The following is a 56,261-nucleotide window of genomic DNA, read 5'->3' as shown; positions in this document are numbered from 1 at the left end:
TGCGAGGCCGGCGTCGACTCGCGCAGCGACGACGGTAGCAGGGGCGGCGGTCGCGGCGGGCCCGCGGACCTCCCCGTCGTTCATCGGTCGCGCGGAAGCGATCGTCCGGCTGCAGGAGGGGTGGGACCAAGCCTGCAGCGGGAAGCGCGCGGTGGTCTGGGTCGCCGGCGAACCGGGTATCGGCAAGACCACACTGATCGAACACTTCGTGGCCAGTCTCGGCGGCATCGCCTGCGCGCGTGGGCAGTGCGTTGAGCACTACGGCACAGGCGAGCCCTACCTTCCGGTGCTCGAAGCGCTGGCCGAGTTGTGTCGCAGCGATCGCACGCTGCCAGCGCTGCTGCGTACCGTGGCGCCGACCTGGCTGTTGCAGCTGCCGTGGCTGAGCACGGCCGAGGAACGCGATGCGTTGCGTCGTGAACTCGCCGGTGTGGGCCCGGACCGCATGCTGCGCGAGATTGCCGAGTTGCTGGATCGCTACGCCGAGCAGCGTCCCCTGCTGCTTGTCACGGAAGACCTGCACTGGAGCGACCGGGCAACTATCCAGATGATCGACTACCTCGCGCGCCGCCGCGCACCCGCGCGCTTCATGTGGCTGTCGAGCTTCCGCTTGGCCGAGGTGATCGCACTGGACCATCCGCTCAACCCGCTGCGTCACGAGTTGCGTCAGCACCGGCTGTGCCAGGAGGTGGTGCTCGATCCGTTCTCGGAGACCGAGGTTGCCGACTACATCGCGCAACGCTCGACCGCGCTCGCACGGGACGAGGCCTTCGTGCGTGCGCTGCATGAGCGCACCGATGGCGTGCCGCTGTTTGTCGCTTCGATCACCGCCGATGTGATGGATCGCATCACGGACGACGCGGCGGTGGGAGCGCGGCTCGCGTCTGTGGCGGTGCCCGAGAACCTGGCCGCCATCATCGACCACCACATCGCGAGGTTGGGTAGCGAGCTGCGAGCCCTGCTTGCGGCAGCGGCCGTGTGTGGGGTGGACTTCCGCGTCCACACGGTGGCACTCGCCCTCGAACGTGATGTCGCATCGGTGGCCCATGCCTGCGAGGAGCTTGTGCGCGAGCACGTGTGGCTCACGTCCCCGTGTACGGGAGAGGGCGACGAGATGGCCGAGTCGACCTACGCGTTCCGGCATGCGCTGTTCCGGCAACTCCTGTACGAACGCACATCGCCCGCGGCCCGCACGCAGCTGCACCGCAAGGTCGGTGCGGCCCTCGAACGGGAGCGTGCGGCCCGCGTGCCCGTGGCTGCAGCCGAATTGGCCATGCATTTCGACCGCGGACGGGAGCCGATGACCGCACTGCGCTACTACGCCGAGGCCGCGGAAGCCGCGCTCCTGCACTTCAGCCCGGCTTCCTGCGTCAGCCTCACCGAGCGCGCCTCAGCCCTGCTCCAGCAGGCGCCGCTGGGAGAAGAGCGCAACACGCTGGAGCTGGTGATCGCCACGCTGCACGGCGTGGCGGCCTTCCAGTCGCTCGGCGTCGGCAGCGAGACGAGAGACGCTTTAAAGCGCGCGTACGCGTTGCTGCAGGCCCTGCCCGAGCATCCGATGCGCGGTCGGTTGCTGCATGGCTTCGGCTACGTGCTGAGCCTGCGCGGCGAATATGCCCAGGCGCTGGAGGTCGCGCAGCGCGCCGAGGCGCTCGCGGCGGAATCGAATGATCCGGTGCTGATGATGGCCGCGTGCATCGTTCATGGCGAGGTGCATCAGTTGCAGGGCCGGCCGCAGGCGGCGCTCGGGTGGATTGAGCGTGGCCTGGCCACCGTCGAGCGGCTCGACCTCGCGGCCAGTGAGATCTTCGTCGCCGATCCGCAAGTAACGCTGCTTGGAATGCTTGCCATCGAGTTCGTGCACCGTGGCCTGGTCGAGCAGGCACGGGCGCATGTGCAACGCTCGCACGACCGCGCGCGCGCGTTGCGCCAGCCGATGACCCAGCTGGTTGCCACGTGGCATGAGGCGCTGCTCGAGGTGCGTCTCGGCAATCCCGGGCGGGTTGCGGCCGTTGCTGAGGGGATGCAGGCGCTGGTCGACGAGTTCGCCTTGGTGCAAGGGCAGACTGCGTGCCGAGGATACAGCGGCTGGGCGCTGGCCTTGAACGGAACGCCGCTCGCGGGCCATCGTCTGATCCAAGAGGCCTGCGAAGGGAATGCCCGCCTCGGCATGCGATCCGGTGTCACCGAGGTGTTGGGCTATGCGGCGCAGGCCCTGCTGCTGGCTGGCGACCTGGATGCTGCGCAAATCCAACTGCAGGAAGCGATGCAGGTCGCGGATGAGCTGGCCGAACGCGTGTACTTGCCGCAACTGTGCTTGCTTGATGCCGCCATCGCCCGTGCACAAGGCCGCACCGACGCCGGCGCCGCCGCGGTCCGAGTCGCGATCGAGGAGGCACAGGCACAGCAGGTGCCCTGGCTCGAACTGCTCGCGCTCGTCGACCTGTGCGAGAACCACGACGCTTCGGTCCCGGAGCGGCATATGCTCGCCGCGCTCGTCGACCAAATGCCCGAAGCCCGCGGCACCGTGCCGGTGCAACGCGCTCGGACCATCCTGTGGGCCGCGAAGAAGGCCTGATAGCGCGCCCGCCGCCAGCGCTTCAGCACCGCGGATCTCGTACCCGCTGCTGCCACAGTTCCCAGGCCAGCGTCAACACGACGGGGCCGATCACCACCCCAGTCAGGCCCAGCACGCCCAAGCCGCCGATGCAGCCCATCAGAACCCAGACGAACGGCAACTGCATCCCGCCGCTCGCCACCATCGGTCGCACCAGCTTGTCGCCCGTGATCAGGACCGCGCAACCCAGCAGCAGCGACGTCAGGGCCGTCGTGGGCGCTCCCGTCAGCGCCAGTTGCACCGCCATCGCGGCCACTGCCGCGTAACCCAGGAAGGGCACGGCGGCCAGCGAGCCCGTGATGGCTGCCCAAGTAAGCGCGCGCGGTGCACCGGCGATGCTGTACGCGAGCGCAGTCGCGAGGCCGTCGAACAAGGCCACGACCAGCATGCTGTTCACCGAAGCGCGCACCGCGCGCTCGACGATCTCCACATACCGTTCAGCGCGATCGCCAACGGCCTCGCGCAGCCCGCGAGTCAATTCTTGGTTCAGCGACGCACCCTCCTGGTAGAGGAAAGCCAACTGCAGGATTGCAAACCCGACGATCAACGCATGCCGGGCCGTGAACTGTCCGAGCGACTGCGCCCAGCCGAAGAGAGCGGAAGGATCAGCGCTTTGCGTCAGCACCAGCAGCGCGCCCGGATGAACGAGGTGGGTTTGCCAGCGCGCTGCCAGCCAAGGCCCCATGACGGGGGCGTTCCCGAGCCATTCGGGTACGCCGAGCCCGCGACTGTCCGCGGCCGCGAGGCCCAACAACAAAGTGTGCGCCTCGCTCAGGAGTGCCCAGCAGGCAAAGAGCATGGGTGCCAGCACGAACACCGTGATCGCGCCGGTGAATAGTGCGGCGCCTGCGCTCTTGCCCACACGGATTGGCAAGCGGCGCCTGAATGCGGAATAGAGCGGCCAGCTCGCGATCGCGGTCACGCAGGCGGCCAGCAGGGCCTCGATGAAGTCGTGCACGATCCAGATGGACAGGACGACGATGGCGGCGGCGAGAAGCCGCCCAGGTGTGAGCTTGAGGTTCATGTGCCGGGCCTCGCGGGGGGCGGCCGTATTCGTAGTGATGGGCGCTGATGCTAGAGGCGCGAGCCGCCGGCGTCGTCAGCGACAGGTCGGCATTCCGTCGCTTCTGCATGCGAGCGCAGTCTCGACCGTTCGTCGACCTTTCGCTGACGACTCGACGCGGGGATCGGCCTACGCTGACGCCGAACTCCTCCCATCCACAGGCTGCCATGGTGCTGAACCCCGAATCCAAGTACCCGAATCGTCGGGCCTACGTGTTGAAGCTGCGCAGCGACGCGACCCCCGAGGCGTTCGCAGGCCGCCTCGAAAACCTTGTCACCGGGCGCCAGCTCGAATTTGCGAGCGCTCATGAGTTGCTGCAATCCATCGCCAGCGAACTGGGGGCTGGAGCTGCCGAGCGCCCGGCCGACGACCCGCCCGCATGAGCGCGCCAGCCGTCCGCCGACCGCGTGCACGGCGACCGAACGCCGACGCAACGCTGACGACTTCGAGCGCATCGCGCCCTACGCTCACTCCCTTCGAATCCAGACGAGTCCACTCTGATGTCACCTCCATCCGCATTTCCGCCATCTCCTCAGGCCAGGCAGAAGCCGCCCCAACGGGCGGATCTGCCGGCTGGACTTTTCGTCGCGGCGGCACTGGCCGCATCGATGGCCCTTCTGTTGCCCGGCTGTTCCACGCCAGCCGTCCGTCCAACGGTCGACGTGCCCGCCCAGTTCGCCGCGAGCACCGTTTCCGACGTCGAGCCCGAAGCTGCCTGGTGGGAAAGTTTCCAGGACCCGGTATTGACCGACCTGGTGCGGCGCGCCGAGCGCGAGAACCGTGATGTCAAGATCGCCGCCGAGCGGCTGCGGGCGGCGCGTTCCGGGGTCACGGTCAGCCGGTCCTTCCTGATGCCCAGTGTCAGCGCCGTCGGCGCTGCAAGCGATCGCAGCAGCGGCTTCGGCGACGCCGTGAAGAAGTTGCAGCCCGACACCCGAAGCGGCAGCGCCGGCCTCGACGTCTCGTGGGAGATCGACTTGAGCGGGCGCCTGCGTGCAGGCGCGGCCGCGGCTGCGGCGGACGCGCTGGCGGTGGAGGACGGCTTGCGCGGCGTGCGCCTGCTGGTGATGACCGACGTTGCCACCAACTACTTCACGCTCGCGGGCGCGGTGCGCCAGCTCGACACCCTGCGCGCGATCTCGACCGCCCGGGACGAGACTTTGCGCCTCGTGAAGGCGCGCCAGCGCGCCGGCCTGGCGACCCCGTTTGACGTCGAACGCGCGCAGACGGAGGCCGAGACGGCGCGGGCACAGATTCCACCGCTGGAGACGATCGAGGCCGTGTCGCGGCATCGCATCGCGGTGCTGATCGGCGAGCAGGCCTTCGACGCTGCGCGCATCGCTCCCTGGCGCGGCGACGTGGTCGTTCCCCAGGCCCAGCCGGGACAGCCTGCCGCGCTGCTGCAACGCCGGCCCGACGTACTCGCCCTGATGGCGCAGCTCGATGCGGCCAACGCACGCCGCCAACAGGCCGCTGCCGAATGGTTTCCACGGCTGTTCCTCGACGCGTCGTTTGGCCGCCAGAATGTGCAACTGAACGGCATCGGTCTGGGTGCCGCCCGCTACACCAACGTGGCGGGTCTGCTGGCGATGCCGCTCTTCAACGCCGGGCGCACGCGCGCGATCAACGACATCGCCGAGAGCGGCCAGCGCGAGGCGCTGCTTCGTGCCGAGGATGGCATGGTGCGCGCGCTGGAGGATGTCGAGAACGCCCTCGTCGCGCTCTCCTCGGAACGCCAGCGCTCGCAATCGCTGCAGAGCGCCGCTGCTTCCGCGGAATCGGCCCTCGGCCGCGCCCAATCGCTCTATGACCGAGGCCAGATCGACCTGTTGCCGCTGCTGGATGCGCAGCGTTCGCGCCTGGCTGTGAGTCTGAGCGCCAACGACAGCAACACCCAGCTGCTGCTGGACAGCGTGCAACTCTACAAGTCGCTGGGCGGGGGGTGGCAGGTGTTCGAGCCCGCCGCGCAGCCTGCAGCGCAAACCACTTCCGCCGGCGCCGCTCAGGCGTCGCATTCCTGAAACCCGTTGCTTTCCACGAGGTACTGTCTTGAAGAACTCTCTTTCCGTGGTCGGCGCTTTGGCCGTCGCCGCATTACTCACCGCGTGCAGCCGTGACAAGCCGCATACCGAGGCGCCCCGGCCGGTGCGCGTTGCCGATGTCCGCTATGACGCCGCCCGCGAAGCCAACCGCTATGCAGGGACCGTGCAGTCGCGCTACGAAGTCGACCAGGCCTTTCGCGTCGCCGGCAAGGTCGCGCAGCGCAAAGTCGATGTCGGGCAGTTCGTGCACGAGGGCGACATCCTCGCGGTGCTGGACGACAGCGACTACCGATTGGCCGAGGAGGCCGCGCGTCAGCAATGGTCGGCTGCCGTCACACAGGCACGCCAGGCCGAATCGGACCGCAAGCGCCTGGGCTCGCTGAAATCCGACGGCTCAGTCAGCGTGGCCGACGACGAACATGCCCACAGCGGTGCGCAGACGGCGCAGGCGGCCGAGGAGGCGCAGGCGCGCCAACTCGAACTCGCACGCAATCGCCTGAAGTACACCACGTTGCGCGCCTCGCGCAGCGGCGTGGTCACTGCGGTGCGCTTCGAAGTCGGCCAGGTGCTTGCCGAGGGACTACCGGTGGTCGCGATCGCCGACCCCGGCACACCGGAAATCGTCATCGATGTGCCCGAGGACCAAGTAGCGGCGTTCAAGTCGGCGCGCTTCAAGGCGTCGCTGGCGAGCGCGGCCGCCGACTTCTTCGAGGTCTCGCTGCGTGAGATCTCGCCGCAGGCCGCCGCGCAGACGCGCACCTACCGCGCTCGGTTGAAGCCGACGGGTGCCCGGCCATTGCCGCTGGGCGCGACTGCCGCGCTCGTGACCGACCGCGTGGTCACGGACGTGCAGGCTGCCGCGATTCCCGCTACCGCGCTCACCCAGGCGAACGGCCATCCGGCGGTGTGGGTGGTCAAGCGCGCCGGCAAGGAGCTGGTCGGCAGCGTGGACCTGATGCCTGTGGCGGTGCTTGGCTACCGCAACGATCTCGCGATGGTCTCTGGCCTGCCGGCCGGCGGGCAGGTCGTCACCGCGGGGGTGCAGAAGATGGCGCCCGGATTGAAGGTCGCGCTGCCCGACGCGGCGCTCGCTGAAGCCAGGCTCACGCCGGTCGACACGACGCAGCAGGTCGCCCAATGAACAATTTCAATCTCACCGAATGGGCGCTCGGGCATCGCGCCGTCGTGCTCTTCCTGATCATCGTGGTTTCGATCGCGGGCGTCTTCAGCTTCTCGAAGCTCGGCCAGCTCGAGGACCCCAAGTTCTCCGTGCCGTCGATGACGGCAACGGTCATCTGGCCCGGCGCGAGCGCGCAGCAGATTCAGGACGAGGTGCTCAACCGCATCGAGAAGAAGTTCGAGCAGCTCGACCATTTCGAGAAAGTCGTCACCTTTGCGCGCCAGGGCTACGGCGGCATGACGATCACCGTGAAGGGAGGCACCTCGCACAAGGACCAGCAGGAAGCCTGGTACCAGGCGCGCAAGAAGTTCTCCGACCTCAAGCTCGAACTGCCCGACGGGGTCGTCGGCCCGATCTTCAACGACGAGTTCGGCGACGTCTACTCCCTGCTCTATGCCGTCAAGGGTGACGGCATCGGGCACGCGGAGCTGTCCGACATCACCGAGGACGTCAAGCGCCGCCTGCTCAAGGCGCCCTACGTGAAAAAGGTCGACCTCCTGGGCAAGCGGGACCAGAGGGTGTACGTGGAATTCTCCAACCAGCGCCTCGCCACACTCGGCATCACGCCGCTCGCGATCGCCGAGAGCCTGAAGAGCCAGAACGCCATGATGCCCGGCGGCTCGATCGACACGAAGGACGACCGCGTGTTCGTGCGCGTGAGCGGCCAGTTCACGAATCTGGACGACATCCGAAACGTGCCGGTTTCCGCGGGGGGCCGGACGATCAAGCTCGGCGACATTGCGACGGTGACGCGCGGCTTCCAGGATCCGCCGACCTACACCATCCGCCACAACGGCCAGGACGTGCTGATGGTCGGCATCGTGATGACCGACGACGGCAACGTCGTCGAGCTCGGCAAGGCCGTGGAAGAGGCGGTCGCGAAGTTGCAAGCCGAACTTCCGCACGGCGTGGAACTGGAGCGCGTCGCCGACCAGCCCACCACCGTGAAGGACTCCGTCTGGGAATTCGAGCGCTCGCTGATGGAAGCGCTCGTGATCGTGATGGCGGTGAGCCTGCTGAGCCTGGGCTTGCGCACTGGCCTCATTGTTGCCATCTCGGTGCCGCTGGTGCTCGGCGTGGTCGCCATGGTGATGCTCGGGATGGGCTGGAACCTGGAGCGCATCTCGCTTGGCTCGCTCATCATCGCGCTCGGTCTGCTGGTGGACGACGCGATCATTGCGATCGAGATGATGGTGGTGAAGATGGAAGGAGGGTGGGACCGCACGAAGGCGGCCGCCTTCTCGTATTCCGCCACCGCCATGCCCCGCCTTTCGGGCGCGCTCATCACGGTCGCGGGCTTCATGCCGATCGGCTTCGCGCACTCCACCACCGCCGAATACGCGGGCGGCATCTTCTGGATCGTGGGCATTGCCGTGGTGTTCTCGTGGCTTTGCTCGGGCATGATCGTGCCGTACCTCGCGGTGAAAATGCTGCCGAAGGACTTCGGCAAGAACCACCACGGCGACCCCTATGACACGTCCTTCTACCGCAAGCTGCGCGGCTGGATCGACTTCGCCCTGGAGAAGCGCTGGCTGATCATCACCGTGACGGGGGCCGCGCTGGTGCTCGCGCTGGCCGGCATGAAGTTCGTCCCGCAGCAGTTCTTTCCGAACAGCGAGCGACCCGAGCTGATCATGGACATGCGCATGAAGGAAGGTTCATCCTTCCAGGCTACGACTGAACAGGTCAAGCGCATGGAGGCGATCCTGAAGAAAGAAGAGGACGTCAAGTTCTTCACCGCCTACACCGGCGCTGGTTCCCCGCGTTTCTACCTGGCGCTGTCGCCCGAGCTGCCCAATCCAGGCTACGCGCAATTCATTGTGATGACGAAGGACATGGAAGCGCGTGAGCGCGTGCGTTTGCGGCTGATGGCCACGGTCGACAAGGAATTCCCGCAAGCCTGGGTTCGTGTCACGCGACTGGAGATGGGCCCCGCGGTGGGCTACCCGGTGCAGTTCCGCGTGGTTGGCCCCGACACGCAGAAGGTGCGCGAGATTGCCCGCGAGGTTGAACACATCATGGCCTCGAGCCCGAAGGTGCGTGACGTGCAGTTCGACTGGAATGACCCGGTGCGCACGCTGAAGGTCGAACTCGACCAGGACAAGGCGCGTGCGCTGGGCCTCACGCCCTCCGACGTCAACCTCGTTACCCAGAGCCTCATGAACGGCGCGACCCTGTCGCAGTTGCGCGAGCACGAGAACCTGGTAGACATCGTTGCGCGTGCCGTGCCGCAGGAACGCCTGGACCTGGACACGCTGAAGGACGTGAACATCTACACGCGCGCAGGCACCGTCGTGCCGCTGTCCCAAGTGGCGAAGGTCAAGTCCGAGCTCGAAGAGCCCGTGCTGTGGCGGCGCAACCGCGACATGGCCATTACCGTGCGTGCCGACGTCAAGGATGGCGAGCAGCCTGTGTCGGTGACGAAGGAAATCGAGCCGCTGCTCAAGGACATCGAGGCGCGGCTCCCCGCCGGCTATCGCGTCGACACGGGCGGCGCCGTGGAAGAAAGCGAAAAGGCGAACAAGGCCCTCGCCGCCGTGGCTCCGGTGATGGTGCTCACCATCCTGCTGATCCTCATGCTCCAACTGCAGGACTTCTCGAAGATGGCGATGGTGTTCCTCACCGCGCCGCTCGGCCTGATCGGCGTGGTCGCTGCCCTGCTGGTGTTCCGCGCCCCGCTTGGCTTCGTGGCGATCCTGGGGATCATCGCGCTCGGCGGCATGATCATGCGCAACTCGGTGATCCTGATCGACCAGGTGCGCATCGAGATGGAGGAGGGCCGCGACGCCTGGAATGCCATCGTCGATGCCGCCCTGCACCGGACGCGCCCTGTAGTGCTGACCGCCGCTGCCACTGTGCTCGCGATGCTCCCGCTCACGCGCAGCGTGTTCTGGGGCCCGATGGCTCTCGCGATCATGGGCGGCCTGACCGTCGCCACCGTGCTGACCATCTTCTTCGTGCCCGCCCTGTACGCCGCGTGGTTCAAGGTCAGTCGCCAGGCGGTCGCGAGCACCGAGCCGGCTCTGGGGCATGTGGTGCCGGCAACGAACTGATTTCCAAAGGAGATACGGCAGTGAATCGTCCTGCGATGCCGCTTGCTGACCGGCAGGCGATCTCGGGTGGCGAGACCACGCTACTGGACGAAGTGGGGGTGGTCAGCGCTGTGTCCGGCGGCAGCATCCTCGCGGCCTACTACGCAGCTTTCGGCGATGAGGTCTTCACGCGCTTCGAACAGGACTTCCTGCTGGTGAATTTCCAGTCAGGGCTGATCCGCCAGGCGCTGTCTCCGGTCTCGACGTACCGTCTCACTTCGCCGTGGTGGGGCCGCACCGAATTTCTCGCCGATCGGCTCGACGCCGTATTCCGCGGAACGACCTTCGGCGACCTGAGGCAGCGCCGTCCTTGGCCCCGGCTTCTGGTCACTGCGACTGATCTGACCACCGGAGTGCCTTTCGAGTTCACACCAGAGCAGTTTGCGCTGATCTGTTCAGAACTGGAGTCGGTGCCTCTGTCGTTCGCCGTGGCCGCGTCCTCGGCGGTGCCCATCCTGCTGAGCCCAGTGACGGTTCGGAACTATGGCGGCTCCTGCACGCAGTCACAGGAGCCGGAGACCGGCATGTCGCATGAAGGGAACCTCTCCGCCCGCGTCCTGCACCGGATCGCGGAAAGCTACCGGAATGCGAAGAAGCGCCCTTACATCCACCTCGTCGACGGAGGAGTGGCGGACAACCTGGGGGTGCGCAGCCTGATGGATCGCACCGTCGCCAGCGGCTCACTTCTGGACACCTTCCGAGGCATGCCGTTCGCGTCGGTGCATACGATCGTTCTCGTCACGGTGAACTCCGAACGTGGCGTTGCCACGGACATCGCCATCTCCGACCGCGTGCCCAGCACAGGCCAGGTGATACAGACGATGGTCTTCGGAACCGGCTCCCGGTTCAGCGAAGAAACCACTGAGATGGTGAAGGACGCCGTACGGCGCCTCGAAGGCGAATTGCGCGAAGCAAGGGGTCGCGCAGACAGCCCGTTCGCTGCTGACGCGGAAATTTATCTGGTGAACGTGAGCTTGCACGACCTCAAGGACTCACGCCTGAGGCAACTTCTGCTGGACGTGCCCACAGCATTTGAAATTCTTCCTGCGCATGCACGTGAACTGCAAGCCGCTGGCCGGCAAGTGTTGCGCGAAAATCCGGAATTCCAGCGCCTACGGCGCAGCCTGGACTCGCAGTCAATGGCCGCGAGCATAGGGCCCCCGGGGGCGGAGACGCCATGAGAAAGGTCGCGCCATGTCTTCGCTGAACAGCCTGCAGGTGTACTGGTCTGGCAGCTTCATTGCGGCCAACGCTCTGATCGGGGCGAACCTGCTGGGCGCGCTCCTATTGGGGATGCTGATGGGATACGAGCGCTCATACAACGGTCGTGCGTCTGGGATGCGCACCTATGGCCTCGTCTGTATGGCGTCAACGGCGCTCACTGTCTTTGTGGGCTACGCGCCGCTCTGGTATGGCGGTGCGGCCTCACAGGTGACGCCGGATGCGACGCGCATCGTGCAGGGGGTCGTCACGGGCGTGGGTTTCGTCTGCGCCGGGGTGATCGTCAAGGACGGACTCAATGTCAGCGGGCTGACCACCGCCGCATCCATCTGGGCGGCGTCCGCCGTCGGGGTGCTGCTAGGCGTGGGCCTGTATGCCGCGGCTTTGGTAATGGCCGTGCTGTGCCTGCTCTCGATGTCGCTCGTCCACCAGGTGGAGCGCAAGCTGCCGGGGCGCGCCGTCTTCGACGTGTCGCTCAGCTTCTATCGCAATACGGCGCCAGACTTGGAGCAACTGGGCCACGTGGCGATGACGCATGGCTACCGCCTACTGCACCACAGCCTCAGCATCAGCTACGCGGACACCGTGCCGGTCTGGCGCTTCTGGGTGATCGCTCTGGACCGTTCTCGATCTACTTCTCCTGCCCGCCTTGCGCGCGAGCTCTCTCGATCGGACGAGGTCCTCCGATTCAGCATCGTTCCGTTGAAGAACTGAATTTCGAATCAGCTTGGACGCGAGCGATTGCGGACAGGTGAGCAACGTACTTGACCTGCACCCTCTTGCAGTGCCATTCATAGCGGGGAAGTCCGAGGGTTGCAAGATCAATTGATCTCGGTGGTGTTTGAGATGGATCGAGCTGCATCGCCAGCGCGCTGGCGATGCAGCTTGGCGAACTCGCCGGAGGCATCTGCTGACAACTGCTGTGCGGGCTGATGTCGTCATAGTCCTGGCGCCGGAGCGTGATGGCCGATCTGGCTTGCTGCAGCGTCTCAACCATTGCCCGTTCAGGCACTCGTCGCGGAACTTGCGTTGAAGCTCTCGATGTAGCCGTTCTGCCGAGAAATTCTCGACGAACAGTACGGAGGCCGCCCAAGCGCACTCCTGATTTCGAGCCCCATTGACAGACCGCATGGACTTCGACTTCCACAACCACACTTCGGCATCGTCCTGACCGCTTGAGCGTCTACCGGCGATGTCTGTACTACCTTGCGGATTAAAGCTGTTGGAAGGGGAGGTCAATGGTGAAAACGCACCCGACACCAGGCAAGTCCCTGACGCTCAAGACACCGCCGTCCGCCTCGACATGCCGCCGGGCGATGGAAAGGCCAAGCCCCAAGCCGCTCTTGTTGTCGCCCACCTGCATGAAAGGCCGAAAGATGCTTGCGGTCGCTCCTGAGGGGAGCCCTCCGCAGTTGTCCTTGACCTCGATCAGTACACGGTCGGCCCTGGCGTACGCGCTCAGGGTGACCTGCGTATGAGCATGGGTGAACTTGAATGCGTTGTGGAGCAAGTTGACCAAGGCCGCCAGAAGATGGTCCCGATTCCCGGAGATGCCCAGTTGGGCGTCTACGTCGGGCACCGCAAACGTGCAGCCCCTGACGTTCGCGTCGAGCGAAGCAGCATTCTTGGCATCTGCCACAAACGATGCGAGCGAAAAAGCCTCCACGTGCGGCGTTGCAACTGCGCCTCTGACCTGCGATAGCGACATGTCGAGCAAGGCGGCCAAGGAAGCCAGGCTCCTTTTCAACACGGCGCTGGTCGCCCCACCGATGGGTACTTTGCCCGATTCGAGTGCCGCGAACGCAAGCGTTGCTGTGTGCAGGTAATTTCGGAACTCGTGAACCAGAACGCCGAGACGCTCGTTCTCGTCAAAGGACTGCTGCAAGGCGACGTTCGCGTCGCGCCAGATGCCGAACTCGGTGACTGCATCGGCTATTGCGTTATCGAGACAACGATTCAACGTGCGGAATTCGTCGACGGAGAAGGGGGCCTCGCGCTCGACCGCGAGGTCCGTGATGGCCTGGCAAAGGTCGCCGTAATCGTGCACCACCTGGTCCACGGAAAATCCAAGCCCCAAGAGTGCCTTGCCATGCGCGGCGGCGCTCAGGCCCATCTCGGACAGCGCGGCTGCGTCTCCGCCCGCGGCACCGGAAATCCTGAAGCTCTCGTCAAGTTCGCCGTTGTCCTGCGCTTGCAGCGTTCTCATCAGTTGATCAAGGAACAGCGGAATGCCGTTGGCAAGCTGCACTTCAGTCGCAGCCCGCCTGGGCCGCTGCGCGACCTTCGCCTTGCAGCGCGCGATCAACTCTTCACGGTTGTTCGATAGGAATCTATGCATGTGGTAATTGTCCTCGGGATCAGCCACCAACTTGGACGACGGCAGTAGTCAGACCATGGACGAGAGTGGGGAGTTCCGCAAGCTCCATTCCACGGGGTCGGGTGATGAAAAGTCCGGCCATCTGTTCGGTAGCGCACAGACAGCCGCCCTCGGGTGACTAGCATTGAACCTGGGAACATCGAGACACCTCCGGGATCGACGGTGGTCGCCGCGCCGTCCTGAAATGGATCTTTGATGAAACTCAGCCTGCTCGACCTGCCGTGGTGGGGACTTGTGCTTGTCACGCTGGGCTTGACCCACGTCACCATCGCAGCGGTCACCATCTTCCTGCATCGGCATCAGGCGCATCGGGCGCTTGACCTCCACCCCGCCATCAGCCATTTCTTTCGATTCTGGTTGTGGCTCACCACCGGCATGGTGACCAAGGAATGGGCTGCGATTCACCGAAAGCACCACGCCGAATGCGAAACCTCGGAAGACCCGCATAGCCCGCAATTCCATGGCATCAGGAAAGTGCTGTTCGAGGGCGCCGAACTCTATCGCGTGGAAGCCCGCAATCCCGCAACGCTCGAACAACACGGACGCGGCACGCCGGACGACTGGATCGAGCGCAACCTGTACGCGAAACACGCCCAACTCGGCATCGGCCTTATGCTGGGAATCGACATCGCCCTGTTTGGCCCGATCGGGCTGAGCATCTGGGCAGTGCAGATGCTATGGATTCCGGTCTTCGCCGCCGGCGTGATCAACGGGATCGGTCACTACTGGGGCTACCGCAACTTCTCGCCCGACGACAACTCCAGCAATGTCGCGCCTTGGGGCATCCTGATTGGCGGTGAGGAACTCCACAACAACCACCATGCGTACGTCACTTCCGCCAAGCTATCCAACAAGTGGTGGGAGTTTGACATCGGCTGGATGTACATCCGCATCCTGGAGGCACTGCGCCTTGCAACGGTGCGCAGGGTTGCGCCCAGGATTCGCTATGACGCGTCCAAGACTCGTTGCGACGTGGGCACGCTGCAGGCTGTCGTCACTCACCGCTACGAAGTGCTAGCCAACTTCGCGCGATCGCTGCGTCCTGTTGCCGCGAGTGAGGTTTGCAAGCTCCGCGCGAGCGTAGTCCCCGGTTCAATGGACTTCAAGGCACTGGAGCCGGTCAAGTACCTCCTGCAGAAGGATGCAGGGGAACTGCCAGAACCGCAGCGCGCGGTCCTGAAACAAGCGCTGGACTCCAGTTTCGTGCTGCGCACGATCTTTTCGACACGGCAGGATCTCACTGCCCTATGGAGCCGATCCACGGCCACGAAGGAGCAGTTGGTGAAACAGTTGGAAGACTGATGTCGGCATGCCGAGGAAAGCGGTATCGGCGCGCTGCGTGACTTCTCTCGAACCCTGCGCTGCTATGACATTGCAGTCGCCGCTCCGGGCGGGTCTCTGAGCGGTAGCGCACAGATGCCGTTTGGGCAACGTTTTAGAGCGGTGGACCGCAGGTTCAAAGTCTCGCGGAGTGACGACACACGAAGGGAACTGTCATGAGCAAGCAACGTGTGGTCCTGGTTACCGGAGGCATGGGCGGTCTGGGCGAGACCATCTGCGCCAAGCTGGCCGATGCCGGCTACAAGGTGGTCGTGACCTATTCGCCGGGCAATGGCAAGCACGCTGAGTGGGTGGCCGACATGAAGTCCCGCGGCTGCGACATCCTGGCGGTGCCGTGTGACGTGGCCGACTTCGAGTCCTGCGCCAAGGCGGCGGCGCAGGTGGAACTCCAAGTCGGCGCCGTCGAGGTGCTGGTCAACAACGCCGGCATCACGCGCGACATGACTTTCAAGAAGATGGACAAGGTCAACTGGGACGCAGTGCTGCGCACCAACCTCGACAGCCTGTTCAACATGACCAAGCAAGTCGCAGACGGCATGGTCGAGCGTGGCTGGGGCCGGATCATCAATGTGTCCTCGGTCAACGGATCGAAGGGCGCCTTCGGCCAGACCAACTACTCGGCGGCGAAGGCCGGCGTACATGGCTTCACAAAGGCGCTGGCACTCGAGGTCGCGAAGAAGGGCGTGACCGTCAACACCATCTCGCCGGGCTACATTGGCACGAAGATGGTCACGGCGATCCCGAAGGATGTGCTCGACACCAAGATACTGCCGCAGATTCCCGTCGGCCGGCTGGGCAAGCCAGAGGAGGTGGCCGGACTCGTGATCTACCTCGCGTCAGAGGAGGCCGCGTTCGTCACGGGTGCCAACATCGCGATCAACGGCGGGCAACATATGCAGTGATGGGCGGGGAAGCGGACCTGGCGCGGGCCCAAGCAATTCGCGGGGTTCCCGACGGGGGATGCGCTGTGGCATCAGTCGAGTGGGGTCGTCGCGCGCCAGGCGGGGAAAAGTTGGACCCGACGGTCGAGGGCGTCGGGGGTCGCACGTGGCCCGATCACTCGGGCAGACCGCATTCGTCGCCTTTATCTGGCGCGCAGATGCTTGACAGTGTCCGACGCCCTCCCCATCGCGGTCGCCGTTGCCTTGCCCGATTCCGCGAGGAGATCCGACGCTGTTTGGACCTGTTGCGCCATCAAGCCCTGTCCCTGGGTGGACCAGCCCATAAGGCTTTCCGAGTACTCACGCGCGAACGTTGAATAGTTCTCCGTGAGCTTGCCGATGAGGTCCGCGTAGACGTCGGAGACTACGACGCGCCCGAAGGATTGCTGTGCCAACTCGAAGTATTTCTGGACGTTGGCATTTGCCATTTCCAGTATCGCCGGCGACTGCGCGAAGTTCGTCAAGAGCGCCGCGTTTGCCGAGGCCAGTTTGGTGAAGGGTTGGGTCATGTCGTTCATCGGTGCCTTTTGCCGGCTGCCGCCGGCCATCGAAGCTGCTGGGGGAAAAGGTGCCCCACCAACAGCTTCGGTAGCGGCGCACCGAACCGGAAGACAACGCCTGCTGCTTGCATTCCGACTCGCTCGCAGAGGCCGCCAGCTGTCGCGCCCAACCTCTGCCACCTTTATACGGGTCGACCTGGCTCGCGTCCGTGCGTTGGAGCACATACATAGCACTCAGGGCCGCTCCAATAGCCGGAAGATCGGTTTGATCGGATGAGGTGGTCCTGCGGGCGCCCAAAAGGACTTATTGCAGCAACGCAGCCGCGGCGGCGCGCGCATCCGGCACCACGTCGTAGGTATAGAGGCGCTTGCGGAATTCGGCGTGCGCGGCGAGCGCCGCGTCTCGGGCAGTGAGATCGATGTCGGTTGAGTCGAGACGCAGTCCATTCTGTCGGGCACCAAGCTGAATCTCCGCCACGCGCTTGCGACGCAACCGCTCGTAGGCAAGCAGCGACTTTCCTACTCCCGAGGTGTCCACCTGGGCCAGAATCGTGGCGAGCGCCATGCCGTCCTCGATGGCCTGGTTGGCCCCCTGACCCAGATGCGGGAGCATCGGATGTGCCGCGTCGCCGAGCAGTGTCAACCGGCCCTTGGTCCAGGTGGGTAACGGCTCGCGGTCGTAGAGCGCCCAGCGAAATGTCTCGTCGACCTGCTGAAGGACCTCGGCGATGCGGGGATCCCAGCCCTCGAACTCGCGGCGCAGCACGGATGGATCACCGGGCGCGGACCAGGATTCCTTCATCTCCTCATCGGTCGGCACAAACCCGACGTAGTTGACCATCGTGCCGTGGCGAACAGGAAAGACCAGGAAATGCCTCAACGGACCCGCCCACATTTGCCAGCGGTCCATCGGCCAGTTCGGCAGGCGCTCCCGCGAGACCAGACCCCGATATGAAATGGTGCCGTGAAACACGGGCCTCGAGGGCGGAAAGACGTAAGGACGCAGTTCGGAATGTATTCCGTCGGCGGCGACCACAACGTCGGCCTCGGCGATGGCGCCGTTGCCAAATTTGACGCGGGCTACGTCGTCGGTTTGCTCGAAGGCAATAGCACGATGGCTGGTATGGACGATCCCGGCGGGGAGGTGGGCGGCGAGGAAATCGATCAGGTCGGCGCGGTGCATGCCAAAGGTCGCGTTCCAGCCGGAGGCATCCGACACCTGCACCGGGGCGATCGGGGTACCGTCGCGGCGAAAGTAGAAGGAGTCGGGACCCACTCGCGCACCCCATCTTTCGACGGCAGGCCCGAGGCCCACACGCTCCAAGTGGCGCACCGCATTCGGCGTCACGAACACACCAGCACCTATCTCGCCCAGTGCGGACGCCTGTTCATAAACCGAAACACGCAACCCCTGTCGGATCAGCGCATTGGCGGCAAACAAGCCGCCAATGCCGCCTCCGATGATCACCACGTTTGGTCGAGATGCCATTTCAACCCAATCGATCATCATTCAACAGGGCATTGTGCGAGTGCGACCTGCGGAGGGCAACGGTAATTGTCGAGGAGCTTCTCGCTATGCAGGGCTGGACGAAACCTGCATGGCTCCCGGCCGACGCTCTTCGGTTCATCCCGCAGTCGATAGCTCGGGTAAGCCTATCCGCTGTTCGAACGCTTGGCAGTACGAAGGTTTTCCCAGCCGGCCAGCTTTGAGCGGTGGGTTTTCTCCGTTCCCGCCCACGCGACTTGCCGATAACTGCATAGCAGCTCTGTAGGAGCGATGGCTTCGTCGCGGCTGCCTCGTCACTAGACTGGCAATACCGAACAAGACGAGCGCGCTTTGCGCCGGAATGGAGACCATGAACGACCTGACCCAACTCAACTACGAACTGAACAACTTCGTAGCCACCCTCACGCTTAACAGCCCCCCTGTGAATGCGCTCACGCGCACGCTCAACGACGAGCTCACGCTGGCGCTCGACCGCATTTCCGAGATGGACGAAGTGCGCGTCGTCGTGTTGACCGGCGCAGGCAAGGTGTTCTGCGCCGGCGCCGACCTCAAGGGCCGCGCGTCGGTCATCAAGGGCCCAGGCGACCTGCCCGCACATTCGAGGCGGACGCGTGAGTGCTTCCATGCGATCCGGGAATGCGCCAAGCCGGTGATCTGTGCGATCAACGGCGCTGCGCTCGGCTCCGGTGTCGCGATGGCCGCCTCCAGCGACATCCTGATCGCATCGGAAAAAGCATCGCTCGGCCTGCCCGAAGTCGACGTGGGACTGCTGGGCGGCTGCCGCCACGCGATGCGGCTCTTCAGCCACTCCCGCTTGCGCCGGATGATGCTGACAGGCATGCGCGTGCCAGGGGCCGAGCTCTATCGCCTCGGCATCATCGAAGAGTGCACGACACAGGAGGACCTGATGCCCAAGGCGCTGGAGATCGCAGCCACCATCGCATCCAAGAGCCCGGTGTCGACACGCATGGGCAAGCACACGCTGAACGTGATCGAGGACATGAGCCTGCGCGACGGCTATCGCTACGAACAGGACATGACGGCGCTGATCGGCAAGACCGACGACGCGAAGGAAGCGCAGCGCGCATTCGCGGAAAAGCGCGCGCCGGTCTTCACGGGTCGCTGAGCCATGGCGCCCGCCGACTCACGCGCACGTCCGGGCAACCTGCACCCGACACGACGCGGGATGCTGCTGGCCTGCGGGTCGCTCGGTCTGTCGGCGCTGGGTCTGCCCGCCCGTGCGGCCGGGTACCCGGACAAGCCGATCCGCCTCGTCGTGCCGTTCCCCGCAGGAGGGGCGACCGATCTGATGGCACGCACCATGGGCCAGAAGTTGGCAGAACGACTCGGCCAGGCCGTGATCATCGACAACCGCGCCGGTGCTGGCGGCGGCATCGGCGCCGAAGCGGTGGCGACTGCGGCACCGGACGGCTACACGCTGCTGTTTGCCACCATGGGCTCGCTCACCATCAACCCGAGCCTGTACAAGAACCTGCGCTACGACCCGGCCAAGAGCTTCGAGCCCATCACGCTGACGCACAACACGTCGAACCTGCTCGTGGTCCATCCGGAGGTGCCCGCCAAGTCGGTGGCCGACCTCATCGAGCTTGCGCGCAAGAACCCCGGCGGGCTGACCTTTGCATCGGCGGGCAACGGCACGACCAGCCACCTGTCCGGCGAGCTCTTCAAGAGCATGGCCAAGATCGACCTGACACACATCCCTTACAAAGGGAGCGCGCCCGCGATGAGCGACTTCCTCGGCGGCCGCACTTCGATGATGTTCGACACTGCGTCGAACTTCGTCGAATACGTCAAGACCGGGAAGGTGCGTCCGCTCGGGCTCACCGGCCGCAAGCGCCTGCCGACCCTGCCTAACGTGCCAACCATCTCCGAAACACCTGGCATGGGCAACTACGAAATGTCGCTCTGGCTCGGCGTGCTCGCGCCCGCCGGCACGCCCGCCGGAATCGTCGCGAAGTTGCATGACGAGATCGGCGCGGCCATGTCCTCGCCTGACATCGTCCGCCAGATGGCGGATGCCGGCATCGAAGTTCGCCTGAGCACGCCGACGGAATTCGCGGCACTGATTCGCGCGGACACAGCGAAGTGGTCAGAGGTGGTGAAGCGCTCCGGCGTACGCCTCGACTGATCTCCGATCGCCAGCCGCCTCGTCACACGCGGGACGGCTTCTTTCCATCGGCAGCGTTCTAATCTTGAACAGCAAGCGTCAGGACCGGACGCGGCTCTCAAGACTGAAGGACACACCATGTTTGCCGAACCCTCCCCCAAGACGCAAGACCTGCTGCAGCGCATGCGGCAGTTCTTCGACCAGCACATCTATCCCAACGAAGGACGCTACTACGAGGAGATGGATGCTTTCCGTCGCTCGGGCAATGCCTGGCAGGTGTCGCCGCTGATCGAGGAACTCAAGCCGCTCGCGCGCGCCGCCGGCCTCTGGAACATGTTCCTGCCGCACGAGCATCGCGGCGTGCCGGGTATTTCGAACCTGGACTACGCACCTCTGTGCGAAGTGATGGGTCGTGTTTCCTGGTCGGGGGAAGTGTTCAACTGCTCGGCGCCCGACACGGGCAACATGGAAACCATCGAGCGCTACGGCACCGAGGCGCAGAAAGACCAATGGCTCGAGCCGCTGCTCGCCGGCCAGATCCGCTCGGGCTTCCTGATGACCGAGCCGGCCGTTGCCTCGTCGGACGCCACCAACATCCAGTGCACCATCACGCGCGAGGGCGACGAGTACGTCATCAACGGCCGCAAGTGGTTTTCGTCCGGCGCGGGCAGCCCGCGCTGCAAGATCTTCATCGTGATGGGAAAGACCGACCCCGACGCGCCGCGCCATGCGCAGCAGTCGATGGTGCTGGTGCCACGTGACACGCCCGGCGTCAGCGTGTTGCGCCACCTGTCGGTGTTCGGCTATGACGACGCGCCGCATGGCCACATGGAAGTCCTGCTGGAAAACGTCCGCGTGCCGGTCGGCAACATCCTTCTGGGCGAAGGCCGTGGCTTCGAGATCGCCCAGGGCCGCCTTGGCCCCGGACGCATCCACCACTGCATGCGTTCCATCGGCGCCGCCGAGCGCGCGCTGGAGATGATGTGCGACCGGCTTCGTTCGCGCATCGCCTTCGGCAAGCCGCTGGCCGAGCAATCCGTCTGGCATGAGCGAATCGCCGAGTCGCGCTGCCTGATCGACCAGGCACGATTGCTGACGCTGAATGCCGCGTACAAGATGGACACGGTCGGCAACAAGGAGGCGCGAGCGGAGATCGCCATGATCAAGGTCGTCGCGCCCAACACGTCGTGCAAGGTGGTCGACTGGGCGATCCAGGCGCATGGTGCAGCCGGCGTCAGCCAGGACTTCTGGCTGGCCGAGGCCTATGCGCACCAGCGCACTGTGCGCATCGTCGACGGCCCGGATGAAGTGCACCGCAATGCCATCGCCAAGCTGGAGTTGTCCAGGAGGCCGGTGGCAGCGTAAAGGAAAAAGACTTCAGCGCCCGCAAGCGCGCTGAAGTCTGGGTTCAACCGGCGAGATCGGCCGATGCATTCGGCCGCTGCGCCTATTCCATCTTGGCGCCCACCGCCTTGGCCAGAGTTCCCCAGCGTTCCGACTCCGCGGAGATGAATGCTCCGAACTCCTCCGGCTTGCTGCCGACGACTTCCACGCCTTGCTGATCGAATTGCTGCTTCAGTTCCGGCGAGCGCAATGCGGCACCGACGGAGGTGTACAGCTTGTTGATGATCTCGGGCGGCGTGCGAGCCGGGGCAAGCATCCCGTACCAGTTGTAGGCCTCGGCCTTGGGCAAGCCCAGCTCGCCGACGGTGGGCACATCCTTGAGAATCGGGATTCGCTTGGCGTTGGTCACTGCCAGCGCGCGCAGCTTGCCCGACTGGATGAAGGGCAGCACCACCGGGATGTCGACCATCATCATGTCCACCTGTCCGCCCATGAGGTCCGTCAGCGCGGGGGCCGCTCCACGATAGGGAATGTGGTTCATGTTGAGTTTCGCTTCTCGCTTGAGCAACTCCGCCTGCAGGTGCGGCGTGGTGCCGCTGCCGGCCGAGGCGTAGTTGATCGTGCTGGCATCGCCCGTGGCAGCGGCCTTCAAGTCGGCGAATGTCTTGAACTTCGAGTTGGCGGCCACGACCAGCACGGCCGGCACCTTGAGTGCCTGGGTGACGGCCACCAGGTCCTTCTGCGGGTTGTAGGGCATCGATGGCACGATGTGCGGAACGATGGCCAGCGCGCCTGCAGAGGAGAACAGCAGCGTGTAGCCGTCCGCCGCCGATTTGGCAACGGCATCGGCGCCCAGCAGGCCGCCCGCACCACCCTTGTTGTCAATGATGATGGACTGGCCCAGCGACGTGCCCAGCCGGGTGCCCAGCGCACGCGCAGTCTGGTCGACCGGACCGCCTGCGGGGAAGGGCACGATCACGCGGATCGGCTTGGTCGGGTAGGCCTGCGCCCATCCCGAAGTTGCGGCCAATGCGAAGGCAACTGTCGCGGCGGCTTTGAAAAGTCGATTCATGGTCAATGTCTCCGGTTCGTGATGAATGGACTTTAGAAACATGGCCGTCGCGTGGCACCGGTCTTCCGCGCAAACCTGCTATGCGGAACGGTGCAGAGCGGGCCGCCGGTATGCGCCGCGGCGCATCACAGCGTTGCGGCCGAGGGCGTAGCCCGGAACGTATCGCAATTCCAGAATTGTCTCCATCCACAGGAGACTTCACATGACCACCGCCAAGGGCCCCCTCTCGCACGTCAGGGTGCTTGACCTGAGCCGCATCCTCGCCGCCCCCTGGGCCAGCCAGATCCTTGCCGATCTCGGTGCCGACGTGATCAAGGTCGAACGGCCCGGCGCCGGCGACGACACCCGCACCTGGGGCCCTCCGTTCCTCAAGGACGCCGAGGGCCAGGACACCAAGGAAGCCGGCTACTACCTTGCCGTCAATCGCGGCAAGCGTTCGATCACTGTGAGCCTCGAAAAGCCCGAAGGCCAGAAGATCGTTAAGGCGCTGGCCGCAAAGGCGGACATCGTGCTGGAAAACTACAAGGCCGGCACCTTGAAGCGCTACGGGCTCGACGAGGCTTCGCTGCGCGAGATCAACCCGCGCCTCATTTACTGCTCGGTCACCGGCTTCGGCCAGACGGGACCGCGGCGCGACCAGCCCGCGTACGACTTCCTCATCCAGGCCATGGGCGGCCTGATGAGCGTGACTGGCGAGAAAGACGGTCGCCCGGGCGGCGGACCGCAGAAGGTCGGCATCCCGATGGTCGACCTGATGACCGGCATGTACACCGCCGTTTCGGTGCTGGCCGCATTGGCACGGCGCAACGAAACGGGCGTCGGCGACAACATCGACATCGCGATGCTCGACGTGCAGGTCGCCACCCTGTCCAATCAGGCCATGAACTATCTGGTCTCGGGCAAGGTGCCGCGCCGCAACGGCAACGCGCACCCCAATATCCAGCCGCAGGACGTGTACGGCTGTGCGGATGGCGATGTGATCCTGGTGGTGGGCAACGACGGCCAGTTCGCGAAGCTGTGCGAGGTGTTCGGGCGGCCCGACTGGATCGTCGACGAACGCTTTGCCACCAACGCACAGCGGGTGCGCAACATCGGTGAACTCTCGGGCATGCTGCGCGACGTCTTCGCCGAGTGGGAACGTGACCGGCTGATCGCAGCCCTCGACAAGGCGGGTGTGCCTTGCGGCCCCATCAACACCGTGGCGGATGTCTTCAAGGAACCGCAAGTCAAGGCGCGCGAGATGCTGCGCTACGTGCCGCACCCCAGCGGGGTCGACGTGCCACAGGTGGTCAGCCCGATGCGCTTTGCCGAGTCGCCACTGCAGACACAGTCCGCACCGCCACTGCTCGGCCAGCACAGCGACGACATCCTGGCCGAACTGGGCTACAGCCCCGGATGCATCGATTCATTGCGCGCCGCGGGAGCGATCTGATGACGGAAAAGATGAAACTGCACTGGTCGCCCAAGTCACCCTACGTGCGAAAGGTGATGATCTGCGCGCACGAACTCGACGTCGTGCACCAGCTCGAACTCGTGCGCTCGGTGGCGGCCATGCTCAAGCCCAACGCGGCCATCATGGTGGACAACCCGTTGTCGAAGATCCCGACGCTGGTGCGCGCAGACGGCTCGACCCTTTTCGATTCGATCGTGATCTGCGAATACCTGAATGACCGGGCCGGCGGTTCGCTGTTCCCGGTGCAGGGCGAGGCGCGATGGCAGGCGTTGCGCTGGCATGCACTGGGGGATGGTCTGCTCGATGTGCTGATCCTGTGGCGCAACGAGCGCGAACGCGAGCATCCGTTGCAGGCGCTGGCGGATGCCTTCGAACTCAAGACCCGTGCGTCATTGAAATTGCTCGACGCAGAGGCCGACCTGATCGGCGGCGCGCCGTTCTCCATCGGTCACGTGACGCTTGGCTGCGCCCTCGGGTACCTCGACTATCGCTTCGACTCCCTGGGCTGGCGTGCGCTGGCGCCCCGTCTCGCTGCCTGGTTCGAAACTTTGCAGGCTCGCCCGTCCTTCCAATCCACCGAGCCTGTCGATGGCTGATCAGCACACTTCAAGCTGCGACGACGCAATGGGCGTTCTCATCGGTAGAGGCCTTCCGGGTTGTTGCGCAGTATCTTGTCCACAACAACGCCGCCGCCCGCCCACGCCTTGAACATCGAGAGCAATTGACCGGAGTCGGGAACCGGCGTCACGCGCAGGTGGGGCCAGTCGCTACCCCACACCAGGCGCTCGGGATTGGCTTCGATCATCCTTTGCTGGAACGGTCGCCCCGCTTCCCAATCGGGTGCACCGAGCAGATTGCGGTAGGCGCAAAGCTTGACCCAGACCTTGCCGGTTGCCAGCAGGTCGAGCAGTGTGCGGAAGCCCGCATCGTCGACGCCGGCGTTCACGTCGAAGCCGCCCATGTGGTCGATCACGATCGGGACGGGCAATTTCAGCAACTGCGGTGCAATGGCCGGCAAGGCCTTGCAGTCCGTCCAGAGTTCCGCGTGCAGGCCGGCGTCCGCCAGTGCAGGGGCCAATTCGCACAGGTCGTCGAATGACGCGCTGCCGGTGAAGTTGGTGCCAGGGCCGCTGCGATGGCTGAAGCGTGCGCCACGCACGCCGCGCTCACGCAAGCCGCCAAGCGCCAGTGGATCACCCGGTTGCACCACGACCACGCCGCGCAGGGTTGGCTGCGCGGCCAGCGCGTGCAGCAAAAGCGAATGGTCCTTGCCATAGGCACTTGGATGCACCAGCACGCCATGCCCAAGGCCAAGTCGTGCGAGCACGTCCAGATAGGCCGACTCGATGGCTTCGGGTGGCGTGTAGCTTCGCTCGCCCGCCAACGGGAAGCGATCGTACGGACCGAACAGGTGGGCGTGGCAATCCCACCCCTCGGCAGCACGCCGCGCGCTCAACGCGTCGCTCATTGCAGCGTTGCCTTTTGAGGCAACGGGAACGCTGGCGCCACGCCTTCCGGCAGCGGAATCTCGTGGCAGTTGAGCGTCATCGCGACCATGGTGTAGTAGCCGACCAGCGCCGTCAGTTCAACGACGGTCCGCTCGCCGAAGCGCGCGAGGGCGACTGCATAGGTCGCATCGGAAACCGAGTTGTGCCGGTTGAGCTCGACCGCGTAGTGGTAGACGGCGGCGTCGTCCGCCGACATGCCCGGCGGTTCGGTCTGCGCGAGAAGCGCTTCGATGATCGGCGGCTCGATGCCGGCCTTTTCTGCCTCGACGCGGTGGGCGTACCACTCGAAAGGCGAATTACAGGCACGCCCGGTGACGAGGATCGCGATCTCGGACAGCCGCGGCGGCAGGGTCGTGCCATAGCGCAGCAGGGCGCCGATCGCCTGCCATTTGTCCGCGAGCTCCGGGTTGTGGAGTGCGGCGCGAAGCGGACCCTGGATGCGCCCGCGCGGGCCGGAAATGATCTTGTCGTAGACGGCGCGCTGCTCGGGGTTCATCGTTTCAGGCGCGGGCAGGGAAATTCTTGGCATGCGGGTGTCTCCTGTGATCGATCGTTGCCGACGAGCTTAGGGGACAAGCGCAGGCTACGCATGCGCAGCCTCCGCAACGCTGCTATGCGCACGCGTGCAAGGCGGCGGCTACGCAGGACCGCCGAAATGCCACATGCCGGTGCGTGCGCTGTCTTCCACGATCCCGACGATCTCCGACGCAACAGCGGACACGGCCCGGCCAGGCCCCTTCGTGCGCGCCAATGCCATGGAGACGATCCGTTGCAGTGGCGGCGAAACGATCCTGGCGGCTTGCAATCGGCCTTCCTGCACCTCCGTCCATACGGCGTGAATGGGCAGGACGGTGTAGAGCCTGGCTTCGGCGACCGTCGATCGCATGAGCGGAAGCGAATCGGCTTCCAACGCCGGCGCAAGCGTGATGTGCTCCTGACGCGCCATGGCGTCGAGCGCCGTCCGCAGTCCGTTGGGTGCGCTGGGCAGAATGAACGGCAACTCGTGGAGGGAGGAGAAGGGAATCTCTGGTGCCTTCGTCAACCGGTCGCCTGCCGGGCCGATCAGGTAACTGTCGACGGTGGCCAGCGCTTGCTCCAGTTCGTGCAGCGCGTTGCCGTAGCGATAGAGGATGGCGATGTCGACGCGCGCATCGGCCAACCATTCCTCCACCTGTCCACTGGAGCCCTCGAGGATCTTGAGCTGGATGCCGGGATGACGATCGCGCAACTGCTTGAACAGGCGGCCGACGATCGGATTGGTGATCGAGGGCAGCGACCCGATGGTGACCCGGCCGGCGGGCTCCCGTGCCTCACCGTGGATTTCCAGTTCGAGTTGCTCCGCATCCGAAAGGAGTGCCTTCACCAACGGGAAGATGCGTTGCCCCACATCCGACAACGCCACGCCACGCCCGGTGCGGTTGAAGAGGCGAGCCTTGCATTCACGTTCCAGCGCATTCAGGTGACGACTCAACAGCGACTGGTTGCTGTCGAGAAACAGCGCCGCGCGCGTCAGGCTGCCGAGTTCGGCAATCGCGAGAAACGCGCGCCATTTCTGCAGATCGGATGTGATGTCGAGCTGGATCTGGGTGGCTTTGCCGGACTGCATGGGACTTTGCTCGCATCGTTGGATACGCGCGATTGTCCCGCGTGCGAGCGGCAGCCGAATGCCGGCTTTCCCTTGGTTCGGAGCTCTGATCAGGCCATCGCCCTGAGTCGTGGGCGGCGGGCCGCGCGATTGCTGTTGTGGTGCCCGATCGCGACCACGGTGACGGCGCCGACGATCATCAGTGCCGCAAGGTAGTACTGTCCTGCTGCGAGCGTCCTGGTGTATTCATTCAGCCACCCGATGATCACGGGACTGATCAGACTCCCGACTCCCGCGAGCGTGCTGATCAGCGCGATGCCGCCGGGTGCAGCCTTGGCGCTCAGGTAGAGCGCAGGCATCGACCAGAAAGGACCCATAGCAGCGAATGTGCCAGCGGCGGTCGCAATCAGCGCGAGCAGCGACAGGGCCGGATTGCTCGAAACCATCGGCAGCAGCATCCAGCCCAAGGCGGAAACCGTGGCGCAGGCGGCGGCATGCCAGCGGCGTTCATCGCGCACGTCGGAGCGGCGGGCTACCCATTGCTGCGCAACCACACCGACGACGTAGGGCGCCATGGCCATCAGGCCAATGGTCCAGGTGCTCGTGACGCCGGAGCGTTGAATGATCGTGGGCAGCCAGAAGGAGATGTTCGATGCGCTGGCCAGCAGCGCGACGCCCATGCCCACGAGGAGGTAAAAGCGCGGAGAGCGCAATGCGTCCATGAACGAATGGTGCCCGCCGCCGCCGGTCCTGTTGCGGTCCGCTTCGAGGTCGGCTTCGATCAGGTCGCGCTCCCGCGCGCTGAGCCATGTCGCGGAGGCCGGTGTGTCCTTCAGGAAGAAAAACACGACGATGGCGAAGAGCAGCGCCGGTGCACCTTCGATGAGGAACAGCCACTGCCATCCCTTGAGTCCGTGCCAGCCGTCCATGCTGTGCATGATCATCCCGGACAACGGCCCGCTGATGACACCCGACAGCGGAATCGCAGCCATGAACACCGCGGTGAAGCTCGCCCGCCTTGCAGCCGGCACCCAGTAGGTCAGATAGAGCAACACCCCCGGGAACAGTCCGGCCTCCGCGGCCCCCAGCACGAAGCGCGCGAAGTAGTACGAATTGGGACTCGTCATGATGGCCAGCAGCACCGAACAGGCGGCCCAGAGCAGCATGATGCGCAGCAGCGTCTTCCTGAATCCGATCTTCGCCAGCATGAGATTGCTGGGTATTTCGAAGATCATGTAGCCGGCATAGAAAACGCCTGCGCCGATACCGAAAACCGTGTCGGAAAAATTCAGATCCCGCATGAACCCGAGCTTGGCAAAGCCGACGTTCGAGCGGTCGATGTAGGCAATGATGTAGACGATCACCAGCATCGGAAGCAGGTGCAGAAGCACCTTCCGGTACACGGCGTCCGCATCGATGTTCTGCGACTGCGGGCGCACATCGTCGCCGGCATTCGATGGACGCGGGTGCGCCTGTTGGCTGCTCATGGGTTGTCTCCGTTGTAGGCCCGATCGGCGCGACCGTTGCCAGTCACGTCGAAAGGGTCTCTACTTGGCCAACCGTGTGACTGCCTAGTTGGTTCGCTGAATTCTGGCGATCGAACGGCCGCAAGACATTGCGCGAGCCGCATAGCTGCTATGAGAGCGTCGGTTCAATCACGAGGTCGGGTTGCACGCAGTGCGACGGGCTGGATCCCAGCCAACAGTGCCCCCGCCGGCATCGTCGATGGATTCAGCACGCTTACCAACGAGACGCCGCCCCGTTCGCTGGTCTTTCGCTCAATGCATTTCAGCCAGCGCCTCCTTGACACCCTCCTCACGAAGCGGAAAGTCGGCCCCTTCCAGATGCAGCGCAGCCTCCGCAGGTACGGGGGTCGCGCAATCCTTGTAGATCACGCCATCCTTCATCACGAGCTGGATCTTCGCCGGATCGGTCAGGAGCGAAAGATCCTCCAGCGGATTGCCATCCACCAGCACGATGTCTGCCAGGAAGCCCGCCTTCAACTGGCCGAGTTCATCCGGGCGCAGCATGATCTGGCCGCCCAGCTTCGTCGCTGCCAGCAATGCTTCCTTGGGCGTCATGCCGATGTAGTCCACGAAGTACTGCAGGTCATTGGCGTTGGTGCCGTGCGGCATCCACGCAAAGCCGTAATCGCCGCCCGGCAGGATGCGGATGCCGCGCTGGTGCATCTTGCGCAGCGATGCCGAGGCGATCTCCAACTCGCGCTTGTAGCCCATCTGCGTCGCGACGGCCTCGGTGATGCCGTACTCGGCGGCGTTGTAGGTGGTGCGGATGAGCCAGCCGATACCCGGAGCGACAAAGTGCTTGTCCTTGGCCGCCTCGAGCATGTCTAGAGCTTCCTCGTCCGCAAAACTCGCGTGGTAGACCATCTCGATGCCGTGGCGGACACACTGCTTGACCGATTCGCTTGACCGCGCGTGAGCGGCCATGCGCTTGCCGTAGCGTTTGGCTTCCCGCGAAAGCATTGCCACTTCTTCCTCCGAGAATGGCGACATCTCCGCCGGCAGGCCGGCGATGTACTCGCCGGACAAGTTGATCTTGAGGTGATCGACGCCGTACTTGATGAACTTGCGCGCAGAGCGACGAATCTCCTCCGGCCCACTGCAGACGCTCCCGAAGCTCAATTCCTCGAAGTCCATGTGAGGCAGCGTGTTGTCACCCAACGCCCCGATGGTTGTGATTTCCTGGCTGCCGGCGAGATAGCGCGGGCCCGGAAACTCACCCGCCTCAACTGCGTTGCGAAGCACGACGTCCAGCCGCGGCTTGGCAGCAGCCGCGCCGATTGCGGACGTCCAGCCCATGTCAAGGTAGCGCTTGGCCACCCGCACGCACCAAAGAATGTGCTCCTCCGGCGGCATGAACTGGATGGCCGCCAGGCTGGGCTGGTCGTTCCACGAGAAATGCGTGTGGGCCTCGGTCATGCCGGGCATGAGGAAGCGGCCCCGTCCGTTGATGACGCGGGCGTCGTCGGTGCTCACGCGATTGGGCGCGCGGGCCACCTCGACGATGCGCTTGCCTTCGACGAGCACGTCGCCGGTGTAGGTGTCTTCGCCCGTGCCGTCGAAGATGCGGACGTTGGTGAATGCGATGCGGGTCATGGCTTGTCTCCTCCGGCCCGTGGTGCCGGAAATGGGTTGATGAAAGATGCTGAGAAAAGGGAAATCAGCGCAGCGATGCGTAGAACTGCTCGAGTTCCTGCATGCAGCGTTGCGGCTTCTCGAAGGTCGTCCAGTGGCCGCAGCCATCGAAGACCACTTGGTGCGATCCGGTGATGCGCGCTGTCATGGCGGCCACATTGGCGGGCGGCGCGACGCCGTCCTGGTCGCCGGTGACGAGCAAGGTCGGCACGCCGATGCGCTCGATTTCCGCCGACTGGGCCGCGGCCAATGCCTCGCAACTCTGCGCATAGCCTTCGGGCAGTTGGCGCATCACGCTTTCGCGCACCAGTGCCAGCACGGCGGGTTGCTCGGCCTTCGTCTCCGGGCTGGTGGCGGCCTTGACGATGGCGTCGGCAATCTCCTGCATGGCTGCCGCACCGCCACGCGCCGCCGCGGCACGCGCCACGATGTTCGGCCGGGCCGCATCGGGCGGCGCAACCAGCGGGCCGAACAGCGCGAGCGACTTGATCTTGCCGGGGTTGCGTACGGCCAGATGTTGCGCAACGACGGTGCCGAGCGAGTGCGCCATCACGTGGACCGACTCGACGCCCAGTTCGGCAAGCAAGGCTTCGAGCGATGCGGCATAGCGTTCGATCGACAGCGGGTCCGCAAGCAGCGGCGAACGTGCGCTTCCAGGCAGGTCTGGGCGGATCACTCTGAAATCCGACAGACCAGCCAGCAATGGCGTCCAGGTGTTCGACGAACCGCCGAGGCCGTGGATGCACAGCAGCGCCTCGCCGTTGCCGTCGATCTCGACGGCCAGCCCGTTGATGAGTTGTGTGGTCATCGCGCGCCGCCTCAGACGAACTTGTTCTCGATCGCACCCAGGCGATCGATCTCGACGCGCACCACGTCGCCCGCCTTCAGATAGCGTGGCGGCGACATGCCCATGCCCACGCCGGCGGGCGTTCCCGTGGCGATGACATCGCCCGGATACAGCGTGATGCCGCGCGAGATCGTCTCGATCAGGGTCGGGATGTCGAAGATCATGTTCTCGGTCGGGCCGTCCTGGCGCAACTCGCCGTTGACCCAGCAGCGCACGCGGGTCCTGGCGCCGTCGAACTCGTCGGCCGTCACGATCCACGGGCCCATCGGGCAGAAGGTGTCGAAGGACTTGCCCATGTCCCATTGGCTATGGCGCACCTGCACGTCGCGCGCCGTCACGTCATTGACGACCGTGTAGCCGAACACATGCTCCATCGCTGCGGCGCGCGTGATGTTCTTGCCGCCCTTGCCGATGACCACGGCGAGTTCGGCTTCGTAGTCGATCTGCGTCGAGATCTCGCTGGGGACCAGCACGTCGTCGTGCGGGCCGACCACGCATTCGGGCACCTTGGTGAAGACGATGGGCCACTCGTCGGTCTTCGCGCCGCTGTCCTTGAAGACGGAGGCCGAGAGTTCCTTGGCGTGGGCGTGGTAGTTGCGGCCGACGCACCAGACGTTGCGCCTGGGCTTGGGCAGAGGAGCGTCCAGGGCGACATCCGCCACCTTGACGGCAGCGCCGGTCGCGATCGGCGCCGCCGCGCCTTCTGCCATGGATTCGATGATGCTCAGGGCACCCACAGCCGCTTGCTGCGGCGTCAGGTCAAGCGGTCGAATGGTCAGGCCGTCGTCGGAAACAAGTCCTACACGGCGGGTGCCGTCGGCGATGTAAGTTGCGATGCGCATTTCAGTTTGCTCCTGTGATTTCTCTCTGCGGATTGCGACTCCGATCAAGGTGCCGCGGGGATGGAGCAACTTTAGAAACGCAAGGCTTTCGGCGCTTATCGACGAATCCAGTGACGTATCAGGGAGTCCGGTGCAGTGCTAGGTACTTACCCGGGTGGCCGTCAAATCAGGGCTCGCCAGGGCGAACAATTGCACCGTCAACCCCACCCTGGAAGGATCTGAAACATGGCGGAGGCGTACGCGCTGCACGAGGGAGCTTTTGGCACGGCGATCGTTCTCGAATCGCGCGTCAACCTGGTGTCGCACGCCCACTCCGAATCGCAATTGGCAATGTGGCTCGGCGGGAATCGCGCGGTCGCCAACGTGGGCACCGAGGTTGTGCCCTACGGCGAGAACGTCGCGCTCGGCGTCAACGCGTTCGAGGCGCACGATATGGTGATGGAAGGCAACGGCTCCTGCCTCTTCCTCGTCTTCATGATTTCCAAGCAGTGGCTCGACGCGCTGGGCAGCGCAACCGGACGCAACTTTCGATTTCCTTCGCCGCGCGTTCCCATCAGCTCCGCAATGCGCCGCTCGTGCTGGCGGGTGCTCGACCTGATCATCTCCGCCGACAAGTCCCGCCCGGCCATCGACGACGAAGTCGAGCGGCTTCTTGAGGCGGCCATTGCGGCTTCGACCACTGGTGGCGCCGAATCGCCTGCGAGTTCCGTTGGCGTGATGCTTGACCATCGGCTGCGCAGCGCCATTGCCCACATGCGTGAACACGTTGCCGAGATCACGACCATCGATGAGATCGCTGCAAAGGTCGGACTGTCGCGCGCGCACTTCTTCGCTCTCTTTCGCGACCAGCTCAACACGACGCCTCAGGTGTTCTGGAGCGGCGTGCGGGTCGAGGAAGCCATGCGCCGCGTTGCCGAAGGCGGCGCGCTGACCGAGGTGGCGATGGATCTCGGTTTTTCAGCGCCAGGCAATTTTTCGCGCTTTTTCAAGGAGCACACCGGCGTCTCGCCGTCGATCTTCAAGCGGGCGGCGCGCGATCCGTCGCCTGTGACCGTTACCGGCGTCCCCAGGGAGCAGTTGTAGGGCTGTCCTGCCGGCCGAACTTCGGGGAAGCCGCATCAACTGCAAGCTCGCGTCGTGCGCGGTGTCGGTGGTAAGTGTCTCGCCGGGGAGCGCTTCCGTTGCGAACTCGTTGGCGAAGCCTGACTGGTACCTGTCCATGATGGTCTCTTCCTGCGTCAATGCGAGAGCTCCTCAAGGGACACTCCGTTGGTCTTGGGGCCGAAAAGGCCGATCGAGATCACCACCACCAGCATGCAGCCCGTGATGCCTGCGAACACCCCGACCACGCCGAAGTCGCGCAGCAGGAAGGCGATGAGGAAGCCGGAGAGCATCGCGCCGACCCGGCTCGCGGAGTAGACGAAGCCATTGGCGCGACAGCGCACGCCGGTAGGAAAGAGTTCCGACTGGTAGGCGTGATAGCTGGCCGAGATGATCTGGCCGGACAGGCTGATCAGGACTCCGAAGATGATCAGAAGCAGCGGATCCCTCATCTGGCCGAACAGAATGCCGAACACGACGACGCACAGGGCAGGCACGACGATGAGCCACTTGCGCTGGACCTTGTCGGCGATGCTCATGGCGAGCAAGGGACCCATCGGCAAGGCGAAGGCGATGACGAACGAGTAGAGCAGGCTCTTCGTCACCTCGATACCCTGGCCGATCAGGAGCGTGGGCACCCAGTTTGCGAAGCCGTAGTAACCGATGGCCTGGAAGAAGTTGAAGACCAGCAGCATGATCATGCGCGAGCGGTAAGGCGGCTGCCAGAGCTCCTTGAACGTGCTGGTCGCGGGCCTCGTCTGGACCTTCGCCAGCACCGGCGGAGGCAACGGCTTGCCGTACTGCGCCTGGACCTTGGCCTCGATCACCTTCAGCACGCGGTCGGCGTCGTCCGCCCGTCCCTTGAGTGCCAACCAGCGCGGGCTCTGAGGCACTGCACGGCGAATGAACCAGACGGCGATCGCGCCGATGCAACCGAGGAGCACTACCCAGCGCCAGCCGTCGATGCCAAAGGGCGCAATCGGTACCAGCCAGAAAGAGAGGATGGCGGCGACCGGCGCGGCGGCGAACATCACCGTCTGGTTGAAAGCCATGGCGCGGCCGCGCATGTGCTGAGGCACGAGCTCGGTGATGTAGGAGTCGATGGTGACAATCTCCACGCCGACGCCGATGCCGGTGATGAAGCGCCAGAACACGATGCCTTCGCCGCCGCTCTGGAAGGCCATGATCGCGGAGCCGATGCAGTACCAAAGCAGCGAATAAGTGAAGACTGCCTTGCGGCCGTACTTGTCGGGCAGGAATCCGAGGAAGAAAGTGCCGACGAACAGGCCGGCGAAAGTGGCTGCGATGAATCCGCCTATGCCCTGGAAGCCGAAGAAGGTCTCGGTGGTCGTGGCCAGCACGCCGCTCTTGGCCATGCCGGGCGCAATGTAGCCGGTGAAGATGAGGTCATAGACCTCGAAGAAGCCGCCAAGCGAAATCAGGAATACCAGGCGCCACAGATGTGCCGTAGTTGGAAGGCGATCCATCCTCGAAGTGATGCCTGCAGCGGACCCTGCGGCGGAGGAGGGGGCCGAAGCTCCCAATCCCGGATGGGCTGTGATCGACGTGGACATTTTGTCTCCTGGAACCGGAAAGAAAGGCGGTCCGCAAAATCAGCTTCTCGCGAATCGACGGGGCGCGACGACTCCTTCGGCGGAAGCCTGTCGCGTGAACTCACACTTCTCGATTGGCCCGCTCCCCGCGGGCCTGGCACGGACTCAGTCCGTCTGCAGGACGCCGCGGCGCACCTGGTCGCGCTCGATCGACTGGAAGAGGGCCTTGAAGTTGCCTTCGCCGAAGCCCTCGCTGTAGTCGCCCTTGCGCTGGATGAACTCGAAGAACACCGGACCACCGAACGCCGTCTCCGAGAAGATCTGCAGCAGCAGGCGCGGGGTGCCGCCTTCGGTGGTGCCGTCCAGCAGGATGCCGCGTGCCTGTAGTTCGCCAACCTGCTCGCCATGGTCCGGCAGGCGGGTCTCGAGCATTTCGTAGTACACGTCGTTGGGTGCGGTCATCAGCGGAACGCCGGCAAGGCCCAACTGGTCGATGGTGTCGATCAGGTTGTCGCTGAGAAGCGCGATGTGCTGGATGCCCTCGCCGTTGAACTTCATCAGGAACTCCTCGATCTGGCCCGAGCCCTTGGAGGACTCCTCGTTCAGCGGGATGCGGATCTTGCCGTCGGGCGCGGTCAGCGCCTTCGAGGTCAGGCCCGTGTATTCGCCCTGGATGTCGAAGTAGCGGATCTCGCGGAAGTTGAAGAGCTTCTCGTAGAAATTGGCCCAGAAGGTCATGCGGCCGCGGTAGACGTTGTGCGTGAGGTGGTCGATCAGCTTCAGGCCGTGGCCGGCCGGATGACGGTCCACGCCTTCGATGAATTCGAAGTCGATGTCGTAGATCGACTTGCCATCCTCGAAGCGGTCGATGAGGTAGAGCGGCGCGCCGCCGATGCCCTTGATGGCCGGCAGGCGCAGCTCCATCGGGCCGGTGGCGATCTCGATCGGCTGCGCGCCGAGTTCGAGCGCCCGTGCATAGGCCTTGTGCGAATCCCTGACCCGAAACGCCATGCCGCAGGCCGAAGGGCCGTGCTCGGCTGCGAAGTACGCCGCGGGACTGTTCGGCTCGCGGTTGACGATGAAGTTGATGTCGCCCTGGCGATAGAGGACCACGTCCTTGGAACGGTGCCTGGCCACGAGCGTGAAGCCGAGCTTCTCGAAGAAGGGCTCCAGCGTCTGGGGCGTGGGCGAGGCGAATTCGACGAACTCGAAGCCCATCAGGCCCATCGGGTTTTCGAACAGATCTGTCATGGGGGTATTTCCTGGAAATGGGTGATGCTCATTCAACGGGCGTGAGGCCGGCGCCGTAGGTTGCGGCGCGCTCCGCATAGTTGGCGGCGCTGTCCATCAAGCGCGCGACGTCTTCGTCGGACAACTGGCGCACCACTTTCGCAGGCGCCCGGCGCCTTCCTGGATGTTCGTGGCTTCGCCGACGCGGATGGGTTCGTTGTCGCCACGGATCACCGCGCCGAACCAGACGCTGGCTCGCTCGCCGAGCACGACCTGCCCGATCAGGCGGGCGCCGGGCGCCACCAAAGCGGTCTTTGCGATTTGGGGTTGCTTGCCGCCGATGCTGTAGAGGGCCATGGCAGTCTCTCGAGTGCTTTCCGACGCTCAGTCGGCCACGATGTTGGCCTTCTTGACCAGCTTCGCGTAGCGCTCCTGCTCGGACTTGAAGTACTGGGCCGAGGCTTCGGGCGTCATCGGGTTGATGATGTTCTCCTGCTTGGCCATCGCGTCCTTGGTCTCAGGCGTGTTGAAGGCAGCGACGATGGCTGCGTTCAACCGCTTGACCTCGGCCGGCGGCATCTTGGCCGGGCCGATGACGGCGAACCAACCCGCAATGTCGACAGCGGGAAAGCCTTGCTCGGCCATGGTCGGCACGTCGGGAAGTGACGGAACGCGGTTCCTGCCCATCACGCCGATGGCGCGCAGGGCGCCGCTTTTCAACTGGCCTTGCACGGCGGGGACGGCCACGACCGCCATCTCGATCTGGCCGCCAAGGACGTCGGCCACCATCGGTCCCACACCCTTGTACGGAATGTGGCGCGCCTGGACGTCGGCGGCATCCAGAAACATCGCTCCGCCCAGATGAAGGATCGTGCCGTTGCCCGAAGAGCCGTAGTTGTAGCCGTCCGGCTTCGCTTTCAGAAGTGCCTGCAACTCCTTGGCATTCTTGGCCGGTACCTTCGGATTCACGACCAGGACAAAAGGCGTTGCGCCGACGACCGCGATGGGCGTGATGTCGTTGATGGCGTCAAAGGGCATCTTCTTGAAGACGCTGGGGTTGACGACGTGGTTGTTGGAGACCACAGCCAGCGTCTGCCCATCGGCTGGCGCGCGAACGACGACGCTGGTCCCGGTAATGCCGCCCGCGCCCGGGAGGTTTTCGATCACCACAGCCTGGCCGCCGAGCGCCTTGGTCAGCGACGGCGTGGCGGCCCGCATGATGGTGTCGACGCCGGAGCCTGCACTCACCGGGAGCACCATGCGCAGTGGTTTGTCGGAGAGTTGGGCAAAACTGGTGGTTGCGCTCAATGCGAATGCTGCGCAGATGAGTGCAGCCACGCTGCGACGTTGGATCTTGAAGTTCATGGTTTGTCTCCGTAGGTATCGAGCCATGGGTGCTAGGCGGGAACGTGACTGGGAAGGCCGGCGAGGATCTCCTCGGTGTGCTGGCCCACGCTCGGCAGCGCATGGCGCACGCCCGGGCGTCGGCCACCCATCAGCAGGGGAAGGAGCACGACGTCCGTCGTGTCGCCGTCATCGCATTCCATGGGCACCAGGCCGCCGCTGGCCTTCAGGTGCGGGTCGTTGACCAGTTGGTCGGGTCGCATGATTGGCGCGTAGGGAATACCGGCCGCTTCGAGCTTGGGCGAGAGTTCTTCGACGCGATGGTGCTTGAGGTTTTCGCCAAGCTTGGCCAGCAGTGCAGGGCGCACGGCGACGCGCAACGCGTTGTTGGCGAGCCCTGGATCGGCGGCCAGTTCAGGCGCTTCGATCACGCGGCACAGCGTGAGGAACTGCTTGTCGCTCACCGCGCCGATGAAGAGCTGCTCGCCGTCGGCCAGCGTGAAGACGTCGTACACGCTCCAGGCCGACACGCGCGAGGGCATTGGCGGCGGCGGCTCGCCTGTCATTGCGAACTGCTGCATGTGCTGCGACGACAGGAAGACGCAGTTCTCGAAGAGTGCGCTCTGAACTTCCTGGCCCTTATCGGTCATGTCGCGTTCCCGCAGCGCCGCCAGCACGCCGATGGCGCCGAACATGCCGCCCATGATGTCGTTGACCGAGGTGCCCGCGCGCAGCGGCCGGCCGACCGGGCCGGTCATGTACGAGAGGCCTCCCATCATCTGCACGACTTCATCGAGCGCCAGGCGGTTCTCGTAAGGGCCGGGAAGGAAGCCCTTGTGCGTGACGTAGATCAGGCGCGGGTGCTTCTTCGACAGCGTCTCGTAGTCGAGCCCGAAGCTGGCCATCAGGCCGGGCCGGAAGTTCTCGAGGACCACGTCGCACTCGCCCGCGAGTTCGGCGGCAGTGGCACGACCTTCGTCCGTGCCGATGTCGATCACGACGCTCTTCTTGTTCCGGTTGAACGAGCGGAAGAAGCCGATGCCCAGTCCGGGCAGCTTGCGGGTCTTGTCGCCGCCCGGAGGCTCGACCTTGATGACTTCGGCGCCGAGGTCGGCGAGGATCATCCCGCAGGTCGGGCCCATCACCATATGGGTGAATTCAAGGACGCGGACGCCGGCGAGGGGGAGCGTTGCGGAAGCGGTTGTCATGAAATGGGTTCTCTCTGGTTGATCGGCTGATCAGACGAATTCGGCTTGGGCGGGGGCGTTGAAGGTCTTGGGCAGGCCGGCCTGCCAGAGGGAGCCATGCAAGGTCTCGCCGGCGAGCCATTCGGCCACTTGCGCACGCAGCGCGAGCAACTTGCCGATGTCGATGCCGGTGGCGATGCCCATGCTGCCGAGCATGTAGGCCAGGTCTTCGGTCGAGACGTTGCCGCTGGCACCTGGTGCGTGCGGGCAGCCGCCGATGCCGGCCAGGCAGGCGTCGAAGCGGGCCACGCCGACTTCGAGTGCTGCATAGACATTGGCCAGGCCGAGGCCGCGGGTGTCATGGAAGTGCCCGCACCAGAAGCGATCGCCGGCGATTTTCACTGCGTCCTCGAACAGGTCGCGCACCATGCCGGGATCTGCGTAGCCGACGGTATCGGCCACGCTGACGCGGTCCGCACCTGCGTCCAGCAGCGCCTGCATCAGACGCAGCACTTCGCTCTTGTCGACCTGTCCCTGGATAGTGCAACCGAATGCCGTCCCCACGCCGCCTTCGATCAAGGTCTTCGAACCTGCCGCATCGCGAGCGGCGCGGATGCGCGCCACTTCCGCCACCACGTCGTCGGGCGTCTTGCGGAGGTTGGCCAGGCTATGGGCGTGGCTGGCCGAGAGCGGCACGATCATCAGGTCTGCCTTGGCAGCGATGGCGTTCTCGGCGCCTCGCAGGTTCGGCACCAGCACGGAGACAAAAAGTTCGGGGAGCGTCTTCGCGAAGGCCACCAGTTCAGCGGTGTCGGCCAATTGCGGAAGCAAGCGTGCCGGGACAAAGGAGCCGACTTCGATCTCTCGCTGGCCGGCCTCGTAGGCAGTACGGATCCATTCGATCTTCCGGGCGGTCGGCAGGATCGTGGCGATGCTCTGCAGGCCATCGCGCAGGCCGACTTCGCGGATCACTGCGCTGTGCGGCAGGCGGGCGGAAGGAAGCGTCATGTGTTGTCTCCAGACTGTCGGCGCACGGTGTGGCGCCTTGGAGTGACTTTAGACATTCCTTTTTCAACTGAAAAGCGGTAGATTGGAACGACCAGCGTTCCAATCTGGAATGTCAGACGCGCCGCATTGCCATGCACGACCTCGATCTCACCAGCCTCCGCCTGTTTGTCGCCGTCTGCGAGACCCGAAACATCGCCCGGGCCGCCGAACAACATCACATCGTCGCGTCAGCCGTCAGCAAGCGCATTGCGCATCTGGAAAGCATGCTGGGCAATGTCCTCGTCGAAAGGAATCGGCGCGGCGTGGCGATCACCGATGCGGGTGCAATCCTCCTTGAGCACGCGCGCGCGATGCTTGCCGGAGCCGATCGCGTCTCTCGCGACATGGCGGCCTTCGGCAAGGGCATCAAGGGGCAGGTTCGCATCCTCGCGACGGTCTCGTCCATCGCCGAATACCTGCCGGACGACATTGCCGCCTTCCTGCAAGCGCCCGAGCATCGCGAGATCCGCATCGACATCGAAGAAGCAATCAGCCGTGATGTCGTCAGCGGTCTCAGGGAAGGCTTGGCGCCGCTGGCGGTCTTGTGGGATGCCGCAGACCTGGAAGGGTTGCAGACGCGGCCCTACCGCAACGACAACCTGGCAATCATCGCCAATCCGGCACATCCAATCGCCGGCAAGAAACGCTGTGCGTTCGAAGAGACGCTCGAATACGACCATGTCGGCCTGCCGGCATCGACAGCGGTTCATACGATGCTCGCGCGCGCGGCAGCCATCATCGGACGCCCCATCAGCTACCGGGCCATCGTTTCCACATTCGATGCGTCTCTGCGCTGCGTGCGAGCGAACCTGGGCATCGCCGTGGTTCCGCGCGAGGTGGTCGAGCCGGTGGCATCGACCTATGGGTTGAGGGTCCTCCCGCTGACCGATCGTTGGGCGCAGCGCAAGTTTGCGATCTGCTTCCAAGACGAGAAGCGGCTTTCGCCCGCTGCGAAGGCGCTGGCGACTCACCTTCAAGTCACTGCGACGACTCGCGTCACGTGATCGACTGTATGGATGGAGTTCGCCGCAGGTCAGAGAGGAGCGAGTTGACTCTGCAGGTGCTCTGCCAGGAAAGACATGCCGGCTTCGTATCCAAACGGACCAAGTCCACAAATGACGCCAGTCGCGGCCAGTGAGACGTAGCTCTTGTGATAAATCGGTTCGCGACGATGGATGTTCGTGATGTGCACCTCGACGATGGGCAGTTGCGACGCCTTCAGGGCGTCGAGGATTGCCATCGATGTGAACGAATATGCCGCAGGGTTGAAGACGATCCCCGCCACGGTCTTTCGCGCCTCGTGAATCCAGTCGACGAGTTGACCTTCGTGGTTCGACTGTCTGAAGTCCACCTCGAGTCCGAGACGGTCCCCGGCTGCCTTGCATCGCGCCTCGACCTGCGCGAGCGTCGTGTGCCCGTAGATGTGGGGCTCGCGTTCGCCCAGCAGATTCAGGTTGGGGCCATTCAGGATCAAAATCTTCGTCATGAATTCTCAATCGGGATAGGTTGTGTCCGTCAATACCGGGGATCTCGTCTTGCCACCTGCGGTCGCGTGCGAGCAGGTCTTCAGGGGCCGCCGTGGAACAGCTTCGCTGGGCCGGTGACGAGCCACGGAAAGAAGACCATCAGGAACATGATCAGGAACTGGGCGATCATGAACGGCATCACGCCCTTGGTCACGGTGTCCATCGACATTCGACCGACCCCGGCCACCACGTTGAGCACCACGCCCACCGGCGGCGTGACCAATCCGATGGCGTTGTTCATGATGAACAGGACCCCAAAGTAGACCGGGTCGATGTGGGCCGCGACGACCACGGGCATAAGCACCGGCGTGAGGATGAGGATGGTTGGCGTCATGTCCATCGCCGTGCCGACGATCATGACCAGCACCATGATCGCCACCATCAGCAGGATGGGGCTGTCGAGGAAGGGTTGGAGCATGCCAACCACCTTTCCGGGCAGGTCCGCCACAGTGATGAGCCAAGCCGAGACCATGGCCGCGGCCACCAGGAACATGACCACTGCGGTGGTCTTGGCCGCGGTCTTGAAGATGCCGTACAGCTGCGACAGTTTCAGGCCACGGTAGATGACTGTCGCGACGAACAGCGCGTAGACCGCAGCCACCACGCCGGCTTCGGTCGGGGTGAACACCCCCATGCGCAGACCGACCAGGATGATCACTGGCAGCATCAGCGCCCAGCCGCAGCGGCGCATCGTGGCCAGCAATTCTTTCAGCGGCTTGCGCGGCGGCGGCACCACGCCTTCGTGGCGGGCAACAATTGCCCAGGTGATCCACAACGCAAGTCCCATCAGCAGGCCGGGCGCGATGCCGGCCATGAACAGCTTGGAGATCGACACGTTGGCCGTGACGCCGAAGATGACCAGGCCGATCGACGGTGGCAGAACTGGCGCAATGACCCCCGATGCGGCAATCAGCCCGGCAGCGCGATGCGGCGCATGGCCGGCCGCCACCATCATCGGCAGCAGCATGCTGGTCAGTGCAGCGGCGTCGGCCACTGCACTGCCCGACAGTGCCGACAGCATGATCGACGCGACGATGGTCACGTAGCCCAAGCCGCCCCGGATGTGACCGACCAGGGCCATCGCGAATTCGACGATGCGCTTCGACAGCCCGCCCTCGTTCATGATCTCGCCGGCCAGCAGGAAGAAGGGCACGGCCAGCAGCGGGTAGTTGTCGGCACCGCCCAGCAGGTTCTGCGCCAGGATCTGTGCCTCGAACATGTCGAGGTGCCACATCAGCGCCACGCCGCTGACCAGCAGCGCGAACGAGATCGGAATGCCGATTGCCATCGCCAGCAACAGGGATCCGAGGAAGATGGTGAGTGTCATGGTGGCTCGCGCGGGATCAGTGTTGTTGGGTGCCGTTGTCGCCCTGCGGCCGGTTGAGGGCTGCCAGATCTTCGGACTCCTGGACCATCACCAGGTCGGCGTCTTCCATGTGGCCGGTGAAGAGCAGCCACAGGTCCAGCAGCAGCACGATGCCTGCGCAGACCGCGAAGGCCACGCCAGCCGAGTGCAATACAGCCATCGGCAACTGGGTGGAAGGTGCCAGCACGTCCATGTTGATGACGGTCTGTTCCAACGCGCCCCTGAACACCAGGTAGCAGACGTACAGCATGGTCAGATGCCCCAGCACAAGGCAGATCTTCTTGCCCATGGGCGGAAGACGCGACACCAGGGCGTCGGTGCCCAGGTGGGTGTGCTCGCGCAGCGCGACCACACAGCCCATGAACGTGATCCACACAAACAGCCAGCGCGAGATTTCCTCGGACTGCGTGATCGATGAATTGAAGACGTAGCGCAGCACGACGTTGCCGAAGACCAGCGCCACCATGACCATGAGCGCCACTGCCATCAGGGCGGTGACCGCCCGACAGAAGGAATCGATCAGCTTAACCATGCCTGCTCCTCAACGGGACTCACGGAATCAGAACTTGGAGACTCGTTCCATTTCGCTCTTGAACAGGGTCATGACGGCCGGGTCGTACGAAGCGGAGAACTTGTCGTAGACCGGCTTGACCTCGGCGCGCATGCGGGCCACCTCGGCCGGTGCGACGGCGTTGTACGTCATGCCCTTGGCCTGGAGTTCGGTCAGTGCCTTGCCCGCGGCTTCGCGGCTTGCCGTGCGCTGGTAGGCCTGGGCTTCCGTGGCGGCTTCCTGCAGCAGCTTGTGCTCGGCGGGCGACAACTTGTCCCAGAAGCGCTTGCTGATCTGGACCGGGTTGGTCGCATACACGTGGTTGGTACCACTGACGTACTTCTGGACCTCGTAGAACTTGCTCGACAGGATCACCGAGTATGGGTTTTCCTGGCCATCCACCGCCTTGCTTTCGAGGGCGTTATAGAGCTCGGCAAAGGGCATTGGCAGCGGATTCGCCTTGAAGGTCTTGAAGGTCTCCAGGAACACCGGATTCGGGATGACGCGGAGCTTCAGTCCATCCAGGTCTTCGCCCTTGGTGATCGGCCGCTTGCTGTTGGTGACGTTGCGGAAACCGAGGTCGAAGAACCCCAGGATGACAATGCCCTTGTCCGCCAGCTTGGCGCTTAGCATCTTGCCCAGCGGGCCGTCGACCATCGCATCGGCCTGCTGGCCATTGCTGAACAGGAACGGGAAGTCGAACAGTCCGAATTCTTTGACGACGCCGGTCAGCGAGGTGGTGGACGCCACGAGCATCTCCTGCACCCCGCCCTGCAGCGCGGATTGCTGCTGGAGTTCGTTGCCGAGTTGGCTGCTGGCGAATTCCTTGACCGTGATCTTGCCGCCACTCTTGGCTGCCACCAGCTCGGCGAATTTCTTCACGCCCCAACTGGTGGGGTGGTCGGTGTTGTTCAGATGTCCGAACCGGATTGTCCGTTCCTGGATGTCCTGTGCCTGGACGAGCGTGGCGGCGACGAGCAGTGCAAGACTGCCAGCCAGCTTCAAGAGTTTCGATGCCATGAGGTCTCCTTTGGTGGTGGGAATGATTCGGGCCATGGGCCCGCGCGCGTTTCGTCGCGCAAGATGAATCGCGTGTGTCGTCGACAACATCCGATGTCGACCGGGTTCAGCGCGCGGGCGCGGTAATTGCCGGGGCGTCGGCGCTGTCGAACGGCGTCGCCGAGCACGACAACTGATAGAAACCCCGCTCTGCGCCGGGGGCCGCGCCCATATCGACGAGCGACTCGCTGCTGAGCTCGCGCGCCGACAGCGCACTCAAGGCATCTGGCTCGTAGCCGCAAACAACCAGGACCCAGTCGGCCGTCCGGTCGGCATTTCCACGAATCTTCTGTTCCTCGGTGGCGGGAACCGATGGCGTCTCGTGACACAGGAGATGAAGCCCGGCGAGGCCGGGTTCGAATGGCACGTGCCTGGACATGCGGCGAATCGCGGCGCGCAGTTCCTGGTCCCGGCCGGATGCGGGCGACAGGCGGATCGTCAGGGCATTCCGTGCGGGGTTGATGCCGCAACTCTCCAGCACGCGGCATTGGCTCCGAACCATGTTGCGATGGTGCGGCATCAGTCGCGCGGACCATGGCGTCGGCGCATTCAGCCGTGCCAGGTACGCCGGCGATGAGAGCACCTCGTAGTCATCCAATTCGTACATCACGAAGATTCCCTCCTTGCCTTCGGCGCTCGTCCAGCGCGTTGCGCGACGGAATCCCGGAATACCGAGCCGCTCTGGAAAGTGCTCGTGCGTGTGCCAATGCTCGAACTCCGACCGGTGCGAGTCCGCCATATCCCACCACATCGCCAAGGCAGCCTTGCCTATGACCGACATGGGCACTCTCCAGACCTTGCATCGAGACGAGGGGCTGCGTCGCGGCCGATCAAGCCGGGGCGGGATGAGGCGAATGCCCCGGGCAAGGCGCCCAGCGCCAGAGCCGAGTCGCCGGCGGCGAGCGTCGCGCGACGCGAAAAGATCGAACCCATGAAGTCTCCGTTGCAAATACCAGAGCCAATTGCAGTCGCGCTCGACTGCGATGGACCGCGGCGACGCGGCATGGGGATCCTATCAATTATCTGAGTATTGGCAATGCATATGATGATCAGGGTATTCTCTGATGGTGCGAGTCGAACCACCCAGCACCGTGCTGAACTACGATCCGTTCAGGAGACACCCGTGTTAACCGACATTTCCCTCGATTCGCCAGACAGCGCCACCATCAGCGAGGTTGCCTATCGCCGCATCCGCTCGGACATCGTGCTCGGCCGGCTGGAGCCCGGGCGCCGTTTGCCGCTGGAACGGATGAAGGAGGCGTACGGCGCCAGCGTCAGCACGCTGCGCGAGCTCTTCAGCCGGCTGGCCACGGAAGGCTTGTTAGTGGCGGAAGGGTCGCGCGGCTTCCAGGTCAGCGCAGTCTCCTCGGCCAACCTTCGCGAAGTGGCATCGATGCGGCTGCTGCTGGAAAGCCACGGCCTCAGGGAGTCGTTTCAGCGCGGTGACCTGGAATGGGAAGGCCGCGTGGTCGCGGCCTACCACAAGCTCGCCACGATGGAAAAAAAGATGGCGGTCAACGATCCTTCGCCCCCGGAAACCTGGCGCCAGTACGACTGGGGGTTTCACGTCGCGCTGATCTCCGCATGCGGCTCCGACTTGCTGCTGCAGACCTACGCGTCGATCTGCGACAAGTATTTGCGCTACCAGATGATTGCCGCGATCTTCCGTGGCCGGGAGGCGGCCGACGAGCATCATGTCTTGCTCGAAAGCGCGCTCGCCCGGGACTGGCAGCGCGCGCAACAGACGCTGGTCACGCACGTCGAGGATTGCGTCACCCAGATGGCATCGGTGCTGGACGCCGCCTGAGCACCACGGCATGCGTTCAACTGTAGGCAGCAGGCGGCACCCTCGGGTGCCGTTTGTCTTTGCACCCGGCGAAAGCGGATTCGCGTCTTGTCTACGCGGATGACACGGGCGCAGGGTGGCCTGATCGGTCAAACACGACCTGGTCATACCACCAGAGCCCTTCGAACAGCACCCGCGCGATGCGGCGCAGCGCGGGATCCGGCGCGATCTCCCCGATGGAGCGCCGGCCATCGATGGCTTCGACGAGGCGCTTCTGCTGCGTGTTGATCGGCAGGTACAGGTCGGTGAAGGCGTGGTGCCTGTTGATGAGGACTGCGGCAGCACCCGGCTGCAGGCGCTCCTGCACCATGACCGTTTCATTCAGGCGCAGGGGCACGTAGTCCAGCCATGCATCGCCCTGGAAGCTGACAGGGGCAGGGTCCGGCAGGTCGTCGCGGTACGCCACCACGCTGTGCCGGATCATCGACCCCCGAAAGAGTTCGACGGCGGCGTACTGGTCTTCCCTGGGCAGCCGGGACAGCAATGGCTGGTGCGGCGAGGATGCCAGGCTGCCGCACTCGGGCAGGTAGGCCGCCTGTCCCAGCCACCGGCCGAAACGCAAGCCGCCCGCTCGCAGGAAGTCGAACAACTGCGGAACGGAGTAGGCCCGGTCCTGGGGATGCAGCAGCGAGTCGGCGATTCCCGCCTCGCTCTTGAAGTCGGGCGCACTGCGCAGCAGCGGCATCAGCGGATGGTCCGGCGGCAGCGCGCGGAGACTCGCCGCGAGCGCCTTGATCTCTTCCGCCGTCGTGCCGATGCCGAGCCGGCGGCAGTAGTCCTGGAGCAGATAGACGCCCGCGCGGCCGTAGGGCGCGTAGACCATGAGGTGCATCGCACCGCGCGGCGCCAGCACTTCGCGAAGCGCCCACAGGCCTGCGTCGGGGTCGGGCAGATGGTGCAGTACGCCGGTGCAGACCACATGCTCGAACGCGCTGCCCAGTTCGGCGGCGCGCTCCACCGGAAGCTGGCGGAGCTCCAGGTTGTCAAGGCCGTACTTGCGCTTGAGCGCTCCTGTCTTCTCGATGCTCGTCGCGCTGACATCGATGCCGACCACCTTCGCGCGCGGCCAGCGAATTGCATGCTTGGCGGCCTGGGAGGTGCCGCAGCCGGCGACGAGGATCGTCCGGTCATCGCGAAAGGGCTCATCCGGCCAGAACAGCAGGCTCTCGCTGCGCCGCCGGTCATCGCCCGCCGATGGCCGGTAGCGCTCCAGGTCGTCGACCGGCGGCGGGTAGGGGTGGCGCTCGTAGAAAGCGCTGACCGCCTCCGCCGCCTTCGGATCACCCATTGCGCTCAGGCGTTGCCGTGACCCGACACCTGCGCCAGTACCGCGTCCAGGTTGAACGATGCCGGCTTCTGGCGTGGCGGGAACTTGGCGAAGTCGGCGATCTGCCCCGCGATCACCGCCTGCATCTGGTACATCTGCGGGACGTGGTCCACCATCCAGTCGAGGTAAGTGTTCGAGTTCACCTGGGCGCGTTCGAACGGGTCGCGCCGCAAGTTCATGATGTAGGGCAGGCGCAGCTTCACGAAAGGCTCCGCCCACTGTCTCATCGTGTTGGAGCGCTGCTCCGCCAGATGGAACTTGTAGTCGCCCACGCGCACCGCGATCACCTCGCCGTCGTCGCTGAAGTACACGATGACGTTTCTCGCGCTCTCCTTCGTCTTGCCGGTCAGGTAGGGCAACTGGTTGAAGCCGTCGAGATGGACGTTGTACGTCATGTTGCCCACCTTGCAGCCGTCGAGCAGTTCCTTGGTGACGTTTTCATTGCCGGCGGCCGCCAGCAGTGTCGGGAACATGTCGATGTGCGAGACGATGCCGTTGAGCACCGAGCCGGCCTTGATCTTGCCCGGCCATCGCATGAAGCAGGGCACGCGCCACCCGCCTTCCCAGTTGGAGTCCTTCTGGCCACGGAACGGCGTGTTGGCGCCGTCCGGCCAGGTGTCGTTCTCCGGTCCGTTGTCGGTGGAGTACATGACGATGGTGTTGTCGGCAATGCCCAGTTCGTCGAGCTTGGCGAGCATCTGGCCGATCTGCTCGTCGTGGACGACCATGCGGTCGCTGTAGGGGTCCTGCCCGCTCTTTCCAAGGTTCTTTTCCGCGACGTGGGTGCGGAAGTGCATGGCCGTCGAGTTGTACCAGAGGAAGAAGGGCTGGTCGGCCTTCGCCTGCTTCTCCATCCACGCCATGGCCGAGTCGGTGATCTCCTCGTCGATGGTCTCCATGCGCTTCTTGGTCAGCGGACCGGTGTCCTTGATCGTCTGGCCGCCCTTGCCGTCGGCAATGCAGTGCAGCACGCCGCGCGGACCAAACTGTTTCCTGAATGCCGGATCCTTCGGGTAGTCCGGAAGTTCGGGCTCTTCCTCCGCGTTCAGGTGGTAGAGGTTGCCGAAGAACTCGTCGAAGCCGTGCATGGTCGGCAGGAATTCGTCGCGGTCGCCCAGGTGATTCTTTCCGAACTGGCCGGTGGCATAGCCCAGCGGCTTGAGAAGTTCGGCGATGGTCGGGTCCTCCTTCTGCAGTCCGACGGTCGCGCCGGGCATGCCGACCTTCGTGAGGCCGGTGCGGATCGGGTTCTGGCCCGTGATGAAGCAGGCGCGTCCCGCAGTGCAGCTCTGTTGCGCGTAGTAGTCGGTGAAGGTCACGCCCTCGGTCGCGATACGGTCGATGTTGGGCGTTTGATAGCCCATCATTCCGAGGCTGAAACGGCTGAGGTTCCAGAAGCCGATGTCGTCGCCCCAGAGAATCAGGATGTTGGGTTTCTTCGTCGCCATGTCGATACCTTTCGGTTGAGAAAGTTGAGATGCATGGCAAGGTCGTCGGGCCTTGCTTGCCGTTCCGCGTCCCCCGTGTCCGCGCACGATTCTTCCCCCGGGCGATGCCGCGCGCCATCCGGGCACGCACGCACAGCCACGTACGTGGAGATTCAGTGATCGCCTAGGTGCGATGGGGCCGCATCAAGACGCGCCGCAGCCGCCGAAGCCATAGGGGCCAGTCCTTGCTCCGCCCGATCGCGACCGCCCGGAAGACGGCGCGGTGCTCTTCCAGCGCAACGTCGAGCGCCTGCAGGTTGCGCTCGTTGTAGGCCCAGGTTCCGGAGACGGTGATGAGCCCGGACTGCGTCGGCGCGACGACGATGTTCGCGGCGCCGATGCGTTCGAGAGTCGCGACGCGCGCGGCGGCCTGGAAGGCGGGATCCCCGACGGCGGGCATGGGTCGCGAGGACGCGAAGCGGATGAGTTGCACCTGCGGATGGAAGCGGGTGACATGAGCGCAGGCTTCGTAGAACAGCAGGGCACCGATGTTTCGCGGCTCGTCCCGCGCCACGGAAGTCGGTGCGAAGCTTCCGAAGTAGACCTCGGTGCCGCGATTGCTCACGCGCACGGGATCCACCCGGCCGAGGAACAATCGCCCCGCGAACATCAGCATGGGCTGGCCCAGTTCATAGGGCGCGCCCCCCGGGCCGGCGATATGAATGACTTGGGATTCCATGGAGGTCGGGGCGCGGCAAGGTCGGAATGACGCTGTGGCGTGCAAGCCCGACGTTTCGCAGTAGTACCCTTGGCCCCTTCCGCAAGTTCGACGAAGTTCCAGAAATCCCGTGCCGCCTCATTATGCTTTTCCCTTCGCGATAGTCCGAGCATGCGAATCCACGACCTAAGACAGCGCCTCCGGGAAGCCGGTGCGGGCCCCCTCCACGAGCACCGGGTCCTTCGGCTGTGGTCCCACGCGCTGCCCCGGGACAGCGGCAGGCGGCTACCCGGGACTTTTTTTCCGTCGTCGCTGCTGGAGGCCCTGCCGTCGATCGAAGCCGACCTGGCGGGGTTGGCGCGCATCCACGCCGTTCACCCGGGCGCCGATGGGTCCGAGCGGCTCCTCGTCGCCCTGGCGGACGGGCAGACCGTCGAAAGCGTGCTGCTGCCCAGGGACGGTCTCTGCGTATCGTCGCAGGTCGGGTGTGCCGTCGGCTGCCAGTTCTGCATGACCGGCCGGGACGGACTGCTGCGCCAACTGGGGAGCGCCGAGATCGTTGCCCAGGTTGCCCTTGCGCGGCAGCGACGGCCGGTGCGCAAGGTCGTTTTCATGGGCATGGGCGAACCGGCCCACAACCTGGACAACGTCGTGGAAGCCATCGACCTGCTCGGCACTGCAGGAAATATCGGCCACAAGAACCTGGTGTTCTCCACTGTCGGCGACCCTCGGGCCTTCGAGCGACTGCAGCGGGAACGCGTCCGGCCCGCGCTGGCGCTGTCATTGCATACCACCAAGGCGGACCTGCGCCGGAAACTCCTCCCGCGGGCGCCGAACATGACGCCTGAGGAACTGGTCACCGCAGGCGAGGGCTATGCCCGGGCAACGGGTTACCCGATCCAATACCAGTGGACCCTGCTGGAAGGCGTCAATGACGGGGAAGACGAGATGGAAGGCATCGTCCGCCTGCTTTCCGGCAGGTACGGCGTCCTGAACCTGATTCCGTTCAACGCGGTGGATGGCGTGTCTTTCGGCCGCCCGTCGTGGGAGCGCTGCAAGCAGATGGCGCGAACGCTGCACCAGCGTGGTGTCCTCACCAAGCTGCGCTATTCGGCCGGCCAGGACGTCGACGGCGGGTGCGGCCAGTTGAGGGCGCGTGCAGCAGAGGTACAGATGCCGCTCCGGAGGGTTGAAATGCCGCGCCCGGCCCCGTTCGGAGCTGAAAATACCGGTACGGCCGAGACCCCGGCCTTAACTTGATAAAGTTTGGTCAGTTCGCAATCTCGCCTGAAATTCCGGCGGGGTGACTGCGTTGTTGTTCAATTCACCCTAGGGCCGCCATGACCGCCGCAAACTCCCAGATCATCTACACCCTCACCGACGAGGCGCCCCGCCTGGCGACCGCCTCGCTGCTGCCTATCGTCAAGGCCTTCGCCGCACCGGCGGGCATCGACGTCGCGACCAGCGACATCTCCGTGGCCGCGCGCATCCTCGGGCAGTTCCCGGAGGCGCTGACCGAGGCGCAGCGCGTCTCCGACAACCTGGCGGAGCTCGGCAAGCTGACGCTGCGGCCCCTGGCCAACATCGTCAAGCTGCCCAACATCAGTGCCTCGGTGGCCCAGTTGAAGGCCGCCATCAAGGAACTGCAGGACAAGGGCTACAAGATTCCCGACTACCCCGAGAGCGCGAAGACCGACGAAGAGAAAGACCTTCTGGCGCGCTTCAACAAGTGCATCGGCAGCGCTGTGAACCCGGTCCTGCGCGAAGGCAACTCCGACCGCCGCGCACCCAAGGCGGTGAAGGAATTCGCCCGCAAGCACCCCCACAGCATGGCCGAGTGGAGCCAGGCATCGCGTTCGCACGTCTCGCACATGCACCACGGCGACTTCTATCACGGCGAGAAGTCGATGACGCTCGACCGCGCGCGCAACGTGAAGATGGAGCTGATCACCAAGAGCGGCAAGGCCATCGTGCTGAAGCCAAAGGTCGCCCTGCTCGAGCGCGAGGTGGTCGACTCCATGTTCATGAGCAAGAAGGAACTGGTCGATTTCTACGAACGCCAGATCCAGGACGCCTACGACACCGGCGTGATGTTCTCGCTGCACGTCAAGGCCACGATGATGAAGGTGTCGCACCCCATCGTGTTCGGCCATTGCGTCCGCATCTTCTACCGCGAGGCCTTCGAGAAGCACGCCAAGCTGTTCGAGGAACTGGGCGTGAACGTCAACAACGGCATGGTCGACCTCTACAACAAGATCGCCACGCTGCCCCAGAGCACGCAGGACGAGATCCGGCGCGACCTGCATGCCTGCCATGAAAACCGCCCCGAGCTGGCCATGGTCGATTCCGCCAAGGGCATCACGAACTTCCATTCGCCCAACGACGTGATCGTGGACGCCTCGATGCCCGCGATGATCCGCAACGGCGGCAAGATGTACGGCGCCGATGGCCGGCTAAAGGACGTCAAGGCCGTCATGCCCGAGAGCACCTTCGCCCGCATCTACCAGGAGATGATCAACTTCTGCAAGTGGCACGGCGCCTTCGATCCCAAGACCATGGGCACCGTGCCGAACGTCGGCCTCATGGCGCAGCAGGCCGAGGAATACGGCTCGCACGACAAGACCTTCGAGATCACCGAGGACGGCGTGGCCAACATCACCGATCTCGATACGGGCGAGGTGCTGCTCAGCCAGAACGTCGAGGCAGGCGACATCTGGCGCATGTGCCAGGTCAAGGACGCTGCCATCCGCGACTGGGTGAAGCTCGCCGTCACGCGTGCGCGCAACTCCGGCATGCCGGTCGTGTTCTGGCTGGACGCCTACCGTCCGCACGAGGCGCAGCTCATCACCAAGGTCAAGATGTACCTGCACGAGCACGACACTACCGGGCTGGACATCCAGATCATGAGCCAGGTGCGCGCCATGCGCTACACGCTGGAGCGCGTGATCCGCGGGCAGGACACCATCAGCGCCACCGGCAACATCCTGCGCGACTACCTGACGGACCTGTTCCCGATCATGGAACTCGGCACCTCGGCCAAGATGCTGTCCATCGTGCCCCTGATGGCCGGCGGCGGCATGTACGAGACGGGCGCGGGCGGCTCGGCGCCCAAGCACGTGCAGCAACTGGTCGAGGAGAACCACCTCCGCTGGGATTCGCTGGGCGAGTTCCTTGCGCTGGCCGTGAGCCTGGAAGACCTAGGCATCAAGACCAACAACGCCAAGGCCAAGGTGCTGGCCAGGACGCTCGACAGCGCCACGGGCAAGCTGCTGGACAACAACAAGGGCCCTTCGCCCAAGACCGGCCAGCTCGACAACCGCGGCAGCCACTTCTACCTGGCCCTTTACTGGGCGCAGGCCCTGGCCGAGCAGACCGAGGACAAGGAACTGGCCGCCCACTTCAAGCCGCTCGCGGAGGCGCTGGCTGCCAACGAGAAGAAGATCGTGGACGAGCTGGCCGCAGTGCAAGGCAAGCCGGCCGACATCGGTGGCTACTACCTGCCGGACGCTGCCAAGACCGATGCGGTGATGCGTCCCAGCGCGACCCTGAACGCGGCGCTGGCCGCCGCGGTGGCCTGAGGGCCGAAGCAGCCTCGGGTCGCATCCGGCCCGGGCTGCGTTAAGCTGCCGACGTGAAACACCTCAAGCAACTCCTCCTTCTCGGCGCCGTCGCCTTAGCTGGCCTTGCCTCCGCGGCAGAGCCCGCAACGCCGGCGGAGCCGGCGACCACGGCGACGAAGCCGAGCAGGGCCTGTCACTGGGACCGGCAGACGGGTCGCATGATCTGCCAGCGGACCCGTTCGGGCGGGACCGCTACGCCAGCGCCCGCGTCGAAGCCGAAGCCCCAGTAGGGCGGAACACCTGAGCGGCCGTCGACGGATGCCTGTTTGGCAGGCATCGCGTCGGGAGCCAAGCCTGGAGCCATTCCCCGCGGTTCTTCATGGCGTTGTCCACAGGTCTGTCCACGCGTGGCGTGGAGAACCTGATGAGACCCAACAGCTAGAGCCTGAAGATCCGCTGCGCGTTGCCCGATCGCACCGCCGCGGTCTGCTCCGCGGGCAGCCTCGCGGTGTTTGCGAACGCGCCCTTCGTGTCATGCACCTGGTGCGGCCAGTCGGTTCCGAACATCACGTGGTCCGCGCCCACCACCGAGATCAGGTATTGCAGCGCGCCCAGGTTGTAGGTGATGCTGTCGTAGTAGATGTGGCGCAGGTAGTCGGTCGGCTTGCGCTTCATCTTGCGCCGGCTCGGGATCTCGACTTCGTCGCCCTTCTCGAAGCGGCCCACCAGATAGGGCAGGGTGCCGCCGCCGTGCGACGCGATGATCTTCAGGTTGGGGTATTGGTCGAAGAAGCCCTCGAAAATCATGCGCGTGATGGCCAGCGTGGTGTCGAACATGAAGCCGACCGACCAGCTCAGGTCGAACTTGGTCATGTCCATCGAGTCCACGCCCGGCGGGTCGGTCGGGTGCACCAGCACCGGCAGGCCGCGCTTGTCGATCTCGGCCCAGATCGGCGCGAAGAGCGGGTCGGTCAGGCTGCGGCCGGCGATGTTGGCCAGCACCATCACGCCGACCGCGCCGTTGTTGCAGGTCCGCGCCAGCTCCTCGATGGCGCGCTGCGGATACTCCCAGGGCAGGGACGTGAACCAGCGGATGCGATCGGGGTAGGTGGTCTGCGCCTCGGCCATCGTGTCGTTCGACTCCTGGGCCGCGCGGCAGCTGATGTCCTCGTTGCCCCAGTACACGTTGGGGCAGGTGAGCGAGACCACCGACACGTCGATGCCTGCGGCGTCCATGTGCTTCACGCGCAGGTCGTAGTCGAAGTGGCCGCGCTGCGGAATGACGACCGGCGTGTCGCCCCGAAAGATCTCCTGCTGGCCGTCCGGCCGCGTCTTGATGTTGTAGATCCCGCCTTCCTTTTTGAGAAGTTCGAGCCAGCGCGTGGTGAACATGTGGGTGTGGACGTCGATGACGGTCATGGTCTGTTGTCTCCGTTGTGTGTGTACGTGATGAAAGGCGCAGGCCCCCTCAATGCGTGAGGAGCTGCCCCAGGAAAGTTCGCAGGCGAGCGCTTTGCGGGCGGTCGAAGAAGTCGTCGGGCGGTGCGGTCTCGATGACCTGGCCCTGGTCCATGAAGATCACGCGGTCGGCGACGCGGCGCGCGAAGCCCATCTCGTGCGTGACGATCATCATCGTCATGCCTTCGCCGGCCAGGCCTTCCATGGTCTGAAGCACCTCGTTCACCATCTCGGGGTCGAGCGAAGCGGTGGGCTCGTCGAACAGCACCACCTGCGGCCGGGTGCACAGGGTGCGCGCGATGGCGACGCGCTGCTGCTGGCCGCCGGAGAGCTGTGCCGGATGTTTGTGCGCATGGTCGCGCAGACCGACGCGTTCCAGGTAGTGCATGGCGCGCTCGTGCGCTTCCTTGCGGCCCACGCCCATGCCCCACACCGGTCCGACGGTCAGGTTCTGGAGCGCGGTCATGTGCGGAAACAGGTTGAACTGCTGGAACACCATGCCCACGCGCCGATTCACGGCGAGCCGTGCGGCGCGCGTGATCTCGTCGGCGCCGACTTCCACGCCGCAGACATGCAGGTGTCCCTGCTGGAAGGGCTCCAGCAGATTGACCGTGCGCACCAGCGTCGACTTGCCCGAACCCGAGGGGCCGCAGACCACGATGCGTTCGCCCGGGGTCACCTGGAGGTCGATATCGCGCAGTGCGTGGTAGTCCCCGTACCATTTGTTGATGGCGGTCATCCGCACCACCGCGGTGGCATTCGCTTCATTGGGAGGCGTGTTCGTCATCGGGGATTCAATGGGGTCAGCGCGTAGCTTCGAGCCGGCGGCTGTAGCGCGAGAGGCCCCAGCAGATGGCAAGGTAGACCAGCGCCAGGAAGACGTGGCCCGAGGTCAGGATGTTGGCGTCGCCCACCCACCCAGGGGACTTGGCACCGGTCTCCACCGCGCCGAGCAGGTCGTTGACACCGATCACCGAGAGCAGCGTCGTCTCCTTGATCACGGCGATCATGACGTTGACCAGCGCCGGCACGACGGCGGTCACGGCCTGCGGCAGCACGATCAGGCGCAGGGCCATGAAGTCGCTCAGGCCCACCGTCGTTGCGGCCTCGAACTGGCCCCGGCCGATGGACTGCAATCCGCCGCGGAACACTTCCGCCGCCATCGCCGCGTTGAACAGCGCGAAGGCGGCGAGCGCGCGCGAGAAGAGATCGACGTTGGCGCCCCTGGGCAGGAACATCGGCAGCAAGGTGGCCGCGATGAACAGCACGACCAGCAGCGGCACCGAGCGCATGGATTCGACGAACGCGGCACAGAGCCAGCGAAGCACCGGCAGCCGCGAGCGGCGGCCGAGGGCGAGCGCAAGGCCCAGGGGCAGGGCGGTCGCAAAAGTGGCCAGCGTGGCGACCAGCGTGAGCAGCAGGCCGCCCCAACGCGTCGGTGGCACGAAGGGCAGGATGCCGCCGCCCAGCAACAGCAGGAAGAACAGCACGGGCATCCACACGAAGCCCATCAGCACGCGCTGCAGGCTCGCGCCATGCGCGCGGCGAACCACCCAGGTCCAGAACAACGCGAACGCGATGAAGCAGCTCCAGGGGCGCCACAGCTGGTCCGACGGATAGTCGCCGACCAGCCAGGGCTTCCATCGCGCGGTCACGAAGGCCCAGCAGGCGCCACGACTGTCGGGACAGGCGTCGCTGGACGCGCCGGTCCATTGCGCGTTCACCATCGCCCAGTCGAGGAAGCGCCAACCCGCCAGCATGAATGCGGCCAGCAACAGCAACGAGATCAGGCCCGTCGCCGGACCGGGAAACCAGACGCGCCGCCAGCGCGTGAGCGCACGGGTCGTCGCCACAGGCGCTGCCCGTGCATCGACCAGCGCCTCGCGCAGGTAGCGGCGGGTCTCAGTGGCCATGGCGGCGCTTCATCAGGCGGCGATTGACCAGGTTCACCACCCCTGCGATCGCGAGATTGATGGCCGCATACAGCAGCACGACCAGCGCCATGGCCTCGAGCGCCTGGCCGGTCTGGCTCAGCACCGTGCCGCCGACGATCTGCATGACGTCGGGGTAGCCGATGGCCGCGGCCAGCGACGAAGCCTTGGCGAGCGTCTGGTACTGCCCGGCCGCCGGCGGCAACGCAACGC

General features: G+C 64.8%; 48 protein-coding genes and 2 pseudogenes (2 of these 50 only partly in view). 19 read left to right on the top strand and 31 right to left on the bottom strand.

From position 1 onward, the window contains the following. Nucleotides 1-2,578, top strand: the 3' portion of a protein-coding gene (locus ACSFBL_RS22850; protein ID WP_435518108.1) for an AAA family ATPase. Its footprint begins 386 nt before the window's first position; only the last 2,578 of its 2,964 coding nucleotides appear in the window; its start codon lies off the left edge, out of view; its stop codon occupies nucleotides 2,576-2,578. A 22-nt stretch (nucleotides 2,579-2,600) separates the two neighbouring features. Here the strand turns inward: ACSFBL_RS22850 and ACSFBL_RS22845 are convergent, their stop codons facing one another. After that, on the bottom strand, nucleotides 2,601-3,641 hold the full coding sequence (locus tag ACSFBL_RS22845) for an AI-2E family transporter (RefSeq protein ID WP_435518107.1): 1,041 nt from the start codon (nucleotides 3,639-3,641) through the stop codon (nucleotides 2,601-2,603). A 206-nt stretch (nucleotides 3,642-3,847) separates the two neighbouring features. Between ACSFBL_RS22845 and ACSFBL_RS22840 the strand changes: the two genes are divergently transcribed. From ACSFBL_RS22840 to ACSFBL_RS22815, 6 genes are all read left to right on the top strand, one after another. Further along, nucleotides 3,848-4,063 carry a hypothetical protein gene (locus tag ACSFBL_RS22840; RefSeq protein WP_435518106.1) on the top strand — a complete coding sequence of 72 codons (216 nt, stop codon included), beginning with the start codon at nucleotides 3,848-3,850 and terminating at the stop codon, nucleotides 4,061-4,063. A gap of 117 nt (nucleotides 4,064-4,180) precedes the next feature. Next, nucleotides 4,181-5,701 (top strand): efflux transporter outer membrane subunit, encoded by a 1,521-nt coding sequence (locus ACSFBL_RS22835; protein WP_435518105.1) that lies wholly within the window; start codon nucleotides 4,181-4,183, stop codon nucleotides 5,699-5,701. Between the two features lie 28 nt (nucleotides 5,702-5,729). Beyond that, complete coding sequence (locus ACSFBL_RS22830) at nucleotides 5,730-6,863, top strand: efflux RND transporter periplasmic adaptor subunit (RefSeq protein ID WP_435518104.1); 1,134 nt, start codon at nucleotides 5,730-5,732, stop codon at nucleotides 6,861-6,863. Continuing rightward, nucleotides 6,860-9,955, top strand: coding sequence for an efflux RND transporter permease subunit (locus ACSFBL_RS22825; RefSeq protein WP_435518103.1), 3,096 nt, complete (start codon nucleotides 6,860-6,862; stop codon nucleotides 9,953-9,955). The genes ACSFBL_RS22830 and ACSFBL_RS22825 overlap by 4 nt, the downstream gene beginning before the upstream one ends. Nucleotides 9,956-9,975: 20 nt before the next feature. Further along, a complete protein-coding gene (locus ACSFBL_RS22820) occupies nucleotides 9,976-11,175 on the top strand; it encodes a patatin-like phospholipase family protein (protein WP_435518102.1) in 1,200 nt (399 codons plus the stop codon). A gap of 13 nt (nucleotides 11,176-11,188) precedes the next feature. Then, nucleotides 11,189-11,929: an MgtC/SapB family protein gene (locus ACSFBL_RS22815; RefSeq protein ID WP_435518101.1), complete on the top strand. Its 741-nt coding sequence runs from the start codon at nucleotides 11,189-11,191 to the stop codon at nucleotides 11,927-11,929. On the opposite strand, the gene ACSFBL_RS22810 is transcribed toward ACSFBL_RS22815, so the two are convergent. Both ACSFBL_RS22810 and ACSFBL_RS22805 read right to left on the bottom strand, forming a co-directional pair. After that, nucleotides 11,904-12,212, bottom strand: a complete 309-nt coding sequence (locus tag ACSFBL_RS22810; protein ID WP_435518100.1) for an integrase core domain-containing protein — start codon at nucleotides 12,210-12,212, stop codon at nucleotides 11,904-11,906. The two genes, ACSFBL_RS22815 and ACSFBL_RS22810, sit on opposite strands and share 26 nt — an antisense overlap. Before the next feature lie 216 nt (nucleotides 12,213-12,428). Further along, nucleotides 12,429-13,553, bottom strand: coding sequence for a sensor histidine kinase (locus tag ACSFBL_RS22805; protein ID WP_435518099.1), 1,125 nt, complete (start codon nucleotides 13,551-13,553; stop codon nucleotides 12,429-12,431). Between the two features lie 234 nt (nucleotides 13,554-13,787). Here ACSFBL_RS22805 and ACSFBL_RS22800 point away from each other — a divergent pair. Together ACSFBL_RS22800 and phbB are read left to right on the top strand one after the other, a co-directional pair. After that, nucleotides 13,788-14,960 (top strand): annotated as a pseudogene (locus ACSFBL_RS22800) (DesA family fatty acid desaturase); the annotation flags it as partial. Between the two features lie 128 nt (nucleotides 14,961-15,088). Further along, nucleotides 15,089-15,835, top strand: coding sequence for an acetoacetyl-CoA reductase (gene phbB / locus ACSFBL_RS22795; RefSeq protein WP_435518098.1), 747 nt, complete (start codon nucleotides 15,089-15,091; stop codon nucleotides 15,833-15,835). Nucleotides 15,836-16,017: 182 nt separating this feature from the next. Here the strand turns inward: phbB and ACSFBL_RS22790 are convergent, their stop codons facing one another. Both ACSFBL_RS22790 and ACSFBL_RS22785 read right to left on the bottom strand, forming a co-directional pair. Next, entirely contained in the window at nucleotides 16,018-16,392 is a 375-nt protein-coding gene (locus tag ACSFBL_RS22790; protein WP_435518097.1) for a hypothetical protein, read from the bottom strand. A 286-nt stretch (nucleotides 16,393-16,678) separates the two neighbouring features. Further along, the gene (locus tag ACSFBL_RS22785; protein ID WP_435518096.1) at nucleotides 16,679-17,884 is read right to left on the bottom strand and encodes an FAD-dependent monooxygenase; all 1,206 of its coding nucleotides are present in this window, start codon (nucleotides 17,882-17,884) and stop codon (nucleotides 16,679-16,681) included. Between the two features lie 346 nt (nucleotides 17,885-18,230). Between ACSFBL_RS22785 and ACSFBL_RS22780 the strand changes: the two genes are divergently transcribed. From ACSFBL_RS22780 to ACSFBL_RS22770, 3 genes are all read left to right on the top strand, one after another. Then, complete coding sequence (locus tag ACSFBL_RS22780) at nucleotides 18,231-19,007, top strand: enoyl-CoA hydratase/isomerase family protein (RefSeq protein ID WP_435518095.1); 777 nt, start codon at nucleotides 18,231-18,233, stop codon at nucleotides 19,005-19,007. Nucleotides 19,008-19,010: 3 nt separating this feature from the next. Beyond that, nucleotides 19,011-20,030 carry a Bug family tripartite tricarboxylate transporter substrate binding protein gene (locus ACSFBL_RS22775; protein WP_435518094.1) on the top strand — a complete coding sequence of 340 codons (1,020 nt, stop codon included), beginning with the start codon at nucleotides 19,011-19,013 and terminating at the stop codon, nucleotides 20,028-20,030. Nucleotides 20,031-20,147: 117 nt separating this feature from the next. Next, nucleotides 20,148-21,374 carry an acyl-CoA dehydrogenase family protein gene (locus ACSFBL_RS22770; RefSeq protein WP_435518093.1) on the top strand — a complete coding sequence of 409 codons (1,227 nt, stop codon included), beginning with the start codon at nucleotides 20,148-20,150 and terminating at the stop codon, nucleotides 21,372-21,374. Nucleotides 21,375-21,456: 82 nt separating this feature from the next. Here the strand turns inward: ACSFBL_RS22770 and ACSFBL_RS22765 are convergent, their stop codons facing one another. Then, nucleotides 21,457-22,425, bottom strand: a complete 969-nt coding sequence (locus ACSFBL_RS22765; RefSeq protein ID WP_435518092.1) for a Bug family tripartite tricarboxylate transporter substrate binding protein — start codon at nucleotides 22,423-22,425, stop codon at nucleotides 21,457-21,459. Nucleotides 22,426-22,627: 202 nt separating this feature from the next. Between ACSFBL_RS22765 and ACSFBL_RS22760 the strand changes: the two genes are divergently transcribed. Further along, nucleotides 22,628-23,857, top strand: coding sequence for a CaiB/BaiF CoA transferase family protein (locus tag ACSFBL_RS22760; RefSeq protein ID WP_435518091.1), 1,230 nt, complete (start codon nucleotides 22,628-22,630; stop codon nucleotides 23,855-23,857). Beyond that, complete coding sequence (locus ACSFBL_RS22755) at nucleotides 23,857-24,474, top strand: glutathione S-transferase family protein (RefSeq protein ID WP_435518090.1); 618 nt, start codon at nucleotides 23,857-23,859, stop codon at nucleotides 24,472-24,474. The genes ACSFBL_RS22760 and ACSFBL_RS22755 overlap by 1 nt, the downstream gene beginning before the upstream one ends. 38 nt (nucleotides 24,475-24,512) lie before the next feature. Here ACSFBL_RS22755 and ACSFBL_RS22750 read toward each other — a convergent pair whose 3' ends face one another. The 7 genes from ACSFBL_RS22750 to ACSFBL_RS22720 form a co-directional block, all read right to left on the bottom strand. After that, nucleotides 24,513-25,346 carry an amidohydrolase family protein gene (locus ACSFBL_RS22750; RefSeq protein ID WP_435518089.1) on the bottom strand — a complete coding sequence of 278 codons (834 nt, stop codon included), beginning with the start codon at nucleotides 25,344-25,346 and terminating at the stop codon, nucleotides 24,513-24,515. After that, nucleotides 25,343-25,915: a carboxymuconolactone decarboxylase family protein gene (locus ACSFBL_RS22745; RefSeq protein WP_435518088.1), complete on the bottom strand. Its 573-nt coding sequence runs from the start codon at nucleotides 25,913-25,915 to the stop codon at nucleotides 25,343-25,345. Before ACSFBL_RS22745 ends, ACSFBL_RS22750 begins: the two co-directional genes overlap by 4 nt. 108 nt (nucleotides 25,916-26,023) lie before the next feature. Further along, nucleotides 26,024-26,992 (bottom strand): LysR substrate-binding domain-containing protein, encoded by a 969-nt coding sequence (locus tag ACSFBL_RS22740; protein ID WP_435518087.1) that lies wholly within the window; start codon nucleotides 26,990-26,992, stop codon nucleotides 26,024-26,026. 89 nt (nucleotides 26,993-27,081) lie between these two features. Further along, a complete protein-coding gene (locus tag ACSFBL_RS22735; protein WP_435518086.1) occupies nucleotides 27,082-28,458 on the bottom strand; it encodes an MFS transporter in 1,377 nt (458 codons plus the stop codon). Nucleotides 28,459-28,749: 291 nt separating this feature from the next. After that, nucleotides 28,750-30,090 carry a metal-dependent hydrolase family protein gene (locus tag ACSFBL_RS22730; RefSeq protein WP_435518085.1) on the bottom strand — a complete coding sequence of 447 codons (1,341 nt, stop codon included), beginning with the start codon at nucleotides 30,088-30,090 and terminating at the stop codon, nucleotides 28,750-28,752. 64 nt (nucleotides 30,091-30,154) lie between these two features. Continuing rightward, the gene (locus tag ACSFBL_RS22725) at nucleotides 30,155-30,937 is read right to left on the bottom strand and encodes an alpha/beta fold hydrolase (protein WP_435518084.1); all 783 of its coding nucleotides are present in this window, start codon (nucleotides 30,935-30,937) and stop codon (nucleotides 30,155-30,157) included. Between the two features lie 11 nt (nucleotides 30,938-30,948). Continuing rightward, on the bottom strand, nucleotides 30,949-31,818 hold the full coding sequence (locus ACSFBL_RS22720; RefSeq protein ID WP_435518083.1) for a fumarylacetoacetate hydrolase family protein: 870 nt from the start codon (nucleotides 31,816-31,818) through the stop codon (nucleotides 30,949-30,951). Between the two features lie 225 nt (nucleotides 31,819-32,043). On the opposite strand from ACSFBL_RS22720, the gene ACSFBL_RS22715 reads away from it, so the two are divergent. After that, complete coding sequence (locus ACSFBL_RS22715; protein WP_435518082.1) at nucleotides 32,044-32,901, top strand: helix-turn-helix domain-containing protein; 858 nt, start codon at nucleotides 32,044-32,046, stop codon at nucleotides 32,899-32,901. A 155-nt stretch (nucleotides 32,902-33,056) separates the two neighbouring features. Here the strand turns inward: ACSFBL_RS22715 and ACSFBL_RS22710 are convergent, their stop codons facing one another. From ACSFBL_RS22710 to ACSFBL_RS22685, 6 genes and pseudogenes are all read right to left on the bottom strand, one after another. After that, nucleotides 33,057-34,493, bottom strand: coding sequence for an MFS transporter (locus ACSFBL_RS22710; protein ID WP_435518081.1), 1,437 nt, complete (start codon nucleotides 34,491-34,493; stop codon nucleotides 33,057-33,059). 144 nt (nucleotides 34,494-34,637) lie between these two features. Continuing rightward, nucleotides 34,638-35,723: a 4-hydroxyphenylpyruvate dioxygenase gene (gene hppD, locus ACSFBL_RS22705; RefSeq protein ID WP_435518080.1), complete on the bottom strand. Its 1,086-nt coding sequence runs from the start codon at nucleotides 35,721-35,723 to the stop codon at nucleotides 34,638-34,640. Nucleotides 35,724-35,873: 150 nt separating this feature from the next. Continuing rightward, a pseudogene (locus ACSFBL_RS22700) lies at nucleotides 35,874-36,059 on the bottom strand (gamma carbonic anhydrase family protein); the annotation flags it as partial. 27 nt (nucleotides 36,060-36,086) lie between these two features. Continuing rightward, nucleotides 36,087-37,067, bottom strand: a complete 981-nt coding sequence (locus ACSFBL_RS22695; RefSeq protein ID WP_435518079.1) for a Bug family tripartite tricarboxylate transporter substrate binding protein — start codon at nucleotides 37,065-37,067, stop codon at nucleotides 36,087-36,089. Between the two features lie 32 nt (nucleotides 37,068-37,099). After that, nucleotides 37,100-38,254: a CaiB/BaiF CoA transferase family protein gene (locus ACSFBL_RS22690; protein WP_435518078.1), complete on the bottom strand. Its 1,155-nt coding sequence runs from the start codon at nucleotides 38,252-38,254 to the stop codon at nucleotides 37,100-37,102. Nucleotides 38,255-38,284: 30 nt separating this feature from the next. Continuing rightward, complete coding sequence (locus ACSFBL_RS22685) at nucleotides 38,285-39,241, bottom strand: hydroxymethylglutaryl-CoA lyase (RefSeq protein ID WP_435518077.1); 957 nt, start codon at nucleotides 39,239-39,241, stop codon at nucleotides 38,285-38,287. A gap of 131 nt (nucleotides 39,242-39,372) precedes the next feature. On the opposite strand from ACSFBL_RS22685, the gene ACSFBL_RS22680 reads away from it, so the two are divergent. After that, the gene (locus ACSFBL_RS22680; RefSeq protein ID WP_435518076.1) at nucleotides 39,373-40,284 is read left to right on the top strand and encodes a LysR family transcriptional regulator; all 912 of its coding nucleotides are present in this window, start codon (nucleotides 39,373-39,375) and stop codon (nucleotides 40,282-40,284) included. 29 nt (nucleotides 40,285-40,313) lie between these two features. Here the strand turns inward: ACSFBL_RS22680 and aroQ are convergent, their stop codons facing one another. From aroQ to ACSFBL_RS22655, 5 genes are all read right to left on the bottom strand, one after another. Beyond that, a complete protein-coding gene (gene aroQ, locus ACSFBL_RS22675; protein WP_435518075.1) occupies nucleotides 40,314-40,766 on the bottom strand; it encodes a type II 3-dehydroquinate dehydratase in 453 nt (150 codons plus the stop codon). Between the two features lie 80 nt (nucleotides 40,767-40,846). Then, nucleotides 40,847-42,133: a TRAP transporter large permease gene (locus ACSFBL_RS22670; RefSeq protein ID WP_435518074.1), complete on the bottom strand. Its 1,287-nt coding sequence runs from the start codon at nucleotides 42,131-42,133 to the stop codon at nucleotides 40,847-40,849. A 16-nt stretch (nucleotides 42,134-42,149) separates the two neighbouring features. Further along, nucleotides 42,150-42,704 (bottom strand): TRAP transporter small permease, encoded by a 555-nt coding sequence (locus ACSFBL_RS22665; RefSeq protein ID WP_435518073.1) that lies wholly within the window; start codon nucleotides 42,702-42,704, stop codon nucleotides 42,150-42,152. Nucleotides 42,705-42,731: 27 nt separating this feature from the next. Then, complete coding sequence (locus ACSFBL_RS22660; RefSeq protein ID WP_435518072.1) at nucleotides 42,732-43,742, bottom strand: TRAP transporter substrate-binding protein; 1,011 nt, start codon at nucleotides 43,740-43,742, stop codon at nucleotides 42,732-42,734. 106 nt (nucleotides 43,743-43,848) lie between these two features. Beyond that, complete coding sequence (locus ACSFBL_RS22655) at nucleotides 43,849-44,562, bottom strand: hypothetical protein (protein ID WP_435518071.1); 714 nt, start codon at nucleotides 44,560-44,562, stop codon at nucleotides 43,849-43,851. Nucleotides 44,563-44,817: 255 nt separating this feature from the next. Here ACSFBL_RS22655 and ACSFBL_RS22650 point away from each other — a divergent pair, with 255 nt between their 5' ends. Beyond that, complete coding sequence (locus ACSFBL_RS22650; RefSeq protein WP_435518070.1) at nucleotides 44,818-45,588, top strand: GntR family transcriptional regulator; 771 nt, start codon at nucleotides 44,818-44,820, stop codon at nucleotides 45,586-45,588. Nucleotides 45,589-45,679: 91 nt separating this feature from the next. On the opposite strand, the gene ACSFBL_RS22645 is transcribed toward ACSFBL_RS22650, so the two are convergent. The 3 genes from ACSFBL_RS22645 to ACSFBL_RS22635 all read right to left on the bottom strand — a co-directional run bounded on the left by ACSFBL_RS22645 (nucleotide 45,680) and on the right by ACSFBL_RS22635 (nucleotide 49,120). Beyond that, nucleotides 45,680-46,915 carry a class I SAM-dependent methyltransferase gene (locus ACSFBL_RS22645; RefSeq protein WP_435518069.1) on the bottom strand — a complete coding sequence of 412 codons (1,236 nt, stop codon included), beginning with the start codon at nucleotides 46,913-46,915 and terminating at the stop codon, nucleotides 45,680-45,682. 5 nt (nucleotides 46,916-46,920) lie between these two features. Beyond that, nucleotides 46,921-48,402 (bottom strand): arylsulfatase, encoded by a 1,482-nt coding sequence (locus tag ACSFBL_RS22640; RefSeq protein ID WP_435518068.1) that lies wholly within the window; start codon nucleotides 48,400-48,402, stop codon nucleotides 46,921-46,923. Nucleotides 48,403-48,565: 163 nt separating this feature from the next. Further along, entirely contained in the window at nucleotides 48,566-49,120 is a 555-nt protein-coding gene (locus tag ACSFBL_RS22635) for a hypothetical protein (protein WP_435518067.1), read from the bottom strand. A 150-nt stretch (nucleotides 49,121-49,270) separates the two neighbouring features. Between ACSFBL_RS22635 and ACSFBL_RS22630 the strand changes: the two genes are divergently transcribed. Further along, complete coding sequence (locus tag ACSFBL_RS22630; protein WP_435518066.1) at nucleotides 49,271-50,359, top strand: RNA methyltransferase; 1,089 nt, start codon at nucleotides 49,271-49,273, stop codon at nucleotides 50,357-50,359. Between the two features lie 80 nt (nucleotides 50,360-50,439). Then, a complete protein-coding gene (locus tag ACSFBL_RS22625; protein WP_435518065.1) occupies nucleotides 50,440-52,677 on the top strand; it encodes an NADP-dependent isocitrate dehydrogenase in 2,238 nt (745 codons plus the stop codon). Between the two features lie 420 nt (nucleotides 52,678-53,097). On the opposite strand, the gene ACSFBL_RS22620 is transcribed toward ACSFBL_RS22625, so the two are convergent. The 4 genes in view from ACSFBL_RS22620 to ACSFBL_RS22605 are tightly spaced (at most 49 nt apart) and all read right to left on the bottom strand, a layout consistent with a single transcriptional unit that may run on beyond the window. Beyond that, complete coding sequence (locus ACSFBL_RS22620; protein WP_435518064.1) at nucleotides 53,098-54,078, bottom strand: amidohydrolase family protein; 981 nt, start codon at nucleotides 54,076-54,078, stop codon at nucleotides 53,098-53,100. A gap of 49 nt (nucleotides 54,079-54,127) precedes the next feature. Further along, on the bottom strand, nucleotides 54,128-54,904 hold the full coding sequence (locus ACSFBL_RS22615) for an amino acid ABC transporter ATP-binding protein (RefSeq protein WP_435518063.1): 777 nt from the start codon (nucleotides 54,902-54,904) through the stop codon (nucleotides 54,128-54,130). 16 nt (nucleotides 54,905-54,920) lie between these two features. Next, nucleotides 54,921-56,030 (bottom strand): amino acid ABC transporter permease, encoded by a 1,110-nt coding sequence (locus tag ACSFBL_RS22610; RefSeq protein WP_435518062.1) that lies wholly within the window; start codon nucleotides 56,028-56,030, stop codon nucleotides 54,921-54,923. Then, nucleotides 56,020-56,261, bottom strand: partial view of an ABC transporter permease subunit gene (locus ACSFBL_RS22605; RefSeq protein ID WP_435518061.1) — the 3' portion only. It continues 751 nt past the right edge of the window; only the last 242 of its 993 coding nucleotides appear in the window; its start codon lies off the right edge, out of view; its stop codon occupies nucleotides 56,020-56,022. The genes ACSFBL_RS22610 and ACSFBL_RS22605 overlap by 11 nt, the downstream gene beginning before the upstream one ends.

This window comes from Variovorax glacialis (assembly GCF_051216375.1).
Taxonomy (GTDB): domain Bacteria; phylum Pseudomonadota; class Gammaproteobacteria; order Burkholderiales; family Burkholderiaceae_C; genus Variovorax.
Note: the sequence above shows the minus strand (reverse complement) of the source record. Positions and strands in the feature narration are given on the sequence as shown.

What these genes read in the sequence shown, in the direction of transcription:
- ACSFBL_RS22845 (WP_435518107.1), bottom strand. Translation starts at nt 3,641, where the DNA reads ATGAACCTCAAGCTCACACCTGGGCGGCTTCTCGCCGCCGCCATCGTC.
- ACSFBL_RS22610 (WP_435518062.1), bottom strand. Translation starts at nt 56,030, where the DNA reads ATGGCCACTGAGACCCGCCGCTACCTGCGCGAGGCGCTGGTCGATGCA.
- ACSFBL_RS22790 (WP_435518097.1), bottom strand. Translation starts at nt 16,392, where the DNA reads ATGAACGACATGACCCAACCCTTCACCAAACTGGCCTCGGCAAACGCG.
- ACSFBL_RS22615 (WP_435518063.1), bottom strand. Translation starts at nt 54,904, where the DNA reads ATGACGAACACGCCTCCCAATGAAGCGAATGCCACCGCGGTGGTGCGG.
- ACSFBL_RS22660 (WP_435518072.1), bottom strand. Translation starts at nt 43,742, where the DNA reads ATGGCATCGAAACTCTTGAAGCTGGCTGGCAGTCTTGCACTGCTCGTC.
- ACSFBL_RS22680 (WP_435518076.1), top strand. Translation starts at nt 39,373, where the DNA reads ATGCACGACCTCGATCTCACCAGCCTCCGCCTGTTTGTCGCCGTCTGC.
- hppD (WP_435518080.1), bottom strand. Translation starts at nt 35,723, where the DNA reads ATGACAGATCTGTTCGAAAACCCGATGGGCCTGATGGGCTTCGAGTTC.
- ACSFBL_RS22665 (WP_435518073.1), bottom strand. Translation starts at nt 42,704, where the DNA reads ATGGTTAAGCTGATCGATTCCTTCTGTCGGGCGGTCACCGCCCTGATG.
- ACSFBL_RS22620 (WP_435518064.1), bottom strand. Translation starts at nt 54,078, where the DNA reads ATGACCGTCATCGACGTCCACACCCACATGTTCACCACGCGCTGGCTC.
- ACSFBL_RS22785 (WP_435518096.1), bottom strand. Translation starts at nt 17,884, where the DNA reads ATGATGATCGATTGGGTTGAAATGGCATCTCGACCAAACGTGGTGATC.
- ACSFBL_RS22640 (WP_435518068.1), bottom strand. Translation starts at nt 48,402, where the DNA reads ATGGCGACGAAGAAACCCAACATCCTGATTCTCTGGGGCGACGACATC.
- ACSFBL_RS22740 (WP_435518087.1), bottom strand. Translation starts at nt 26,992, where the DNA reads ATGCAGTCCGGCAAAGCCACCCAGATCCAGCTCGACATCACATCCGAT.
- ACSFBL_RS22775 (WP_435518094.1), top strand. Translation starts at nt 19,011, where the DNA reads ATGGCGCCCGCCGACTCACGCGCACGTCCGGGCAACCTGCACCCGACA.
- ACSFBL_RS22735 (WP_435518086.1), bottom strand. Translation starts at nt 28,458, where the DNA reads ATGAGCAGCCAACAGGCGCACCCGCGTCCATCGAATGCCGGCGACGAT.
- ACSFBL_RS22650 (WP_435518070.1), top strand. Translation starts at nt 44,818, where the DNA reads ATGCATATGATGATCAGGGTATTCTCTGATGGTGCGAGTCGAACCACC.
- ACSFBL_RS22815 (WP_435518101.1), top strand. Translation starts at nt 11,189, where the DNA reads ATGTCTTCGCTGAACAGCCTGCAGGTGTACTGGTCTGGCAGCTTCATT.
- ACSFBL_RS22760 (WP_435518091.1), top strand. Translation starts at nt 22,628, where the DNA reads ATGACCACCGCCAAGGGCCCCCTCTCGCACGTCAGGGTGCTTGACCTG.
- ACSFBL_RS22725 (WP_435518084.1), bottom strand. Translation starts at nt 30,937, where the DNA reads ATGACCACACAACTCATCAACGGGCTGGCCGTCGAGATCGACGGCAAC.
- ACSFBL_RS22720 (WP_435518083.1), bottom strand. Translation starts at nt 31,818, where the DNA reads ATGCGCATCGCAACTTACATCGCCGACGGCACCCGCCGTGTAGGACTT.
- ACSFBL_RS22755 (WP_435518090.1), top strand. Translation starts at nt 23,857, where the DNA reads ATGACGGAAAAGATGAAACTGCACTGGTCGCCCAAGTCACCCTACGTG.
- ACSFBL_RS22750 (WP_435518089.1), bottom strand. Translation starts at nt 25,346, where the DNA reads ATGAGCGACGCGTTGAGCGCGCGGCGTGCTGCCGAGGGGTGGGATTGC.
- ACSFBL_RS22655 (WP_435518071.1), bottom strand. Translation starts at nt 44,562, where the DNA reads ATGTCGGTCATAGGCAAGGCTGCCTTGGCGATGTGGTGGGATATGGCG.
- aroQ (WP_435518075.1), bottom strand. Translation starts at nt 40,766, where the DNA reads ATGACGAAGATTTTGATCCTGAATGGCCCCAACCTGAATCTGCTGGGC.
- ACSFBL_RS22630 (WP_435518066.1), top strand. Translation starts at nt 49,271, where the DNA reads ATGCGAATCCACGACCTAAGACAGCGCCTCCGGGAAGCCGGTGCGGGC.
- ACSFBL_RS22805 (WP_435518099.1), bottom strand. Translation starts at nt 13,553, where the DNA reads ATGCATAGATTCCTATCGAACAACCGTGAAGAGTTGATCGCGCGCTGC.
- ACSFBL_RS22695 (WP_435518079.1), bottom strand. Translation starts at nt 37,067, where the DNA reads ATGAACTTCAAGATCCAACGTCGCAGCGTGGCTGCACTCATCTGCGCA.
- ACSFBL_RS22625 (WP_435518065.1), top strand. Translation starts at nt 50,440, where the DNA reads ATGACCGCCGCAAACTCCCAGATCATCTACACCCTCACCGACGAGGCG.
- ACSFBL_RS22825 (WP_435518103.1), top strand. Translation starts at nt 6,860, where the DNA reads ATGAACAATTTCAATCTCACCGAATGGGCGCTCGGGCATCGCGCCGTC.
- ACSFBL_RS22810 (WP_435518100.1), bottom strand. Translation starts at nt 12,212, where the DNA reads ATGGTTGAGACGCTGCAGCAAGCCAGATCGGCCATCACGCTCCGGCGC.
- ACSFBL_RS22715 (WP_435518082.1), top strand. Translation starts at nt 32,044, where the DNA reads ATGGCGGAGGCGTACGCGCTGCACGAGGGAGCTTTTGGCACGGCGATC.
- ACSFBL_RS22635 (WP_435518067.1), bottom strand. Translation starts at nt 49,120, where the DNA reads ATGGAATCCCAAGTCATTCATATCGCCGGCCCGGGGGGCGCGCCCTAT.
- ACSFBL_RS22685 (WP_435518077.1), bottom strand. Translation starts at nt 39,241, where the DNA reads ATGACGCTTCCTTCCGCCCGCCTGCCGCACAGCGCAGTGATCCGCGAA.
- phbB (WP_435518098.1), top strand. Translation starts at nt 15,089, where the DNA reads ATGAGCAAGCAACGTGTGGTCCTGGTTACCGGAGGCATGGGCGGTCTG.
- ACSFBL_RS22690 (WP_435518078.1), bottom strand. Translation starts at nt 38,254, where the DNA reads ATGACAACCGCTTCCGCAACGCTCCCCCTCGCCGGCGTCCGCGTCCTT.
- ACSFBL_RS22645 (WP_435518069.1), bottom strand. Translation starts at nt 46,915, where the DNA reads ATGGGTGATCCGAAGGCGGCGGAGGCGGTCAGCGCTTTCTACGAGCGC.
- ACSFBL_RS22765 (WP_435518092.1), bottom strand. Translation starts at nt 22,425, where the DNA reads ATGAATCGACTTTTCAAAGCCGCCGCGACAGTTGCCTTCGCATTGGCC.
- ACSFBL_RS22770 (WP_435518093.1), top strand. Translation starts at nt 20,148, where the DNA reads ATGTTTGCCGAACCCTCCCCCAAGACGCAAGACCTGCTGCAGCGCATG.
- ACSFBL_RS22730 (WP_435518085.1), bottom strand. Translation starts at nt 30,090, where the DNA reads ATGACCCGCATCGCATTCACCAACGTCCGCATCTTCGACGGCACGGGC.
- ACSFBL_RS22745 (WP_435518088.1), bottom strand. Translation starts at nt 25,915, where the DNA reads ATGCCAAGAATTTCCCTGCCCGCGCCTGAAACGATGAACCCCGAGCAG.
- ACSFBL_RS22710 (WP_435518081.1), bottom strand. Translation starts at nt 34,493, where the DNA reads ATGTCCACGTCGATCACAGCCCATCCGGGATTGGGAGCTTCGGCCCCC.
- ACSFBL_RS22840 (WP_435518106.1), top strand. Translation starts at nt 3,848, where the DNA reads ATGGTGCTGAACCCCGAATCCAAGTACCCGAATCGTCGGGCCTACGTG.
- ACSFBL_RS22835 (WP_435518105.1), top strand. Translation starts at nt 4,181, where the DNA reads ATGTCACCTCCATCCGCATTTCCGCCATCTCCTCAGGCCAGGCAGAAG.
- ACSFBL_RS22670 (WP_435518074.1), bottom strand. Translation starts at nt 42,133, where the DNA reads ATGACACTCACCATCTTCCTCGGATCCCTGTTGCTGGCGATGGCAATC.
- ACSFBL_RS22780 (WP_435518095.1), top strand. Translation starts at nt 18,231, where the DNA reads ATGAACGACCTGACCCAACTCAACTACGAACTGAACAACTTCGTAGCC.